Source organism: Allorhizobium sonneratiae (assembly GCF_023700755.1).
GTDB lineage: Bacteria > Pseudomonadota > Alphaproteobacteria > Rhizobiales > Rhizobiaceae > Allorhizobium > Allorhizobium sonneratiae.
Genome location: NZ_JAMKOJ010000009.1, coordinates 1 through 57,426 on the forward strand (window position 1 = coordinate 1; position 57,426 = coordinate 57,426).

The window sequence follows — 57,426 nt, forward strand, 5'->3', positions numbered from 1 at the left end:
GACACCTGCCGCCGGAACATTGCCAAACGGAACAGTGGGCAACGCTTACAGCCAAACCTTTGCCGCCTCTGGCGGTACGGCTCCCTACCAATTCACACTCAGCGGAGATCAGCCGTCGGGGGTGACCCTCAACACATCAACCGGCGTTTTCTCCGGCACGCCGACGACAGCCGGAACCTATCGTCCAACTGTGATCGTCACGGACGCAAACAACAGCCAGGCCAGTTTCAGCTTCACCTGGACTGTCGCGCCTGCTGCATCATCGTTCAGCTTTACACCTTCCGCAGGCACTCTGGCGAAAACCGCCATGGCCGGAGAAAATTACAGTGAGACCATTGTCGCGACGGGTGGCGTAGGCACGTTAAGCTACAGTATTGCATCGGGATCTTTGCCTAATGGCCTAACGCTCGATCCTGCTACTGGAAATATCAGCGGGACCGTCGCTCTCAATGCTGAAATCAAAGACTACAGCTTCACCATTCAGGTCCGTGACCAAAACGGGTCAACGGCCACAGCCACCTATACGCTGACGGTAAAGCCACGCGCAATCACCGTTAATGATCAAGTGGTCAACGTCGCGCCAGGCTCAACCCCGAACAATGTCGATCTGACCCGCGATGCAACAGGCGGGCCTTTCACCTCCGCAAATATTGTCGCGGTCGAACCATCGAATGCTGGAACGATTTCAATTGTTCGCGGCGAATTTGCCGCTCTCAGCACCCCGTCAACGCTTGGCTGGTATCTCAAATTTATTCCCAATCCTGCCTATTCAGGTTCGGTGAAGGTGAATTTCAGTCTTACCAGTGCTCTGGGCATCTCAAATACCGGCACGGTGACCTATACGCTCAATTACGACCCGACCAAGGTCGCAAGCGCAATCGATAGCGATGTCCATAATTTCATCCGCAGCCGCCAAAACATGATTTCCTCCACCATTTACGTTCCCAGCCTGCTGGAGCGGCGCCAAATGGAAAATGCGACTCATCCGGTTACTGCGCGTATGATGCCTTCAGACCAAGGCCTGTCGCTCAGCTTCTCCACCAGTCTCGCCCAGATGCAATCTGCCCGCGACAGTGCCGATGGCGCTTCGGGCGGCTATGATTCTTCTTTCAACATATGGATCGATGGCGCTTTATTGGCCCATAAGGATCAGGGAATGGAAAGCGGCAAATGGGGGCGTTTCGGCATGCTCAATCTTGGCGCCGATTATCTGCTAACCGATAAGGCGCTGATCGGCCTGTCATTCCATTATGACTATATGTCAGATCCGACTGACAGCGATTCCTTGCTGACTGGCAATGGCTGGCTGGCTGGGCCTTACACATCTCTTGAAATCGGCAAGGGTGTGTTTTGGAACGCGAGCCTGCGATACGGCGGTTCGAGCAATGATATCAGCACCGACTTCTGGAATGGCAGTTTCGATACGACACGCTGGATGGCCGACACTTCTATTGAAGGACAGTGGGCGCTTGACCATGCCACAACGCTGACCCCGAAATTACGCCTGCTCTATTTCTCGGAAACCGTCAAAACTTACAGCGTCACGAACAGCAGCGGTGACGCCATTGCCATAGACGGCTTCAACGAAAAGCAGTTTCGCGTCAGTCTTGGTGCGGAAATCGCCCGATCCTTCACCCTTGAAAACGGCAGCCGATTAACCCCGAAACTTGGTCTGACGGGTGGCTTCTCCGGTGTGGACGGCTCCGGCGCCTTCGGTCAGGCAACCGCAGGCATTTCGATGCAGACTGCCAATGATTGGGCGGTCAATAGCAATCTTCTCTTCAACCTCGAAGGCAATGGCGATAAATCCTTGGGAGCGAATGTAGGCTTATCCCGAAGATTTTGACCATGCCAGTTTCATGGCTCTTTTATGCTTGAGATGACGGCCTGGGAAGAGTGTTGGCAAACCTGCAGCGAGGTCCGCAATCTCTCGGTTTCCAGTTGAAACCAATGATGATCAAGGGGCGTGTTCCTTATTGTCCAATAGGCGCCATGCAGACATGACAACACTGTTAGAGTATTTCACTGTTTCACGGAAACACTGAGATGCTCTAACTCTTTGTTTTCACGCATTTCCAGATGGAAAACCGCTCTGCACTTTTCTCGAGACAATGCTTTAGCACCTCTCACGCCGCGCAGTGATCACCAACCCCTGAATGGCAAAGGCAAGCCGGACAGGGTGAATATCGATGGCGGTAAAACCGGCATTTTCAAGAGATGCGGCCACCTCGTGCCGATTGAATATGCGGTGGGTTTCCGGCTCACAGAACCGCCAGTTTTCCATCGTGGCACGATCGGTAACATAGAGCACGATGCGGCCAGAGGGTTTGAGCACCCGCAGGCATTCTGTCAGCCCCTTTCCGGCGTCATCGAAGAAATAAAGCACATTGACCAGCAACAGACTATCGAACCATGCCGATGGAAAGGGCAAGGATGTGAAGCTGCCGCATGCAAGATGCAGGCGTCCCTCTTCCACAGCCCTGGCATTTCTTTTCAATGCCATATCGAGCATGGCCTCTGAATGATCCACCCCCCAGATAGCAGCGCTCGGGAAAAGCCTGCACAGTGCAGCCAGCCCCTGGCCCGGGCCAAAGCCCAGTTCCAGCACCCGATTTCCGGGCTGTAGCGAAAGCGCTTTTAGTGCTTGGCGATAGGGCCCTCGGTTGAGCAGCACCATCAAATGACCCGTCAATCGCCCCGCCAGTCCTTTCGGCTGGCGGAGCTGATCTCCGACCCGTCGCCACACACGATGGCTGGAGGCAGCGGTCATGTCTTGTCCTTTATGGTGTTGAGCAAGTGCTGAATCACCAGACGGCGGTTATTGTCCCACAAGGGCCGATCCGGGTTTACCGGAATGGCAAGGGCCGCCGTGAGAACCTGCCGCGCATGGGCATATTCATGCTGACCCACCAGAAAATCCCCGTAAAAATATTCGGCATCCAGATTGTTCGGTGCAATCTGTACTGCCTGCTGCAACAGCGCACGCGCCTTGTTGACGTCACCAAAGCCGATGGGGAAGCCCGGAACCCGATAATAAAGCACCGCAAGACTGGTTGCTGCCCCGGCATCGAGCGCCTTCGGGTCCATCGCGTAGGCTTTTTCCAGCAATGCCTTGGCCTGTTTGGCCAGTCCAAGGGCCGAAAACATGCTGGCCATGGATGCGCGTTCGCTGGTGATGATACCATCCCAGATATAGGCCGCCGGGTCATTCGGATATTTTACCGGCAGCTGATCGGCAATCTGGCCCAGCCGGTTCATGAGCTGTGTCTGTTTCGTGCCTTCCGGCAGGGTAAACTTCAGTTTTTCCCATTCATTGCGCACCTGCAACTCATCGGCATTCAGCGCCGGGGTCGTGGTTTGCGGTGTGGGGGCAGCAGCGAACACAGGGCCAGCGCCAGCGGCAAGGATGAGAATGGCAGCGGCCATGAATGGTTTAATCTTGAGCATTGGAGATCGTTCCGGAAGATTGAGCAGGATGAGCAAAGGTGCGGACAGACGCAGGAGAGGCTGCGGTGGCACGATCGATGAGTTTCGGAGCAAAGGCCTGTATCATCATGAACAGGCGTTCCATTGGGCCGGGATAGAGACTGTCGCGACCTGCCTCCACGCCATTCCAGAGGCGTGTGGCAACGCGGGCCGGATCATCCAGCTTGCTGCCGGTGATCTTGTCGGCGACTGATGCGGCCCCTTGCGTATCGGTTGCGCGCGGTGCAGCATAGGTGACAGCGACACCCTCATGGGCAAGTTCCCGGCGCAGCGCCATGGAAAAGCCCTTGATCGCTGCTTTCGACGCCGAATAGGCGGCAAAATCCGGCAACGGAATTTCTCCCAGCATCGAACCGATATTGACGATGCGCGGCTTGCTTGCCTGCCGCAACAACGGCAAGCATCGCTGGGTCAGCAGAATAGGCGCAATGACATTGGTGGAGAAGAGGTCCACGACTGTGCGCGAGGGTGCCTTGTCCAGACGGCCAGCGGCAATCTGGCCGGCATTGTTGACCAGAATATCGAGGGTTCCCCAGCTTTGCCGCAAGCGGCTGACAAGCGCGTCCACATCCGCATCGCAGGTAATGTCGGCCGGAACGATCTGGTAAATAGCGCCGGGCGCCAGCAACGACATTGTCTCGACAAGAGCATCTTCGCGCCGACCACAAAGACACATCACCGCCCCGCGCCGCGATGCTTCTATGGCGAGCGCCCGCCCGATGCCGGAGCCGGCGCCGGTGATCAGTATTCGCTTGCCCTCAAGCCGCATGACGCAGACCCGCAAGCTTCGCCAGATCCTTAAAGATCGCGCCATAAAGGCGATAGAAAATCTTCGACTGGGCAATGATCAGGTCCTGAACCGCCTTATCGGTAAAACCGTTGATCGTATCGCGGAAGAAAGCGACATGTTCCTGATCGAGCGACCCATGCGAACGCAAATAGGAAAAGCCGGCATCGTCAGAGAGGGAAAACTGCGACTTCAGCACATCGGCCAATGTATCAGCCAGCATAACGGAAAGACCTTCCAGCACATGCACGCTGCCCAGCATGGCATAAGGGCTGATATGCTCTATGGCGTAATAGGCATAGCCCACCATGATGGCGCAGGCCTGCCCCGGCTCGCCCTTCTCAACCGCGTCCGCATTGCCGCCCAGAGCGCGAATGTCATCGAGGATCCATTTTTCATGACCCCGCTCTTCCTCCATATATTCGACCAGCGCATCCTGATAATATTCGTCCCTGGTGCGCGAAGCCGCCAGCGCCAGCAGAGGAAATGTATGTTTTACATGGTGATAGGCTTGTTCGAGAAAGGCGATATAGACCTCACGCGGCGCACCGTGAACCGTTGCCTGGGCAACGAGCGGGATCTGCAGAAAGGCGTTGCGCTCGCTTGCGGTTTCTGCGTTCAGGCGATCGTAGAAGCTCATGGTTTTCTCCATTTCATTGAGGGTTAAAGGGTCGTTCGGATCAGCTGGAAACAGACAGTGTCTCGGCCAGCAAAGCGTCCTGAGGGCGGGAGAGATAGGCGCGAATGCGGCTGCGCACCGGGCGGCCATTGGCGGTGAACAACATGGCTTGCGCTGCCTGTTCCATGGAAATGCGCCGGATGTCCTGCGGCACGGCATAGGCAGGCAGTGTCCGGCAAAGCGTCATGACCAGAGCGCGGATCTCGTCTTCACCGGCTGCGGCAAACCAGTCCCGTCCGAAAGCAGAAGGAATGAGAAGGGCCCGAAGCGCTGGCTCCGCAGGGCCTGTGACCACGGCAAGCGCGATGCGCGGATCGCAGGCCAAAGCGTTTTCCACCCATTCCGGTGAAATGTTGCGCCCAAGCGAGGTAACGATCAGATTGTCCTTGCGGCCATGCACGGTGAGAAAACCATCCGCATCGATGGAGCCCAAATCACCCGTGCGCCAGATGCCATCCATCCGCGGACCGTTGAGATACTGCGTCATCACCGAGGGGCTTTCGACGAGGATTTCCCCATCTTCGATATGAAGGCGAATGCCATCCAGTGGTTTTCCGGCAGTACCGGGTCGCTTCGCCTCGTCCGTGTTCAGGGTGACGACGGAACAGCATTCCGACAACCCATAGCCTTCATAGACCGGCAGGCCCAATTCTTCCGCCATCACCAGACTGTCTGCAGGAACCGCAGCCCCGCCAACAGCGACAAAGCGCAGACTGGCGGGTGCCCTCATCCCCGACACTTTCAACTGGAACACCAGTGTCCGCAACAATTGCGGCACCAGAACAATGGCGCTCGCGTGCTCTGCCAGAATGGCTGACAGAATGCCACTCGTCTGGCCGCGCATAACCTGCCGGGCAATGTCTGTTGCCAGCCGGATGCGAGCACCGCACAGAATGGGCAGAAAGATCGCGCAGATGGTTTCAAGCAGCATTGGCAAGGGCAGAACCGACAGATAGCGGTCATCCGGCCTGCCCTTCGACGCCAATGCCAGTGCACGCACCACCGCTTCCAGCTGTTTTTCGCCGTGGCAGACACCTTTCGGCGTGCCGCTGCTACCGGATGTGTAGATGATCATGCCGAAACCGGGGGTGAATGCCAGCGCCTCGCAGGGCTCTGTCTGGATGACAAGACGATGCAACGGTTTCTCAAGCCGCGCGGCACGCGCTTCATGGGCCGCATCTATGCAAATGGCGTCAAGAGCGGCATCCTGAACGATGGTGGCAAGCTGCTCATCGCTGAAAAAATCCGGCAGAGGCACCAGCGTTATACCGGAAAAGACCGCCGAAAGCTGCGCCACCACATAGTCACAGGAATTGCTGCATAGCAGCCCAAGGCGCGATCCAAGCGCCTTTTGCAGGCGGGCACCATGCGCCAAAGCATGTTTCAAATCGCTCCAGCTCAGATGACAATGATCGTCGCTGAGCACGATTTCATTCGGGCGCAGGCGCGCCTCTTCATTGATACGGTCAAAGAGAAACTGCATGGGCTAATCCTGTCGGTGCGACATTCGGGGAAAAACGGTCTGGATTGGCGAGCGCAAAGACCGCTGGAGCCTCATCGTAATAACTGCCCCAATCCGCCGGATTGGGCACGGCATCACGAAGGGCATCGGCAAGAAAGGTGGGATGAATGCCGATGCGCGATAAAAGCGTGTGCAGACGATGTGTCAGGGTAAAAAACGACCACTCGTAACCAGCCATCTGCCCATAACGGATGATATTGCGGATAAAGCCCGGTGTGAGGCGATGATCGAGGCTGGTGAGCGACGTCACCTCGAAAATGTCAGCGCGGGAAATGGGAAAGCCGAACGTGGCAGAAAGAGTTTCTTCCACCGGGCCGCGTAAATAATATTCCGAAAAGAAGCCGTCGCTGGCAAAGCGCAATCCGGCGACGCAGAGCGGATTTCCCTGGACATCGAACTGAACGGCGAGCCTTTCGGGAAAGCGGCTCAGCCTGGCATTGTAACGCTCTCTGAATATCTTATGCACCAGGTCTTCAGCCAAAACACGACTGGGATCATCCGGTAGCAGGATGGATATGGGCTGCATGTTCCGCCTCTCGTTATCGATGAGGCGCAAGATTTGTTTTCCAGCTTACAGCGAGCTGAATAAATCAAGGCAATTCCACGATTATTTTATGGCAAAATTAAATTCCATGCCGGCATGCATCAAATAAACGTAAAGTATTTTATCATTAATTTTTGATTGCATTGACCGATAGGAAAAAAATATCGCTGTAAACCTTGTTTCAATTCTTCAGAATCAACGTCTCAATTGCCTTGCGCGGCATATTCCGCGCTAACATTTTTTTTCATTAAAGTATGTCGCGGTTTATTGCTCTCACGAGAGCATCGGCCGAAAAGTGGGAACCGGTTTTCGGATAAACCGATGCGGAAACAAAATATGAGAGCATCGTACCTGCCCCGATTTTCGGCACGATGCTCTAAATCTTTGTTTTTACGCATTTCCGGACGGAAAACCGTTTCACACTTTTCTCGGGACAATGCTTTAAAACGATATGTCCATATGAAAAAACAAAGGCTTAAAGCACGTTAACTCAGCTTGATAAGCCGCAACGTGCCTTACAGCATCGTGCCTTTTATCAAGCACACGACGCTGTTGCAGCACGAACGCGCAACTGGTGCAGCGTGGCAGCCGCGCTGCTGACGACGGCATCGATATCGACGCCGATGAGTTGGCCATAGCGCTTGCGAATATGACCGTCGATGATGACTGTATCGACATTGTTCGGCTTGGCGTTCTGGAGCATGAGACAGGTCGGATCTATGTTCCGGGCAGGCATCATATTGATCTCGTCCGTGCGGACCAGAATGATGTCGGCACGCTTTCCGGGGGTCAATGAACCGATCTGGTCTGCAAGTCCGAGAACGTTGGCACCGCCGAGTGTGCCAACGCGAAGCGCATCCTTATAGCCGAACTTCCATTTGATGCCCGCCTGCGCAATCGCAAGCAGGCTTCCGGTCAGGTTCCCCGCTTCAACCTGCTGCATCCTGCCCGAATCCACCAGCATTCTGAGCGCTGCAAACGGGTCGGCCGAGGTCTGGCCGGTGACGTCCACGCTGAAACTGAGATTGTCGAGCGGCACTTCCGCGCAGCTCATCGCATAGACAGGCGGCAAGCCGTTGCCGATCAAAGGATCGGTGCAGGGACAGAACGCAACCTTGACGCCCTTGGCCTTGATAAGCTCGATCGCGTGCGGCTGTATTCCGGGACCATGCGTGAAGATGAACTCGGGCCCGATGAGGTCTGGCGTGGCAAGAAAACCGCCATGATTGGTAATGGGACGAAGCCCCAGTTCGCGGGCCATCGCCACATGCTCTTCAATATGCGCACCCGTTTCATCGAGAAGTGCGCCTAGACCCAACAGGCCGTTACCGTGCGCTTCAGCCCAGTCTCGCGCATTTTTCAGGTCGTCGATATTCGTCGCATGTCCCCCGACCACGCAGGGGTAGCAGAACTTGGCCCTTATGCCGCTATCGACCAAAGCCTGCATCTCGGCCTCAGCGTCCTCGCTGTGACGCACACCATGGGCCCAGTTATTACAGGTTGTAATACCAGCATTGATTGCATCCAGTGCTGCGAAACGCACAGCGGCGTAATGATCTTCGGCCGTGTAATGATGAAGCAGCATATGTGTCCGGAAATAAGCCGTCGCATCATCGACGATGCCGCGCCAGATGCCATTCCACATATGCCAGTGGGTTTCAACGAAGCCCGGCATGACCACCATCTTCGTCGCGTCGATGATCTGCGCATCCGGCGCTTCAATGTTTTGGGCCACAGCGACGATCACGCCATCACGGACATGGACGTCGCCCTTGGGCATTTCCGGTATCGCCGGATCAATGGGCAGGACATGGCCTCCCCGGATCAGCAGTTCGCCAGATCCATGCGCTTCTGGCGCCCGGTTATGATCGTTCATGTGTATGCCTCCCTTTGATCGTCGTATCACAAGTGCCGTCATTTCCAATCAGGTCACTGTTTTTATTGTCTTTTCAGAGAAATTAGAGCCCATTTACCCCTGACAGAACGGACACGGGAAAGCCTTATCCGCGTCGAATGCGCCTGCCGGGATAGCTCTGGAACTGCGGAAAACCTGCTATGCGCGGACAATCAGAGGCAACGCACGCCTGCCAGAGCTGATGAACAACGCCATGCTGTAAAAATGCCCTGCCCATCATCGGGCTTCTGGCTTTTAATCCGATTTGTCGCATTCACTGCGCCACTCCTCCCAAACGGCAATTCCGCCCCGGACCTGGCCTGATCCGGCCATAGGGCAGACAGCACACATTCCGCACCTCCAAATGCAGAAATTGAGCATGATCAATATTATTATTTGCTGGGGCTGGTCAAGCCTTGACGCCAAATTTCCAAAGCGGGCATGAATCGCATAGCCTTGACGGGGCTGGAGCATTCCACTCGTTCACGGAAACAGTGAAAGGCTCTAACTCTTTGTTTTTCCGCAATTGCGGAGGGAAAACCGTTTCACACTTTTCTCGGGATACGGCTCTCATGAAGCACGCTTTGCAGTGTTGTTCACAGGTTCGCTGGCTTATAGATTGTGCGTGTTCGCGTCGTTCCGTCGGCTGGCATCCACAGAAGATGCTGGTACGGTGCATCGGACAAAGGCTTTGTTTTCAAATATCATACAGGAAATGCACAAGTAGGTTTCGCCGGTGAAAAAACAGGGACTGCGGGAAAGAAACAAGGAAGAGAAGCTTCGCAATATAAAAGAAGCCGCCGTAGAACTGTTCATGTCGAAAGGCTATGACGATACGACGACGCGCGAAATTGCCCACAAGGCCGGTGTCGGTCTTGGCACCGTATTTGTGTATGCCGATACGAAGCGAGACCTTCTATTTCTGATCGTCAATGACGAGTTGGAAGCGTGTATCCACAAGGCGGCTGCGGGCATTCGCGCGGATGCATCAGTATTTTCCAATCTCCTTTTCGTGCTGCAAATGCATTTCGAATACTTCCTCATGCGACCGACACTGTCTCGTCCAGCCCTGCGCGAAATGTATTTTTATCAGTCCGGCAAGCAGGCGGACCGTTTCAACCGGACGCGAACGGATCTCAACAATCTCATTCGCGACGTCATCGCCGACGCGATGGAGAAGAAGCTCATCTATTCGCCGGAGACGCCAGAATGCGTCGCGGAGGCGATTTTTGCAGTTTACCAGGTACAGCTCCGCCGCTGGCTTTCCGCTGAAAATCCGTCACTAGACGAAGGCATGGAGGCCCTTGGGCGGCAGATCCGCGTCATCATGTGCGGTCTGGCCCCGCGCCCGGAAGCCTTGCAGTAGCTCATCGACACCCGGCGCATCGGCACGCCAATCCAAAAAATGATCATGCTCAGGATTGACAATCGGGTTCCCAGTGATGAATATTGATCATGCTCAATTTTAGTTCGCCTCTGGAGTGGCGGCCTGAAAGAGCGCTCACTTGGCCGAACCCGGTCGTGGTTCGCGTCGCGTCGAGCATGGGAGGAAAAATTGTTGAATTTCCATCGGTTTTCCGGTCGTCTGGCCGCGATTTTCTGCGCCCCGGGCGCAGCTCAGGCTGGGGCGACCACGAGCGCCGCTTCGTTCTCCTTGCCGGGTGTTCACCACGGGCAGGCGTGGCCTCAACTCTTTATTGAACGCGCTCACGCCCCCTTCGAGGTCTGTGTTTCCCTGCTGTGCCGTGACCACGTTCCAGCTTTCGCACCGAGGATGTTTGCTCGATGAACGGTCAGAAAGACATATCGACGCAGCCCATGTCAGGCTCCGCCCGAACCGCCCCTGTGGCCATCACGGTCGCACCGAATGGCGGTCGCAAGACCAAGGCCGACCATCCGTCCCTGCCAATGAACGCTGGCGAACTGGCAGAATGCGCCGAGGCCTGTCTTTCGGCATCGGCCAGCATGATCCATCTGCATGTCCGCGACGATCAGGGCAGGCATGTTCTGGACGTGGATCTTTACCGGGCCGCGATCGACGCCATTCGCGACCGCGTCGGCGATCGGATGGTGGTCCAGATCACGACAGAAGCTTTGGGCGTCTACACCCCGGAAGAACAGGTCGCGCTGGTCCGCGCCCTGCGTCCGGAAGCAGTGTCATTGGCGCTGCGCGAACTGGCGCCCGGCCCCAAGCATGAGCGTGAGTTTGAGAGCCTGCTGAGATGGATGCGCAAGGAGCGGATTTTCCCGCAGATCATCCTCTACGATCGCCAGGATCAGGAAAGGCTGTCGGCGCTTCTCGAACGTGGCGTCATCCCGGCCGACGACATTGATGTGCTCTATGTCCTTGGCCGTTACACAGCAGCCCAGCAGTCGGAACCGGCAGATCTCCTGCCATTCCTGATGCCGGGCAACCATCGCTTCACAAGCTGGAGCACCTGCGCCTTCGGCGTTCAGGAAGCCGCTTGCGTCACAGCATCCGCCCTTCTCGGCGGCCATATCCGCATCGGTTTTGAAAACAACATGCATCTGCCGGACGGGACTATTGCCAGTTCCAATGCCGCACTGATCCAGCCGGTCGCCCGGAGCCTGCAAGCGCTGGGCCTCAAGCTCGCGACCGCCGATACCCTACGGGAAAGACTGACGGCCATCTGGTGAATACCGGCTGACCAAAATCCAGAGACTATGGAGTTTATCGTGACACAACAGGCCACTACCGGGGAGCTTTCCGGCCCCCGCTCGCTGGAAAACGCACAGGAATGGATGCGCGACCGGCTCAAAAAGCGGATCCATCCGCTCGGGCTGACCAACCCGGAAGCAACGCTTCGCACCATCGATGGGCTGAAGGGCCTCGACGGCGAAAACTGGGCAGATGCCTGGATCACCACCGGCAACGGCTATCTCGAGCAGGGCAAGGCGCTGGAAGCAGCCGGCGATCTCGCGGCGGCACGCGATGCCTATTATCAGGCTTACGGGTTCTATTTCCTCGGGCGCTTCCCTTGCCCCAACCATCCGGCCAAGGAAGAGAGCTATCGGCTCGGACTCGCGGCTTATGCGAAGTTCGGCGCGCTGGCCTCTCCGCCGATCGTCCCGGTGACGATCCCTTTCGAGGCGGACAAGGCTCTGCAGCCCGAAATCCGCTTCTACTTCCGCAAGCCCGAAAACGTCGCCCGCCCGCCGGTCGTCATTATGTGGGGTGGCGTCGACGCGTGGAAGGAGGAGATGACGGAGCTTTCCGACACGCTGGTTGCCGCAGGCATTGCCACGATTGCCATGGACAATGTCGGGACCGGACAGTCACCGCTGAAAGCGCGCGCCGATGGTGAGGCGCAGTTCCTGCCCGTCATCGAATGGGTCCGGGCGCATGCCGAACTGGATGGCACGCGGATCGGCCTTATCGGGCGGTCATTCGGCGGCCACTGGGCCACCAAGCTTGCCCATCTGATGCCAGAGAAGCTGCGTTGCGCCGTTAACTGGGGCGGCGGGGTGCACTACATGTTCCAGCGCGACTGGGTCGAACAATCCCGCTACCCGGACAGCTATCTCATGGAACTGGTGGAAACCCGCAGCCGCATGCTCGGCGCTTCCAACGATGCCGAATATATCGAAGGCTTCCGCGTCCTGTCGCTGCTCGATCAGGGCCTGCTGTCGCGGCCCTGCGCGCCCCTCCTGCTCGTCAACGGCAAGGAGGACAAGCAATGCCCCATCGCTGACATCCATCTGCTGCTCGAACATGGCAGCCCGAAGACAGTCAGGCTTTTCCCCGGCGGACACATGGGCTTCGGACCGCACACAGTCCCCACGATCGTCGCCTGGGTTGCGGATCAACTGGACGTTAGAGCAGTTCCAGGAAAAGTGTGAAACGGTTTTCCGTCCGGAATTGCGTAAAAACAAAGAGTTAGAGCATTTCACTGTTTCCGTGAAACAGTGAAATGCTCTAGGAAAGGAAAACACCCATGAGCAACTGGCGGCACATGATGCCAACGACAGAGGCCTATCTTCTGGACAAGGTCCTCTACGAACTCCACCACAAGCCCGATGACCTTGCAGCCTACAACCAGGACAAGGCTGCTTATCTCGCCCGCTACAAGCTGACGGCGGACATGGCGCACAAGATCAGCAGCAATGACGTGGCGGCGCTCTACGAAGCAGGCGTAAACCCCTATCTGCTGCGCGCCCATTGCATCGGCGTGCGCATCCCCGAGGACGTATCGCTTGCCGCACTCCGCAGCCTCATGAAAGAAGGAGATGACAAATGGCTGAACTAACCGGCATCTACACGGCAAGCCACACGCCCGTCATGCTGAACTTTCCCGACCGCATCCCGTCCGATCTGCGCAACGAGATCTTCGGCGCCTATGAGGCCATGGGGCGCGATTTCGAAAGCGGCAAGCCCGATGCGCTGGTCGTCCTGTCGAACGACCACCTTCACAATTTCTTCCTCGATAATTTCCCCGCACTCTGCATTGGCGTGGGCGAACAGTATGAAAGCCCGATCGAACACTGGCTCAAGGCCAAGCGGCGCATTTTCACCGGCGATCAAGCGTTTGGCGCCTATCTCCTGCAGGAAGCCCTGAAGGCGGAGTTCGACCCGTCCTTCTCCATGGAAATGGTGCTCGACCACGGCGCGCTGACGCCGCTGGAGCTTGCCGGGCTCGATCCCGACCTGCCAATCGTGCCGATCCTGTTCAACTGCGTACAGCCGCCAATGCCAACCATGCGCCGCTGCTACAATTTCGGCAAATTCCTCGGCCGCGCCATCCGCAACTACAAGGGCGTCGAGCGGGTCGCGATTCTGGCGACCGGCGGCATCAGCCATGACATCGCCACCCCGCGCATGGGCATGGTCAACCGCGACTTCGATTCCAGGCTTCTGGAACTGATGGAAGCCGGCGACCACGATGAGGTCATCCGATACGCGACTGACTTCGTCCACACCGCCGGCAATGGTGCGGAAGAAATCCGCATGTGGATGGCGGCCATGGGCGCGGCCGACGGCCTTCCCTTCCAGCGCACCTATTATCGCGCCGTCAACGACTGGTACACGGGCATTGGCATCGGACGTTTCGAACAGTCCGCCGGAACGAACGCCGGGGGCCACCATGCAGGCTGAACGCAAGGCTCTGGTGATCGGCGGCGGTATCGCCGGCATGTCTGCCGCCATTGCGCTTCGGCAGGCGGGTCTGTCCGTCGATGTCTGCGACCGCGATCCGCACTGGAAGGTCTACGGCGCAGGCATCACCATCACCGGGCCGACGCTTCGTGCCATGGGCCGTCTCGGGGTTCTGGATGAGGTCCTGCGCCAGGGCTATGCGGCGGACGGGATCGACGTCTGCTCCACCGACGGACGCAAACTCATGACCATCGACACCCGCAGCGATGCGCTTGGAGGCATTCCAAGCGCCGGCGGCATCCTGCGCCCGACGCTGCACAGCATCATTTCGGCCCGCCTGCTGACGCTCGGGCCGACGATGATGCTCGGTGTCACGGTTGAAACACTGGAAAATGAAGCCGATCACGTGAACATCGTCTTCAGCACGGGTAAAAGCGCGCGTTACGATCTGGTCGTCGGTGCGGATGGCATCTATTCGCGAACCCGACAGCAGCTCTTTCCCGATGCGCCCCGTCCGCATTATGCCGGTCAGTATTGCTGGCGCCTGATGATGCCGCGCCACCCCGATATCCTGCGCCGCACATTCTTTCTGGGCGGACAAGGCAAGGTCGGCCTCAACCCGGTTTCGCCAGACAGCATGTACATGTTCTATGTGGAAGCGCAGGCAGAGCCCATCTGGCGTGACGAAACAAAGCAACATCTTCTGCTCTCGGAGCTGTTGTCCCCCTATGGCGGCGTTCTGAAAGACGTTCGTAACAAGCTGACCGCATCCTCGCAGATCGTCTGTCGCCCTCTGGAAACGGTCTTTGTTGGCGAAGACTGGACGAAGGGGCGCACCGTCCTGATCGGCGATGCCGCCCATGCCACCACGCCGCAACTGGCCTCCGGCGCGGGCATGGGGATTGAAGACGGTCTTGTTCTTGGCGAGGAAATTGGCCGGAACGTCGATATTGCCGCAGGCCTCAGCGCCTTCATGGCGCGTCGCTACGACCGTTGCAAACTCGTCGTCGATTCTTCACTCGAAATCAGCCGCCTTGAACGCGAGCAGGCGCCGCCAGCCGCCCAGACAGCCGTGGTTGAAAGGGCGCTTGCGACGCTCAATGAGGAGTTCTGAGAAACATGTTCCTGACCATCAACAATTGCAATCTGCATGTTTGCGTCCATGGCGACGAAACCCGTCCTGCGCTCATCCTTCTCCACTCGCTCGGCGCCTGCGCCGACCTGTGGCAGGAACAGGTCAAAGCGCTTTCCCGCGATTACTTTGTCGTCTGCCCGGACTTCAGGGGCCATGGCCTCAGTGAGCTTTCGCAGGTGCCGCTGACCATCGATATCCTGGCGCAGGATGTCATCGACATCGCATCGGCGCTGGAATTGCCCGCCTTCCATCTCGCCGGAGTGTCCATCGGCGGCATGGTTGCACAATCTGTGGCGGGCACCCATCCGGAACGGGTTAAAACACTCACGGTCTTCGATTCCAGCATCGTCTCGCTCAATCCGCGCATGTGGCAGGAGCGCGCCGCAAAAATCCGGGCTGACGGTCTGGCGTCCATAGCGGAGGGCGTTTACGCACGCTGGATCACACCAGGCCAGCACAACACGTCCGGTGGCCGCGGACTTGCCACCATGCTGGCGCGTGCCTCCTCGGAGGGCTATGCCGCCGGCTGCGACGCTCTGGCCATTGCCGATTGCCGCCCGAAAGCAGCCAGGATCACCATGCCCGCGATCGTCGCTGTCGGCGAATTCGACGAGGCGACACCACCGGCGGCTGCAAAAGTGCTGGCAGACGCAATCGGGACGGAGCTGACGATCATCGAGGGCGCCGCACATATTCCCATGCTGGAACAGGCGCAAGCGGTCACGCACATTCTCATGCGCATGATGGCGCGCGCGCAATAAGCGGGTTTCGGTGGGGACGGCGCAAGAGGAGGCGCCACATCCCACCGGAATGCGCAGGGTGCATGGGCGGGAAAAAAGGGAAGAAATTTACGTTCAACCGGACTTTCTTGGAGGAGAGGAAATGTCAACGAATGAAAAATGGTCAAGCCGTGTTGCCTTATCGGTCACGCATGTGGCGGGAATGATCGACCTGATGGCCTTGCCAGTATGGGTCGGCACACTGATATCCGCCTATAAATTCGATCCGCAGCAGGCCGGGAGCCTGGTGACCCTCTTCCTCGCGGGAGCGGTCGCGGCCAGTCTGTCGCTGGCCCCGCGGTTCAATCGCCTCAACGGGCGCCTGGTTGCGACCGCTGGCTTTGCCTGTGCTGCAATTTCGCTCGCTATTGCCTCCCTCTCGACCGGCTATGCAATCATGGCCACCTGTCATCTTCTTGCCGGCTTCTGCGCCGGTTCGGCCCTGTCGATGACGCATGGAACGATTGGACGAAGTGTCAATCCCCACCGGCTGTTTGCCATCGTCGGCACGGCGCTCGGCATGTTCGCCATCGTCTTTCTTGGCGCGGCACCCAAGTTCATTGCCGCTCATGGCGGTGCATCCATGTTTGAGATCTTCACCACGCTGATGCTTGTCGCGGCCGTGGTCGCCCTTGCAGCGTTTCCCAAGCCATCAAACGATGGCGCGAAACGGACAACAGGCGTGCCGGAGAAACTGGGCCTGCCCGTCTGGGCAGGCATCCTCGGCGTCAGCATGATGGCCGTCAATCAGTCCATGGTCTTCGGCTTCTTCCAGCAGATCGGCACGGATCGCGGCTTCGGGCTTGATGCCATCACCAGCGTTTTCATCGTACTCGGCTTCATAAACCTGATTCCGGCGCCGTTGGCGGCCATTCTTGAAAACCACGTCAGGGCGGAAAAGGTTGTTTTGATCGGCCCGGTGGTTCAGGCGACGCTGGCGCTCATCATCATCTTCAGTTCCACCTTCGCGCCTTATGCAGCAGCCGGTGCAGTCTATGTGGCCGTGATGATCTTCTCGCATACCTATGCCTTCGGTCTCTTGTCCAAGCTGGACACGTCAGGCCGGGCCGTTGCGGCAACACCCGCCATGCTCATGACCGGTGCTGCTATTGGGCCTATCCTCGCAGGCACGCTCATCAAGTATTTCGGCTATCATGCGATAGGCTATGCAATCTGCTTCTTTGCTCTCGGCGCCATCGCGCTCTTCTCTCAGGCGCGCCGGAACGAGGTTGCGCTGCAACCTTTGCTGAAATGAGCTGACGAAACGCATTGGGAACGGGGCGCCAATCCACTGATTCTTCCTGGCGCCCAGATTCTCTTTATGACCGGCAAGGCCCATCCCCTTTCGCGAAGCGCTAGAGTATTTCACTGTTTCACGGAAACATTGAAATGCTCTAACTCTTTATTTTCCGCATTTCCGGACGGAAAACCGTTTCACACTTTTCTCGGGACACTGCTCTAATACGCTCTGCTGCATCATTCCTCACGTGGAATCGATCTCAAGAATTATGCAGAAAATTGAAGGTGTTACAGAATTTTATCTGCGTTTGATAAAGCGCAGATAAAATGCTGCCGGCAAGACATGATAGACCCGATTGCCAAAAAAGTTTGTGCGCCACCATCCAGGGGACGGAGGCGCACGACTAGCTTAGATAATCGGCCGAAACGTGGGAACCGGTTTTCGGCCGATGCGGAAACAAAATCTGAGAGCATCGTGCCTGCCCCGATTTTCGCCACGATGCTCTAGCGTTTCTCGGCAAGTACGAAATCGTGCTTCACATCCCAGAATTCGCCCTCAAAACCATAAGTTTGCGCCCTTGCCGGATCGTTCGTTTTATCGAATTTCGCCAGCAGGCTTTCCTTGACGCCGAAAACGGCATCCGAATTGATATACGGATCATCGGGGTCAAAGATATGCGTTGTCAGGGTTTCGAAGCCATCGGCCTTGATGATGTAGTGCAGATGCGCGGGGCGATACGGGTGACGGCCAAGCGCGCGCAGCAATTGGCCGACGGGGCCGTCATTGGGGATCGGATAGAATTTCGGCTTCACGGCCCGGAACCAGTAGCGGCCGTCCGCACCCGTCGTGAACATGCCGCGCAGGTTGAAGTCGGGCTGCAGGCCCTTCTGCTGGACATCGTAGAAGCCTTCGTCATTGGCCTGCCAGACATCGATGACCGCCCCTTCGATCGGCTTGCCCTTCGTGTCGAGGATGCGGCCTTCGATGTACATGTCCTCGCCCTTCTGGTCGAGGCAGATATTGGCGCCCATCTCCATCATGGGCGCGCCGTCGACGTGGAACGGACCGAGCACAGTTGATTCCGATGCGCCCGAAGGCTTGCGGTTGTTGATTGCATCGACCAGCATCGAAACGCCAAGAATGTCGGAAAACAGGATATATTCCTGTCGCCATTCGTTGCAGATCTGGCCTGTTCTGGTCAGAAACATGATCGCCTCGAACCATTCCTCCTGGGTCGGCTCAAGCTCCTTCACCGCCTCATGCAGCTTTCGGGTTATGACGTCCATCACCTGCCTGAGACGCGGGTTTTCTGCATTTGCATTTCGCCCCGTCACGACCTCGACAGAGTTCTCTTCAGAGAAAAAGCCTTTCTCATGCGCTTCCATCGTCGTCTCCTTATCTGGACAAAACAGTCTTCAACACACGGCGCAGTTCGGTAGCCGGGTCGGCCACACCATGTGCCGAGCGCCATGCGACATGGTGGTCGGGGCGCACCAGAAGCGCGCCGCTATCGGAAATTTCGTTGATCCGCGCCCAGTCGCCGGTGAAATCCTGCCACGGACGGCGGGGGCCGATGATATGAACGTTAATGTCGAGACCAAATTCCACGCCGACCGCCGCAGCCGCCTTGGCCCAGTCGGCGCCGCCCGGCCCGGTGAGCAGGCTGAACTTGCCGTGACCGCAAAGATCGAGCGTAGAAACCTTGCCGCCGGCGTCAGAGAAGAGCCAGGCATGGGGAATGCGCGCGCCCGGCCAGCTTGTCTGCTGGAAATGCAGGTCCGCATCCTCAGTGAAGGCAGGCTCGGGCTGACCGTCGGTTTCAACGGCGTTCGACTTGTAGCGCTGGTTCATTTCCACGCCATGGGCGTCGAATTCATAGACCTTGTTGGCGATGGCCTCGCGGATGGCGTTGCGCTGCGCCTCGGCTTCCGGCGTCGTGCCGCAACGGGCATCCATGTTTTCCTGCATCTTCACCGGATCGACGGAATCCAGCAGACCGAGCGACTTGAAGATCGGGCCGAATTCGTCGATCGACTTGTTGGCGCGGGTGACGATCTGGCGCGCGACCGGCGCACGTTCGGCGCTGTAACTGTCAAGCAATCCCATGCCGGCCTCGCCCTTGACGACCATGGCCACCTTCCAGGCCAGGTTGAAGGCATCCTGGATCGAGGTGTTGGAACCGAGACCGTTTGACGGCGGATGACGATGCGCGGCATCGCCCATGATGAAGACGCGGTCCTTCTGCAGATGGGTGGCGAACATGTTGTTCACCGTCCAGGTGCTGGTCGAGGTGATTTCAATCGGGATATCCGGATCGCCGATCAGGTCGCGTGCGACCTTGGTGGCGAAGGCATCATCAACCTGCGGCGCGGGCTGGTTAATGTCATAGCCCCAGTTGATCAGCCATTCGTTCCACGGACGCACCATGCGCACCAGGCCCATGCCGATACCGCCGACATCGGCGCCGGGCTGCATGACCCAGTAGAGAACGGATGGACGGTGCGCGACATATTTGGTGAGGTCCGCCTTGAAGACGATGTTCATGGACCCCGCCACGCCCATCTTGCCCTCGAAGGGAAGGCCGGCATGTTCGGCAACCTTGGAGTTGCTGCCATCAGCACCGATCAGGAACTTCGACTGCACCGTGAATTCGGCACCTGTCAACCGATCACGGCAGATGGTGGTCACGCCATTGGCATCCTGCACATGCGAGACATATTCCGTTGACATGCGCGGCTGTGTGCCCCGGGAACAGGCGGTCTTGAGCAGGATTGGCTCGAAATAGGTCTGTGGAAGGTCGTTCATCAGGCTCGGTGACGACAGGAGATGCTCAGCCTTGGATTTCGGATGCGTGCCCCAGCTGTACATGCGGCCGATTTCCTCGCCGGCGATCGACGTGCAGAATACGTTGTTGCCGAGATATTCCTGCGCCGTCGCATAAAGATAGGCCTCCTGCTCAACCTCGAGGCCCAGATCGCGGATGACTTCCATCGTGCGCTGGTTGGTAATGTGTGCGCGCGGCGTGTTGGCGAGCCAGCGGTAGCGGTTGATCGCCATGTTCTCAATGCCGTAGCTCGACAGCAGCGCCGCCATTGCGCCACCAGCGGGCCCCATGCCGACAATCAGAACGTCAGTTGAATAATTAGCCATTAAAACCTCCCTTACGAGTATCGTGAAGACTATGTTCCGAACCATTCAGGACGAGCCTGCGACGGATCGGGAAAAGCTGGATGCCGGTGCGGGCCGAAAATAGCCCCCACAGCCCGGCGGGCGCGAAGATCATGGTGGCGATGCCGATGAAGCCCAGAATGAGAAGATAGATCGAGCCGAAATCGGAAAGTGTCTTTTGCAGCACAAAGAAGACGATCATCCCGACAATCGGCCCTTCAATCGTACCGATACCGCCGATGATCACAATGAACAGCACATAAGCCGTCCAGTCCGCGACGGAAAAGGCCGCATCCGGCGAAATTCGCGCCTTCTGCAGATAGATCAGCGCGCCGGTAATGCCGGTCACGAAGGCCGTCGTCAGGTAGACGAAAACCTTCATGCGCTTTGCATTGACGCCGAGGGCGCGGGCCGCCGTTTCATTGTCACGCACGGCGGCAAGGCCGAGACCCTGGCGGGTGCGCAGGATGCGATAGAAGAGAAGCACGGTCGCGACAGCCAGAACCAGCGCGCACCAATAAGCAATCGCGTCACTCGCCTGCGGCGTCTTCATGTCGAACATCGACTTCAGAAAGTCGATGCCGAACATGGCCTTGCGCGCTTCGCCGGGAAGCGAGGTTCCTGTACCGCCACCCAATGCCTTCCATTGCGCAACGACGAGACGGACAGCTTCCGCGATCACCCAGGTGCCAACCCCGAAATAGGCCCCTTGCAGGCGGAAGGAAAAGAAGCCTGAAGGAATGGCCAGCAGGACGGCAAAGAACCCTGCCAAGAGCGTTGCCACCAGCGGATCAATCCCGAGAAGGATCACCATACCGAACATGGAATAGGCACCCAAACCGACGAAGGCCTGCTGCCCGATGGACAGAAGTCCCGCATAGCCGGCCAGCAGGTTCCAGTTCTGGGCGAGGACGAGCATGGTCAGAATGAAAAACAGATCCTGCACGATGGCGCGAGAGACAAGGAAGGGCGCGGCGGCAGCCACGACGACCACGAGGATTGCGGCGACACCAAAAATGGCCGAGGCGCGGGTGCCCGTCTTCATTGTCCAGGTCTGAGCGATTGCACTCATGACATCACCTCAATCGACTGCGCGTGGGAAGAAGCCGCGTGGCTTGAAGGCAAGCACGGCCAGGAAGGCAATGTGACCAGCCAGAATCTGCCATTCTGGATTGATGGTCGCGCCAATCGTTTGGGCAACGCCCAGCACGATACCACCGGCGAGCGTACCCCAGAGCGAACCGAGCCCGCCGATGATCACAGCCTCGAATGCGTAGATGAGGCGTGAGGGGCCAGCGGAAGGATCAAAATTGGCGCGGGTTCCGAGATAAAGTGCGGCAACCGTCACGACCACCATGGCCAGGCCCGTCGCGGTCGCGAAGATGCGCTGCGGGCGAATGCCCATCAGGCCGGCCGTCACCGGATCGTCGGAAGTTGCCCGGAAGGCCCGGCCAATCGGCGCACGATAGATCAGCGTGTTGAGGCCGATGATGACGACAATTGCCGAGAGGAAGGTCAGAAGCGGCATGACGCCGATATTGACCGCGCCGAGCGGAATGGTCGCAGCCTCGAGCGAACCCAGCGGCACGCGGCGGCTATCGGCGGCGAAGCCCTCCAGCAAGCCGTTCTGAATGATGATCGACAGCCCGAACGTCACCAGCAGCGGCGGCAGGATATCCTTGCCCAGCGTCCGGTTGAGCAGAAAATATTGCAGCAGCCAGCCCACGGCGAACATCAGCGGTGCAGCAATGAGCGCCGAAACGAACGGGTTGAGCCCGAACATCGAGGTGATCGTGAGGATCACGAAGGCGGCGAAGATGATCAGGTCACCATGGGCGAGGTTCACCAGCCGCATGATGCCGAATACGATGCTGAGCCCCGCGGCAAAGAGCGCGTAGAGCCCGCCCAGCAGGATGCCCTGGACTAGCGTATCAATGATGTTCATGGACGCCCGCTCCAAAATAGGCCGCGTGGATCGCCTCACGCGAGACCTCTGCCGACCGGCCAGACAATGTGATGCGGCCTTCCATCATGCAGTAGACACGGTCTGCGACCTTCAGCGCATGGCCGATATCCTGCTCGACGATGACGATGGAGGCGCCCGACGCCTTGATCTGCGGAAAGGCCGCGTAGATATCCTTGATGACCACAGGCGCGAGCCCGAGGCTGATTTCGTCGCACAGCAGAACCTTCGGATTGGACATGAGCGCACGCCCGATGGCCACCATCTGCTGCTGGCCGCCGGAAAGCGCTGTGCCCGGCGAATGGCGGCGTTCCTTCAACACCGGAAAGAGATCAAAGATGCGGGCGAGGTTCCACGCCCCGCTGCCTTTCGTGCCATAGGCCCCGATCAGCAGGTTCTCCTCGACGGTCAGCGAGGGGAAAAGCTTGCGGCCTTCCGGCACCATGGCGATGCCGCGCATGACAATATCAGGCGAGGCGAGCGCGCCGATCGGCTGCCCCTCGAACAGGATCTGTTCAGGCGCGCTGGCGAGCACGCCGGAAATCGCCCGCATCAGCGTGGTCTTGCCCGCGCCGTTCGCGCCGATCACGGCCACGGTCTCACCGGCTTCCAGCGTGATGTCGATGCCGAAAAGCGCCTGGAAGTCGCCGTATCGTGCCGTGAGCGCATGTGTCTGAAGCAGCGTCATCACACCTCCATCCCCAAATAGATTTCGCGCACTTCCTGCGAATTCATCATGTCCTGCGGCGCGCCGAGACCGAGAACGCGGCCGAAATGCAGGACAAGCAGGCGGTCGACGACCGAATTGAGAGCATGCAGAACATGCTCGATCCAGATGACGGTGACCCCGCGGCGGTGGATGGCGCGAATGGTTTCCACAAGCACCGCACATTCCCCCTCGGTCAGCCCGCCGGCAATTTCGTCGAGCAGCAGAAGCTTCGGCCTGGTGGCCAGCGCGCGGGCCAGTTCCAGCCGCTTGCGCTGCAAGAGCGTCAGGCTGCCAGCGGGCTTGTTGGCGTCGGCAAGCAGGCCAGTCTCTTCGAGAATGTCAGCGCATTCGCAAGCGACCTCGCCTTCGCCTCTCTGCTGGCCAAACGCGCCAGCCACCAAGAGATTCTCGAAGACGGTGAGCTTCTCGAAGGGTTGCGGAATCTGAAATGTCCTGCCGATCCCGGAAAGACAGCGCTGCATCGGGCTCATACGGGTGACGTCCTCGCCCAAAAAGCGGATCGTACCCCTGTCGGTGCCGATTGTGCCCGTGATCAGGTTGAAAAGCGTGGATTTGCCAGCACCATTCGGACCAATAATGCCGAGTGCCTCCCCTTCACGAACTGAAAAAGTGATGCCATCGGCCACCGTCAGTGCCCCGAAGGACTTGGAAATCCCGTCAAGTTGCAGAAATGTCATCGTCCGCTCCCAAGGAAAAGCCAGGCCAGCGGCAAACCGCTGGCCTGCACTGGACCATCAGCTCAGCGCTTCCATCTTGCCGCCAAGCGGAACTTCGGGCGCTGTCGCGTTTTCGACGACGACGAGTTCGTAGGAACCGCCATCCTTGAGACGCCACTGGCCGCCGACAAGCGGGGTCTTGGCGATGTTCTTCTGTGCAAAGGGCGGCAGCTTGTCGCTGCCCCAGGCAATCGGGCCAACCAGCGTATTGAGCCTGGACTTGCCGATTTCGGCGGCAACCGCATCGGCATCGGTCGGATCCTCTGCACGCTTCATGACATCGACGGCCAGCTCAAAGAGCGCATGAGCAAACCCGATGGGTTGCGTCCATGGGCGATTGGTCACCTTGGTGAATTCTGCGGCGACCTCCGCGGCGGACTGGCCCGTCAGCGAGGACTTGTACGGATGCGTCGGTGTCCACCAGACTTCCGTGGAGAGATTATGGCCGCCCTTGCCGAGCGCTTCCACGGCCTGCGGGAACAGCATGGCCTTGCCGATCGATGCGATCTTCGGCTTCAGGCCTTGCTGCCTGGCCTGGTTCCAGAACGTCGTCAGATCCGGCGGGATCATCACGCCCGTCAGAATTTCGCAATTGGCATTCTTGAAGGCGGCAATCTGCGCGGAAAAATCGTCCGTCATGTTCTGGTAGCGGCCCGGATCGGTCAGCGTGAAGCCCTTTTCCTTGAGGACCGGCGGGAAACCAACATTCGGATCGCCCCAGGCATTACCGTCGCCGTCATTGGGGAAGAGCCCGCCAACCTGCTTGTTGGTCTCGATCTGCGACCACATGCCGGTATAGACGGCGATGACGTCTTCAAGGCCCCAGAAGAAATGATAGGCGAAGTTGAAGGATTTCCAGCTCTTTGGATCACCGGGATTGCCCTGCTGACCGATAAACCATGGCTGCCACGGCGCGACCGTCGAGATGCAGGGCACTTCCTCATTCTCGCAGGTGGTGGAAACCGGATTGGTAGTCTCCGGCGTCGAGGCGACCAGCATCAGGTCGATCTTGTCATTGACGATCAGGTCCTTGGCGACTTCCGCCGCGCGGTTCGGATTGGACTGGCTGTCCTTGACAATAACGTCGAACTTGCCGCCGAAGGATTTCAGGAAACTATCGATGACAAACTTGTCAGCCTCGCCGAAACCCGCCAGCGGCCCGGTCTGCGGGCTGACATAGCCCAGCTTGATCTTTCCACCCTTTGCGAGAGCCGGCATTGCCAGCCCTGCAGTGCCAGCCACGGCACCGGCGGCCGCGGTGGTCTTCAGAAAATCGCGTCTCGTAAACATGCATCTCACTCCCTGCTGCATGATTTGAGTGTCTTTCCTTATGCTCAAGTCTCCGGCCGGTCGCCCTCCCAAGCGGCCTGCAAAAGTGCCCGGATCGACGTGCGGTCGATGGGGCGGGGATTCCAGTAGGGGTTTTCGGACGCCAGATCGGCGGCTCGGTCGAGATTGGCTTCCTCAAAGCCAATGTCCTTCAGAGTGAGCGGCGCGCCAATCGAGCGCGAGAAATCATGCAGTGCCGCCCCCGGAGCCTCGCCGAAGATCGTGGCGATCGGCGCGAGCAGCTCCGGAACCGCAACGGCATTATACGCTGTTGTATAGGGCAGCATGATTGCGTGCGTTTCGGCATGCGGCGTGTCGAAACTGCCGCCCAGCGTGTGGCAAATCTTGTGATGCAGCGCCATGCCCACCGTGCCGAGCACCGTGCCAGCCAGCCAGCAGGCATATTGTGCTTCAGCGCGCAGATCGAGATCGCCAGGCTTATCGATAAGACCCGGCAGCGATGCCTTGAAGCTGCGGAAGGATTCAACGGCCATCAGGGTTGAGATCGGATTGCGATCCTTGGCGTAAAGACCTTCCATGGCATGTGCAAGGGCGTTCAGCCCGCTGACGATCGTCATCTGCTTCGGCAGGCCGACCGTCAGCTCAGGATCGTAGATCACCACATCCGGCAGGATGGCAATATCACGCAGCGTGGTCTTGCGACCGTTCTCGGTCTGGCCGAGGATGGGCGTCACTTCCGATCCGGCATAGGTTGTCGGGATCGAAATCTGCGGCACGCCGGTTCGTAGCGTAATCGCCTTGCCAAGGCCCGTGGTCGACCCGCCGCCAAAGGAGATGACGCAATCCGCCCCGGCGCGATGAAGCGCGGCAACAGCGTCCTCCGTCACATTCACCGGCGTATGCATGACAGCACCGGCAAAGGTTCCGGCACGAAAGGCGCCCAGCTCTCTCGCAATAGCCTCAGCATCCTCAGCCTGATGCGGCGTGGAAAGCACCAGCGCCCGCGATTTGCCGAGCTTGCCGACCCATTCTCCAGCATCGCGACGCTTGCCCGCGCCGAAGACAACCGTGGCCCGGTTGGCTTGATAGATGAAATCACGGCTCACCGCAGTCTCTCCTGTCGCATCCGCACCATGACGAAAGTGCAATTCAGTTCGCAGCGCCCCGAGGCTGTGCGGAAACGCTTGATCAAGTCCGGTTTCACCGCGAAAAGCGGATCAGAGCCTAGGGCAGGATCATCCGCATCGAAGAGATGCGTGGTGATGGTCTCGAAGCCTTCGGCAGCGATGTGAAACTGCAGATGAGCCGGACGGCGTGGCGGAAAGCCCGCCCGCTTGAGCAATGAGCCCGCGGGGCCATCCAGTGGCACCGGATAGCCTGACGGCATGATCGTCCGGTAGTCAAAGCGGCCTTCGGCGTCTGTGGTGAAGCGTCCGCGCAGATTGAATTCGGGCTGGTGATCTGGCTGCTGGTTTTCGTAGAAGCCTTCGGAATTGGCCTGCCAGGTCGTTACGAGCGCACCGCTGACAGGCTGTCCGTCAAGATCGAGCACCCTGCCGGAGACGCTGAGCGGCTCGCCCTTGCCATCGAGACTGATATTGGCCCCGAGCGGCCGCTCCGGAGTATCGTCCCGGTAGAAGGGTCCGCGTGCGGTATTGGGCGTTGCTGCTGGCGGCCGGCGGTCATTGAGCTCTTCGACAAGCGCCGAGATACCGAACAGGTCGGAAACCAGCATCCACTCGTCACGTCGCCTGTCACTGTAATCGCCTATGTCGATCAGGAGATTGAGGAAAGCGCGCCACTCATCACGCGAAGGACGTAATTCACGCACCAGAGCATGCAGATGAGATGCAAAGGCAATCAGCGAAGCGGGAAGCTTGTCGCCCTGCCGCTCGCCGAAACGCTCGGCAAAAACATCCGGCGTTATGGCAGCACCGACACTTGCTCGGCTGCGAGCTGCTGTCATCATGTTCCTCCCAGAACGATTTCCAACGCCAAACTAACAGATGCAACAACGCATTTGATAATTTCTTTCGGAAATAATATAAGCTTCTGTTATGAAGATCGATGAAAGACATCTCGTTCAATTGGCCGCTGTCGTGAAGGCAGGGGGCGTGGTGGAAGGTGCGGCCATGTTGGGGCTGACCCAACCGGCGGTCTCGCGAACACTCGCGCTGCTGGAAAAGCGCGTCGGCGAACCTCTGTTTGACCGGGGCAGGCGTCCCCTTCAGCCGACGCCTTTGGGCCGTGAACTGGCGCAGCACGGAATGGCCGTTATTGCGGCCTCCCGCAAGGCAACGGAGACCATCGACAGCTTCCGCCTTGGGCGCAGCGGCGTCGTTCGTGTTGGCGGGACACCCTATTTCATGGATGGCCTGATCGCAGGCATGGCCGCCGACTTCCAGACAATCCATGCCGATGTCCGCATCGAGCAGAGCTATGGCTATATAAGCGATCTCAAGCAGGGCCTGACATTGGGGCAGATCGATCTGGCCATCTGTCCGATTGATCTTCTGGATGAAGGCTCGGGGCTGGTGGCGCAGGAAATCCTGCCCGGTCGCAACGTGATCGCCTGCAGGCTGACCCATCCGCTGCTGATGAGCCGCAAATTACGCCCGGCTTCGCTTCTCGAATATCCCTGGATTGCGCCGCCGCCGACCAGCCCGCTCCTTGCAGACCTGCACAGCCTGCTTCTTTCACTGGGAGCGACCGAAGCCAAGATCCGCTATTCCGGCGGCTCGCTGATGAATGTGGTGAACTATCTGAAGGGGTCGGATGCGCTGACGGTGCTGCCGCATTCTACCGTGTTTTCGATGCGCAATGACCGTTCGATCACCGCTCTCCCCCTGCCGATCCCCCATCCAGAACGCGCCCTGGTCCTCCTCAGGCAGAAAGATGCGCCGGGGATGCCGGCTGTCGAAAACTTCGCCCGGCATATCGCCCGCCGGTTCAAGGAACTGAAACATCTGATCGAGCGTCACGAACAGGCGATCGTTTGGGGTGGCTAGAGCATTTTGATGTTGTCGTCCGCTCTCCGGGCGAAACCATCTGCCTGCTGGGGAAAACAGGCAAAGCGTGCCTTTCTAGGCGAAAGGTTCCGTTGGCCCCTTTGCCGGCAGCGTAAACCACGACGGACCCTCTGACGTCATATGAATAATGTCTTCCAGCCGTAAGCCGAACTGGCCGGGCACGACAATCATTGGCTCATTGGAAAAGCACATACCTTCCTCAAGCCGCGTTTCATTGCCGCGCACGATATAAGGCTCTTCATGGCCCTCAAGCCCAAGTCCGTGACCAGCACGATGCGGCAGGCCGGGCAGCTTATAATCCGGTCCAAGCCCATGACGCAGCATGACAGCGCGGGCGGCATCATCCAGGCTGGCGCATGTGGCACCAAGCTTGGCGGCATCAAACACCGCCTGCTGTGCCTCACGCTCAATCGCCCAGATGCGGGCAAACTCGGGCGTCGGTTCATCCAGCATATAGGTGCGGGTGATGTCGGAATTATAGCCGTCAATGCGGCAGCCGGTATCCACCAGCACCACATCACCGGGCTGATAATATTGCTCACCATCCGCGCCATGCGGCAGAGCGGTGGTTTCACCGAAGGAGACGATGCAGAAGGTGGAGCCGCTTTTGGCACCAAGACGCCGATGTTCATCATCAATAAACCGCACCACCTCGGATGCGGCAATGCCGGGGCGGATCATCGCATGCGCTTTGCGCTGCACCTCCATCGTTATGTTCATGGCATATTGGATGATGGCAATTTCGTTCACGGATTTGCGCAGTCGCTGGCCGCGCAGCAACGGCCCGCCATCGATCAGCCGATCGACGCTGATTTCACGCTTCAGGGCGTTGTAAACGAAGAGCGGCACGGAATCGTCAATGGCAAGCAAGCTGCCCTGCGGCAGGAGAGATGCCACCAGCGCGGCACTGCTTTCATCCTCTTCCCACACCCGGATCTCGCCCGGCACATGCGGCAGGCTCTCCACCCGGCTGCGCTCAAAGCCCGGTGCGACATAGACAAGGTCGGATTGCGTAATCACCGCACCCACAAGGCGCTCGCTGCCATGCCAGACCAGCCCGGTGAAATAGCGCAGGCTCTCGGTGGAGCCAATCAGGACCGCACCGATATCCTGTTCCGCCATGGTCCTGCGCAGCTTTTCCAGCCGCTGAGAGCGCTCTTCCATGGAGATTTTGGGGGGAGATGTGAGAGAGGTCATGGTCTGTTTCCTGAGTGATTAAGCCCGGCCTTCTTCAACAGCGTGACAGGCCACTTGCACCGTATCGGCGGTTGTCATCAGCGGCATCTCCGCCTTGCAGCGGTCATTGGCCAGCGTGCAGCGGGGGTGGAAGGGACAGCCTGATGGCGGATTGAGCGGAGATGGCATTTCACCCACCAGCTTGATCCGTTCGCCGCGCCGCTCCGGATCGGCGATCAGCGTGGCGGAAAGAAGAGCTTTTGTGTAGGGATGGCGCGGATTGGCAAACAGCGCCTCCACCGGGCCAAGCTCCACTGCATGGCCCAGATACATCACCACCACATCATCGGCAATGTGGCGCACCACGGCCAGATTGTGGGAAATGAACATCATGGTCAGGTTGAGCTGGCTTTTCAGCCGCTTCAAAAGATTGAGAATCTGCGCCTGCACCGACACATCCAGCGCCGAGGTTGGCTCATCACACACCAGAAATTCCGGCTGAAGGATGAGGGCGCGGGCAATGCCGATACGCTGGCGCTGCCCGCCGGAAAATTCATGCGGATAGCGATCGGCTGCCTGCGGCGGCAGGCCCACCAGTTCCAGCATCTCGGCCACCGCCTTGCGACGGGACGCCTTATCGCCAATGCCGTGGATCACCAGACCTTCGGCAATCGAATCGCCAATCGGCAGTCGCGGATCGAGCGAGGAATAGGGGTCCTGAAAGACAATCTGGATGCGGCGGCTGGAGGCGAAATCCACGCCCATGCCGGGGCCGGCAATCTGTTTTTTGTCGAAGATGATGTCGCCTGCCGTTGGGGCATAGAGGCCAACGACGATGCGCGCCAGCGTGGATTTTCCGCAGCCGCTTTCGCCGACCACGCCCAGGGTGCGGCCACGTTCGATGGTCAGGCTGACATCATTGACCGCGTTGACATAACCTTTCACCCGCTGGAAAGCCCCGCCGGTGACGGCAAAGGCCATTTTGATGCCGTTCATTTCAATCAGGGCGCTCATGCGGGCTGCACCTCTTTGTGCTCAACTGGATTGGCAGGCGCAGTCAGCCAGCATCGACAGTGATGGGCATTGTTCAGCGCGACAAGCTCCGGAACCGTACTGGTGCAGCGCGGATCATTGGCCTGAAGCCTTGCCGTGCAGCGCGGGGCAAACAGACAGCCTTGCGGCAGATGGGTCAATTGCGGCACCCGGCCTTCAATCACCTCCAGCATGTCCGGGGATTCGCCCAGTACAGGCACAGAGCGCAACAGCGCCTGCGTGTAGGGATGCTTTGGCGCTTTGAACAGGGTTTTCACATCGGCAAGTTCCACCACCTGCCCGGCATACATCACGGCCACATGGTCGGCCATTTCCGCCACCACGCCAAGGTCATGGGTGATCAGAATGATGGCGGTGCCGAAATCCCGTTGCAAATCCCGCATCAGATCGAGAATCTGCGCCTGAATGGTCACGTCCAGCGCCGTTGTCGGCTCGTCGGCAATCAGCACTTCCGGCTGGCAGGCCAGCGCCATGGCAATCATCACCCGCTGCGCCATGCCGCCGGACATTTCATGCGGATAGGCCTTCATACGGCGTTTGGGATCGGGAATGCCGACGGCTTTCAGCATCGCCATGGCCGCCGCCTCGGCCTCGGCCTTGCCCATGTTCTTGTGCAGGCGATAGGCCTCGGCAATCTGCCGCCCCACGGTGTGGACCGGGTTGAGCGAGGAGGATGGATCCTGAAAAATCATCGACATGCGATTGCCGCGCACCCTGCTCAATTCGGTGGGTGACATGCTGCGCAGATCGACCCCATCCAGCAGCACTTCACCGCCGGTGATTTTGCCGGGATAGGGCACCAGCCCCATGATGCTCAGCGAGGTGATGGATTTGCCGCAACCGCTTTCGCCGACAATGCAGAGCGTTTGTCCGGCCTCCAGTTTCAAAGAAACCTTGTCTACCGCACGCGCTGTGCCGGATCGGGTTTCGAAATGGGTGGTGAGATCGCGGATCTCCAGAATGGGTGGGCTCATGCTGTCCTCACGTATGAAGGCGCGGATCGAGGGCATCGCGCAGCCCGTCTCCGAGAAGGTTGAAGCCCAGCACCGTCAGCATGATGGCAAGGCCGGGAAAGAACACCAGATGCGGGGCGGAGAAAATCTCGTTGCGGGCGGAACCCAGCATCGTGCCCCATTCCGGCGTTGGCGGCTGGGCGCCAAGACCCAGGAAGCTCAAACCTGCGGCATCGAGAATGGCGGTTGCCACCCCCAGCGTTGCCAGTACGACAATCGGCGTAATCGCATTGGGCAGCACGCGGAAAAACAGAATGCGCCATTTGCTGCCGCCCAGCACGCGGGTGGCGGCAACAAAATCCAGTGTTTTCACCGAAAGCACGCTGGCTCGGGTGACGCGGGCATAGGCGGGCACCGAGACAATGGAAATTGCCAACAGTGCATTGCGGATGCCCGGCCCGAGCACGGCGACGATGGCAATGGCCAGCAGCAGTGACGGAAAACCAAGGATCACATCCATGATCCGCATGATGAGATTGTCCACCCAGCCGCGGAAATATCCGGCCAGCGCGCCGAGCAGAACACCGAAAAACAGCGCTGTGGTGACGGTGGTGATACCAATGATCAGGCTGACCCGCGTGCCATAGAGAATGCGCGAAAAGGAATCGCGGGCATTGCCGTCCACGCCCATGATGTGCTGCGGCTTGCTGGCATCGCAGCCGAGCAGATGGATGCAGGGCGGCTCGCGGCGCTTGACCTGTTCGACACCGATCAGCACCTGATCGGGATCATAAGGCGCAATCACAGGCGCGAAAATGGCAATCAGAACCAGCATGCCGATGATGAACAATCCGACCTGACCGGAGCGCAATTGCAACAGCCTGCCAATGGTTCGCCGCCAGAGCGGCACGGGTTCGCCAATCAGGCCATCGTCAACAATGGCTGCTCCTGCATGGGCCGATACACTGTTCAAGCGGGTCATTGCGTGTCCTATTGTGGGCGAATGCGCGGATCGAGATAGGTGTAAGAAAGGTCCACCAGCAGATTGATGGCGACGTAACAGACGGCAATCATCACCGTGAAAGCCTGCACCACCGGATAGTCCCGGGCAAAAATCGCCTCCACCAACATGCGCCCGACACCGGAAAGGCCAAAGACGGTTTCCGTCAGCACCGCACCGCTGAGCAGCGCCCCCATTTGCAGGCCTAAAATGGTGACAACCGGCAAAAGCGCATTGCCCAGTGCATGGTCACGCACCACGCTTTTTTCCGGCACACCCTTGGCGCGGGCCGTGCGCACATAATCGCGGCCCAGAACATCCAGAAGCGATGAACGGGTCATGCGGGCAATCACTGCCATGGGAATGGTGGAGAGCGCCAGAACGGGCAGGATCATATGGCGGATGCCATCCCAGAACACGGCCCAGTTGCCGGTGATCAGCGCATTGAAAATGTAGAAATTGGCAAAGAATTCCAGCAGTTTGCGCCAACTGCTATCGGCCGCCAGCTGCCAGTGCCAGACCTCGTAAAAGGGAATGGAGCTGACACCGGCGGAAAGCCGTCCTGAGGGCGGCAGCCAGAAGGGTGTGCCGCGCAGCACGACCCCGAAGAAATAGGCCAGCATCAGCCCCAGCCAGAAGACCGGCATGGAAATACCGGCATTGGCCAGCATCATGGTGCTGACATCGGCGGCGGAATTATGCCTGCGGGCAGCGATAACCCCCAGACCGACACCGGTGACGGTGGCAGTGATCAGGGCGAGAATCGCAAGCTCCGCCGTCATCGGCAAACGCTCGATGATGATCTGCGTCACGGGCCGCGAAAAGCGGATCGATGTGCCGAAATCACCGCGCAGCATATCACCCATATAAATGAAAAACTGGGTTGGCAGTGGTTTGTCAAAACCATAGCGGGTGATAAAGGCGGCGCAGGTCTGGGCCGTGGCCTTTTCGCCCAGCATGGATTTGCACGGATCGCCGGGGATAAGCCGCGCAAGCGCAAAGGTCACGATCAGAATGCCGAAAATGACCGGAATCGAAATCAGCAGGCGTTTGGCCGCATATCCGAGCATCACAAGTCCTCATTACCAGATTTTACTGCGCCGTTTGCGCGTGCCACATGCCATCGATCATTGGATGATGGAGCAAGAAGCCCCCCCTCGCCCCTTGAGGGGGAGATGGCTGGCAAGCCAGTGGGGGTAAGCGGCATTCGCAAAGGATCGCGTCAGACACGATGGGCCAGACGCTGCCGCCTGGCCCAGGTGTCACACCCGTTACGACTTCTTCTTGGCGTTCATCAGCCCGCCCCAGAGCGAGTCGAAATAGTCAAACGAGCCAGTATTGCCCACATGGGCGGGGTTGGAGGCATCGATACCCGCTGCCCAAGAGGCCACCACATCATTGGCGTTGAAGTCCGAGCCATCGGTGAATTTCACGCCTTTGCGCAGATGGCAGGTCCACACGGTGGAGTCAGCATTGGCATCGCAACTGGTGGCAAGGCCGGGCAGAATCTCCCCACTGTCCTTGGCATAATTGAGCAGCGTTTCGGTGATGGGCGTGCAGGCATTCAGCGTTTCGCCATCGGTTTCATCGCCGCAATAGAGGCTGATCGGCTCGGCATTCTGCATGAACACCAGCGTATCCTTGCCAGGAATTTCGTCCTGCAACAACGGCGACCCGAAGGGACGTACAGCAGCATTTTTCAGGGTTGCCCTTGCAGCATAGGCAGCAGCACCATGGACAATCGGCACCATGGGCACGTGCTGACGAATGGCATCGTTGACCGCAGCATAGATCGGTTCAGCCTTCTTGGTGTCGGCAATGGTGCCGCCCTTGGTCAGACCATCGGTAATGTCGGCAAAAGTGGTGCCGAACAGCTTGGATGTCTTGCCAAAATGATAGTCGAGGAAGTTGGTGATATGCGGATAGTCTGCACCCCAACCGAGCAGATAGAGGCCATCGATTTTTCCAGCCGAGGTGTCGGCAATGAATTTGCCGGATTCAACGGGAACGACTTCGGCATCAATGCCGAGATTTTTCTTCAGCTGCGTCTGGAATTCTACAGCAACGGCGCCCGGTTCCGGCAGATAGGCGCGGAACACGTCGCGATAATAGATCTTCGTCTTGAATCCGTTCGGATAGCCTGCCTCGGCCAGAAGTTTTTTGGCGGCACTGAGATCAAATCCATACCAGTCCTTGCCTGCACAGCCATTGGGCAGCGAACAGGGGGTGAAATGCGTGGCGACGACCGAGCCCTTGGGATAGAAATTATCGACAATGCGTTTGCGGTCGATACCCATGGCGATTGCCTGGCGCACCTTCTCATTGTCGAAGGGTTTAACCGTATTGACCATGCCGAGATAGAGGACGTTGGGGCTTTCCTGCGGCAGGAATTGCAGGTCAGGATCGTTCTTGACGCTGTCGAAGTCATCCGGGCTGATATTGGCGATTTCATCGACCGTACCGGCGCGCAATTCGTTCAGGCGGCCGGCACCGGACTGGTTCCAGCGGAAGACCAGCGTTTTATAGGCCGGCTTTGGGCCCCAGTAATTATCATTGCGCACCATGGTGATGGAATCGCCACGGTTCCAGCTTTCCAGCTTGAACGGGCCGGTGCCAATCGGGTTGTCCAGCAGCTTTTTCTTCGGACCCAGCTCTTCGATATGCTTGGCTGGCTGAATGCCGAAAGGCACGAAAGCCGCCTTGGCCTTGAAGGCCGGATCGGGTGAGCACATGGAAAATGTCACCGTGTATTCGTCGGTAGCGACGATGGATTTGATCTTGCCGCCATAGCTGCAATCCGGTGCCGCCACGCTCTTGCCATCAAAGGCAACAGCCGGGCTGGTGAGCAAAGCCATAACCGAAACAGCCATAGCTCCGCCGAGAAGACGAAATTTCATGCCTTTAATCCCCCAGTTTTGTGTCCGCGCCTCAGCGGCACTCTTCATTGGCGTTCTTGCGGATTATCTTTTCTTTTTATTGTCTCACCTTAGCGTGAAGGTGAGGCATCCGGTTCTGTCACGGCGTTCCCGTGCCTTGACATTCTCATGCGGTGGCATAGTGCTAAGATGTCAGACCAATTGTCAAGCGGTCGGCAAGAGGACAGGACTATTGTGAAAACAACCCCCGATATCGTCGTGAAGGCAGAACCGCGGCTGGCCATGTTATCGCCGCTGGACCGGGTGCAGCAGGTCAGCGATGCGATGATGGATTATATCGGCAAGGCTGGCCTCAAGCGTGGCGACCGGCTGCCAACGGAACGGCAGTTGATGAATGAGCTGGGGGTTGGCCGTTCCACGGTGCGCGAGGTGATTGGTCGCTTTCAGGCGCTGGGCGTGCTGGAAAGCCGCAAGGGCAGCGGCACCTATCTGCTTCAGCCGGTCAGTTCTGCCACGGTGCATATGCCGCTCAGGGTGGAGACGGAAAATCTGCGCGATGCGCTTTTGCAGACGCTGGAAGTTCGCCGCGGCATTGAGGTTGAGGCCGGAGCCATGGCGGCTTTGCGGCGAACGGATGATGACGTGCGCATCATCGAGCAGAAGCTGGATGAGATGGAGCGCGTTCATCTTGCCAAAGGCACATCCGGCAGGGAGGACCTCGCTTTCCATCTGGCCATCTACGACGCCACGCATAATCCACTGTTCAAGCAGCTTCTGGAACAGATGCGTGAAGCCTTCGAGCGCTTCTGGCACAAGCCCTTTGACCGGCCCGATTTTGCCCGCCGGTCCTTTCCCTTTCATCGGACCCTGTTCTGCGCCATTGCCGATCGTGACAGTGATGCGGCCCGCTGCGAAACCCTCAAAATTCTTGCCGTAGTGGAAGAAGACATCAAGGAAATGTCCAAATGAGCGAAGCGTTCGATTTTCTGCAACAGGCATCGCTGATCACCGCGCATGATGAGGGCAATGCTTTCGATGCGGTGGTGCCGCCGATCGTGCAGACCTCGCTGTTTACTTTCAGCGACTATGACGAGATGGTCGCCACCTATCGCGGCGAGAAGGTACGCCCGGTCTATTCGCGCGGACTGAACCCCACCGTGCGGATTTTTGAAGAGATGCTGGCAAAGCTGGAGGGGGCCGAAGATGCGCTGGGCTTTGGCAGCGGCATGGCAACCATTTCCTCCACCGTGCTCAGTTTTGTCTCTCCGGGAGATCGAATCGTTGCGGTGCGCCACGTCTATCCCGATGCCTTCCGGTTTTTTGAAACCATGCTGAAACGGATGCGCGTTGACGTGACCTATGTCGATGGTCGCGATGAGGATGCGGTTGCCAAGGCGCTGCCCGGCGCAAAATTGATTTATCTGGAAAGCCCGACAAGCTGGGTGATGGATGCCCATGATGTGGGTGCGCTGGCGGCCTTGGCCCGCCAGCACGGCGTTCTCTCGGTGATTGACAACAGCTGGGCAAGCCCGGTGTTTCAAAAGCCGCTGTCTTTGGGTGTCGACCTCGTCTTGCACTCGGCTTCGAAATATCTGGGCGGTCACAGCGATGTGGTGGCGGGCGTGGTGGCTGGACCCAAAGCGCTGATTGATAAAATTCGCAATGAAACTCTGCCTTATCTCGGCGGCAAGCTCTCACCCTTCGACGCGTGGCTGCTGATCCGGGGCATGCGCACATTGCCCATCCGCATGAAGGCGCATGAGGCCTCGGCACTGGAGATCGCGCACCGCCTGCAGGCTTTGGATGTGGTGGACAAGGTCTGTCATCCGGCCTTGGCCAACACCCTGCCACCGGGTCTCTACGGCACTTCCGGCCTGTTTTCCTTCATTTTCAAACCGGGTATCAATATCCGTGCCTTCTGCGATCATTTGCAGCTCTTCAAACTCGGCGTCAGCTGGGGCGGGCATGAAAGCCTGATTGTGCCCGGCGATGTGGTGGCCAATCAGAAGGCTCCGCCGAGCTTTGCCGAGGCCTTCGGTGTCGATCCGCTGTCCGTGCGCCTGCATATCGGGCTGGAAGGCACCGAGGCCCTGTGGAGCGATTTGCAAGAAGCCATCGCAGTGGCGAAAGAGGGGTGATGTGATGAGCGATCTTCAAACCATTCTGGCCCGTGTGGATGACAATCTGCCATCCAGTCTGGAGACATTGTTTAAGCTGGTGCGCATTCCCTCCATCTCCACCGATCCGGCCTATGCGCCCCATTGCCGCAAGGCTGCGGAGTTTCTGGCGGATTATCTGACGGGCATTGGTTTTGCCGCCTCGGTGCGGGACACAACGGGCCATCCCATGGTGGTGGCGCATCATGCGGGGCAGGCAGCCGATTGCCCACATGTGCTTTTTTATGGGCATTACGACGTTCAGCCCGTGGACCCGCTCAGCCTCTGGCACAATGATCCGTTTGATCCCGCCATTCGGGATGGCGCGAACGGCGACAAGATCATCACCGGGCGCGGCACCTCGGATGACAAGGGACAATTGCTGACCTTTCTTGAGGCGCTTCGGGCGTTCAAAGAGGTGCGGGGTGGGCTGCCGCTCAAGGTGACCATTCTGTTTGAGGGCGAGGAAGAATCCGGCTCGCCGTCGCTTTTGCCATTTCTGGAGGCCCATCAACAGGAGTTGAAGGCCGATTTTGCCATGGTTTGCGACACGGGCATGTGGGATGCGCAAACACCTTCCATCTGCGCCAGTCTGCGCGGTCTGGTGGGCGAAGAGATCACCATCAAGGCCGCGACACGGGATCTGCATTCGGGTGGCTATGGCGGCGTGGCTGCCAATCCGCTGCATGTGCTGAGCGATATTCTCGCTGGCCTGCATGATGAAACCGGTGCGGTGACCTTGGCCGGCTTTTACGACGGGGTGGAGGAAACCCCAGCAGACATCAAAACCGTCTGGGCGGAACTGGAAAAAAGCCAGTCAGCCTTTCTTGCCGATATTGGCCTCTCCACACCCTCAGGCGAAAAAGGCCGTTCGCTTCTGGAACTGCTCTGGGCGCGACCGACTGCCGAGGTTAATGGCATGTCGGGCGGCTATACCGGCAAGGGGTTCAAAACCGTCATTGCCGCCGAAGCCATGGCCAAACTGTCTTTCCGGCTGGTTGGAAAACAGGACCCGCAGACAATCCGCGACAGTTTCCGCGCCTATGTGCGCTCAAAACTGCCCGTCGATTGCCGGGTGGAGTTCCAGTCCGAAGGCGCCTCTCCGGCTATTCAGCTCCCGTATGAGTCCGCCCTTCTGGCCAAAGCGAAAGAGGCTTTGTCGCAGGAATGGCCAAAGCCCGCAATTGTCACCGGCGGCGGCGGCTCCATCCCGATCGTCGGCAATTTCCAGACCCTGCTGGGGATGGATTCGCTGCTGGTCGGCTTTTCTCTCGACGACGACTGCGTGCATTCGCCCAACGAAAAATACAACCTCACCTCGTTTCACAAGGGCATCCGCTCCTGGGTCAGGATTTTGCAGGCGGTATCGAGCGACGGCGATATCAAAGCGTAAAGCACGTGGCATGAGGATGATAAGCCGTAACGTGTGTTAGAGCTCTCTTCGTTCTGATTGAATCAGAACGGCGCTCTAACCATCTATTTTTGAAGCATAATCTTGATCGTCCTCGTTTCACTCCGGTCGGATTATGCTCTAAATCTGCTGCATAATTTTTACAACAATGCTCTCTCCGATGTCAGGCATTACGAAATCGCATCACCGCGTGATACGCGGCCGCAGAGCCCGTCAAAGCGTGTTTCACCCCATCTGCTTCATCCGTGCCTCTGACTGACGCAAGGTTCTGGAACAAAACGCAGCCGCTCTTGTTCAGGGGCCGTGATGGAAACGCGCGTGCCCTGTGTCGGCTGTGCAATCCCTTCAACCGGGACGGGTTTTACAGCTCATACAGCAGGTTGGCAGCGCCACAAGGCAAATGTCCGACGTACTGAAAGGAGGTAGACTGATGGTCATGGAGGACAGGGAACCGGCCAAGATCCAGTCCGAGATCGAAACTATCGGGGGAGGCCGCACCAGACCATCAAACAGCCTGCAATGTATCCGCGTCCTCACCAGACGACACGCAGGCGGCGCGGCCGCAGTTGGCATAGCCACTGACAGCTTGCCCATTCGCAGGCCACCGCCCTTGCCTTTGTCTCTTGCAACCCTTGCCCGATTTCGCCCTCTCCTGCTTCTTGCCCTTCCTCTTTTTCTATCGGGCTGCTCGGCTCTTTCAGTGCTCAATCCGGCAGGGCCAAGTGCTGAAGGCGACAAGGTGGTGCTGCTCAATGCCGTCACTATTATGCTGGCCATCGTCATTCCCACCATCATCGGCTGCCTGGTCTTTGCATGGTGGTTTCGCGCCTCGAACACGCAGGCCAGGCGCCGACCGGATTTCGTCTATTCGGGCCGTATCGAGCTGCTGGTCTGGTCGATCCCGACGCTGGCCATCATTTTCCTTGGCGGCATCATCTGGGTTGGCAGCCATCAGCTCGATCCCGCCCATCCGGTGGCCGATCAACGCCCGCTGGAGATCGAGGTCGTCTCGATGAACTGGAAATGGCTGTTCATCTATCCGTCGGAGGGTGTGGCAACGGTCAATCATCTGGTCATTCCGGCGGGCAGACCCGTCAGATTTTCCCTGACATCGGCAACGGTGATGAACAGCTTCTTCATTCCCCGGCTTGGCGGCATGATTGCGACCATGGCCGGCATGGTGACCCATCTCAACGTCATGGCCAATCATCCGGCGACATTCACGGGCCGCTCGACCCAGTTCAGCGGTCAGGGCTTTGCCGATATGCATTTCAAGGTCGATGCCCGCTCTCCCGCCGACTTCAATACCTGGCTCACCACGGCGCGAAACGATCCCCGAACGCTCGACAAGGCAGGTTTTGCAGCTCTCACGAAACCATCGACGATCAAGGCTCCCCTCGTCTACGGCAAGGTTGCTCCCGATCTTTTCCGCACCATCGTCGATCAGGAGCCTACCCTTTCTGCGGCAAATGGAGAATGACATGTTCGGCAAACTGAGCTGGTCCGCCATCCCTTTCGATCAGCCGATCCCGCTGGTCGCCGCTTCCGTCATCATGCTCATCATGCTCGGCGTCATCGCCTGGGTCGTGGTGCGCGGCTATCTGCCCTATCTGTGGAAGGAGTGGATCACCAGTGTCGATCACAAGCGGATCGGGGTGATGTATTGCCTGCTGGCGGTTGTCATGCTGTTTCGCGGCTTTATCGATGCCATCATGATGCGCTCGCAACAGGCGCTGGCCTATGACGCGCCCGGCTATCTGCCGCCGGAGCATTTCAATCAGGTCTTTTCCGCCCATGGCACGATCATGATCTTCTTCGCCGCCATGCCGCTGATGATCGGCCTGATGAATTTCGTCGTTCCCCTGCAGATCGGCGCACGCGACGTTGCCTTTCCCACCCTGAATTCGGTGGGCTTCTGGCTGACGGCAAGCGGTGCACTGCTGGTCAATATAAGCCTTGTCGTGGGGTCCTTCGCCAGAACGGGATGGCTGCCCTATCCGCCGCTTTCGGAGCTGAAATATTCTCCCGGCGTCGGCGTCGATTATTACCTCTGGGCGATCCAGATTTCCGGCGTCGGCACACTTCTGACCGGGATCAATCTGGTGACGACGATCCTCAAAACCCGCGCGCCCGGCATGTCCTATCTGCGCATGCCGATGTTCTGCTGGACGGCGCTGGCGACCAATCTTTTGATCGTCGCCGCCTTTCCCATTTTAACGGCAACGCTGGCGATGCTGACCCTCGACCGCTATCTGGGCTTTCATTTCTTCACCAATGATGCCGGCGGCAATATGATGATGTTCGTCAACCTCATCTGGGCCTGGGGCCATCCCGAGGTCTATATCCTGGTCCTGCCAGCCTTCGGGGTTTTTTCTGAGGTGATTTCGACCTTTTCCGGCAAGCCGCTCTTCGGCTACCGCTCGATGGTCGTCGCCACGCTGTTCATCTGCATCATGTCCTTCATGGTCTGGCTGCATCACTTTTTCACCATGGGTTCCGGCGGTGATGTCAACGCAGCCTTCGGCATTGCCACCAGCATCATTGCCGTGGGGACCGGCGTGAAAATCTTCAATTGGATGTTCACGATCTATGGCGGCAGCGTGCGCTTTACCTCACCCATGCTGTGGTCCATCGGCTTTCTCGTCACCTTCGTCATCGGCGGCATGAGTGGCGTGCTGCTGTCCGTGCCGCCGGCCGATTTCATTCTGCACAACAGCCTGTTTCTCGTCGCTCATTTTCACAATGTCATCATCGCTGGCACCGTGTTTGGCGGTTTTGCCGGTATCACCTTCTGGTTTCCCAAGGCCTTCGGCTTTCAGCTCGACGAATGGTGGGGAAAGCTGGCTTTCTGGCTGGGACTGGCAGGCTTTTACGTCACCTTTATGCCGCTTTATGTTCTGGGTCTGGATGGGATGACACGGCGAATGCAGCATTTCGACGATCCCGCCTGGTATCCGATGGTTCTGGTGGCCGGCTGCGGCATCGTCCTGCTCTTTGCCAGCGCAGTGGCGCAGGCCACTCAACTCATTGTCAGCATCCGCAACCGCAAACGCCTCACCGACCATACCGGCGATCCGTGGGATGGACGCTCGCTCGAATGGTCGACCCCCTCGCCGCCCCCCGTCTATAATTTCGCCCTTCTGCCTGATGTCAAAGGCCGGGAACCCTATTGGGACATGAAGCAGATCGATGGATTGACCGCAGCTGAAGACAGCGAAAACAAGCCCTATCACCCGATTGAAATGCCGAGAAATACGCCAACCGGGGTCGTCTGCGGATTTTTTGCCACCGTCATGGGTTTCAGCCTGATCTGGCACATCTGGTGGCTCGCCATCCTTGCCTTTGTCGGTTCCTATGTAACCTTTGTCGTCTTTGCCTGGCGAGACAGGCAGGAAGAGGAAATCAGCCTGGAGGAGATCAGAAAAACCGAGGCAAAGGCCCGCCGGAGCTTTCAGCACGCAAAAACGGAGACGGTCGCATGAGCACTCAGCCTGTCGCAAAAGCCCATGACCCCTATCAACTGGGCCGAAGCAATCACGGCAGCGGTCATGAAAGCAGCGCCACCGGCCATGGCGATGCCGGCCCCGCCTCCAAACGGATCGTCGTCGGTTACGGCTTCTGGATTTTCCTGTTGAGCGACATCATCATGTTTGCCGCCTTCTTCGCCGCCCATAGCGTGCTGGTGCATCAAACCGCTGGCGGACCGGGGCCGGGCGACCTGTTCGACAGACAATCCCTGGCCATCGAAACAGCGGTTCTTCTGCTCTCCAGCTTCACCTGCGGTCTGGCCAGTATTGCCAACGAGCATGACAGCAAGCTCGGCTTTCAGGCTGCCTTTCTGGTCACCGCCATTCTCGGCGCCATCTTCCTCTTTCTCGAGGTCCGGGAATTTACCGACATGATCTCGAAGGGTGCCGGGCCGGAACGGAGCGCCTTTCTGACATCCTTCTTCGCGCTTGTCGGTTGTCATGGCCTGCATATCACGCTTGGCCTTCTGTGGATCGGCACGATGATGGCGCAAGTGCAGGTCAAAGGCTTCCGCGACAATGTCAAGCGGCGGATCATGTGCCTCAATCTCTTCTGGCATGCCCTCGACATCGTCTGGGTGGCCATTTTCTCAATCGTTTACCTGATGAGCATCGCACCATGAGCAAACAATCCGAAATCCAGAAAGGCGAATCCGGAGATCGCGCTCCGGGCCAGCAATCCGGCAGTGGGAACAAGGTGACCCAGGGGCTGTCGAGCTATGTCATCGGCCTTGTTCTGGCCGCTGTACTGACCGCGCTGTCTTTTCTTGTCTCAAACGGCAGCGCGGGCATCTGGGAACCGGCTATTCCCGCCGCTCTTCTCGCCCTCGCCATTGGCCAGATCGGCGTGCATCTGGTGTTCTTTCTCCACCTCACAACAGGCCCGGACAACACCAACAATGCCCTTGCGCTCGCCTTCGGCGTGCTGATCGTGGTGCTGTTGATGGGCGGATCGATCTGGATCATGCATCACCTCAACACCAATATGATGCCGCCCTGGCAGCGGCCATGAGAGGCCGGACATCGCAGCCGTCTGCCGCGATGCACGACGTTCTCCTTTTCCGTGAACCGTTGACAAGCTCTATTGCTTGAATTGCTCTATTTGACGAAATCCGGATATTTTTCCCGGATGAGATCAATAATCGAGAGCGTGCCGGAAAGATGGTGTCTGAGCGCCTCTGCCGTGCGCAGACTGTCACCATCGCGCAAAGCGCTCACAATCCTGCGATGCTCATCGAGAAGCGAGGCCATCTTGCCGGGCATGGGCAGGTTGAGACGCCGCAGCCGGTCGAGATGAACGCTCTGGGCGCGGATCACCTTCCATAACAGTGGATTGCCGCTCATCTCGTAAAGGACACGGTGAAATTCGCGATCCAGACTGTCGAACTGGCTGAAGGTGCTGGTTTCGGCCACCGCCTCCTGTTGTTTGAGAACCCTTTCCATGGCCTCCGCCGTCTCCAGCGGCGCTTCTTGGGCAAGCCGCCGGATCGCCTCCAGTTCGACGGACAAACGCAGAAACTGCGCCTGTCGCGCATGATTGGCATCGATGCGCGATACCCGCGTGGCATATTGGGGAAAAATATCGACGAGACCCTCTTCCTGCAGCCGCAGCAGGGCATCGCGAACCGGTGTCTGGCTGACGCCAAACTCTTCCTGCAGGTTCGCGCGTGACAATGCCGTGCCCGGAACCAGCACCACACCCAGAATTCGCTCCTTCAGGATTTCATAGATCTGCACCGCCACCTGCCGCGATCGGTCAAGCGTGAGAAGAGCGGTTTTTTCAGGCATGTCGCATTTCCTTTCTACAGTGCAGCAAGGACGCTGTAACACGTCCCCTTCCTTGCTTCATCCCTGCCTTCACACAAGAGCTGCGGCAGAAGGCTCTCACGATTTCTTTTTACGCATTTGCGGAGGGATAAGTGTGAAACGGTTTTCCCTCCGCAAATGCATCAGAACAAAGTCTGTGAGCATTTGCGTGTTTCCTTCAAACATTGAAATGCTCTCCTGCGTATTTTAAGGGTTGATGCACTGATGTTTTAGTGCATTAATGCGGCAGCACACGAGGAGGTGTGCATTGAATCCGGGTCCGGCTCTGTCGGAAAGACCGGGATTCATGTGTCGTCGCTTGTCCTGGGAAACCCGCTTCCCCCTTACCCGGACAAGCTCCAGAGGAGGAAACAATGATCAATCTCACCCGCGGCCTCGCCGTTTTTGCCGCTGTGCTCGCCTTTGGTCTGCCAGCCATGGCGCAAGAGAAAACCACGATCTCCATCACCCGCCAGCCCGGCATTCTCTACCTTGCCAGCCACGTGATGGAGACACAGAAGCTGATTGAAAAGGATGCGGAAAAGCTCGGCGTCAAAGGCCTCACCGTCGACTGGCGCACCTTCAACGGCGGCGGCGCCCAGACGGATGCGCTGCTGGCCGGCAATGTCGATGTCGTCAACACCGGGACCGGCAATCTTCTGCTTTTGTGGGACAGGACCCGCGGACGCGTCAAAGGCATCATCACCAGTTCGGCCCAGCCGGTCATCATGGTCTCGAACGACCCACGCATTCATTCCCTGAAGGACATTACCCCGAGCGACAAGATCGCGGTTCCGACCGTCGGCGTCTCCACCCAGGCGATCCTGCTGCAAATGGCGGCGGCGAAAATGTTCGGCGACAGCCAGATCCACAAATTCGACGCCAATACCGTGCAGCTCGGCCATCCCGACGCAGTTGCCGCCATCGCCAATCCCCATCATGAAGTGAAGAGCCATTTCTCCGCCCCGCCCTATCAATATATCGAACTGAAGATGAAGGGGGTTCATCGCGTCACCGATTCCCGCGAAATCATGGGCGGCGGCCTCACCCAGGCGACGTTTTTCACCACCACGGATTTCGCCAAAAAGAATCCGCTGCTGATCAAGGCGATCCGCGAGGCAACGGAACAGGCCATCGCCTTCATCAAGAAAGACCCGAAAGGCGCACTTGAAGCCTATAAGAAAATCTCCGGCGACAAGACCTCGATCAGTGATCTGATGGAGATCATGAATGAACCCGGCTTTATCGATGACTATCGCACCGTTCCCGAAGGCACGATGAAATTCGCCGCCCATCTGCACAAGATCGGCACGCTGAAATCCATGCCGTCCGCCTGGACCGATTATTACCTGCCGGATTCGGCCTATCTCAACGGCAATTGATCCCGTGCCGGCGTCGTTACAGGCGCTGGCACTCATCATCGGACAAGACATCATTGGACAAGACAAGGATTTCGCCATGCTGCAAGCGGCCGATATGTCACAGCAGACCGGCAGACCGGCGCCCGGGCAAACCGCCGAAGGCGCGCTTCTCAATGTCGACAATGTCACATTGCGATACAAGACGCCGGGTCTTCTCATCACCGCCACGGAAAATGTCAGCTTCAACGTGCGCAAATCGGACCGCTTCGTGCTGCTCGGACCGTCCGGCTGCGGCAAATCCACCCTGTTGCGGGCGGTTGGCGGCTATATGAAGCCGGTCAGCGGCTCGATCACCATCAACGGCCGTCAGGTGGCAAAGCCCGGACCGGACCGGATGATGGTGTTTCAGGAGTTCGACCAGCTGATGCCCTGGAAAACCGTGCTGCAAAACGTGATGTTTCCGCTGATCACGGCACGCAAGCTGCCGGAAAAGCAGGCGGAAGAACTGGCCAGACTCTATATCGACAAGGTCAAGCTCACCCGCGCGCTCGACAGCTATCCGCACACGCTTTCAGGCGGCATGAAACAGCGTGTGGCGATTGCCCGCGGCATGGCGATGCAGCCGGATATTCTGCTGATGGACGAGCCTTTTGCCGCGCTCGACGCCCTTACACGGCGCCAGATGCAGGATGAGCTGCTCCAGCTTTGGGAAGAAACAAAATTCACCGTGATTTTCGTCACCCACTCGATTGCCGAGGCGATCAAGATTTCCAACAGGATCCTGCTTTTGTCGCCGCATCCCGGCCGGGTCAAGGCCGAGGTGGTGGACGTGGACGCCGTCAGGCATGACAGCGCCGCAGCCGCCGCCCTCGAACAGGACATTCACACACTTCTCTTCTCATCCGAGCCGGGCCACAGGGAGTGACCATCATGACATCGCCCAACATCATCATGGCGCCCGAACTGTCACAAAACCAGCGTTTCGACAATCTGGCCGCCGTCGAACAGAAGCTTTCGCCTGTCGAAATGATCTGGGACATCGGCGCAGTGCGCAAAGCCCTGATCATTCTCGTTCTGGCCGTGTTATGGCAGGTCTATGCCAGCCATCTCGACAATCCGCTGCTGTTTCCAACGCTGTCGGATACGCTGAAAACCCTTGTCGATCGCTTTGCCGATGGCACGCTGCCTGCCCGCATCTGGACGACGCTGAAAATCCTGCTGATGGGCTATAGTGCGGGAACCGTTCTGGCAGCGTTGCTCACGGTGCTGGCGATCAACACCCGCATCGGCACGGATTTTCTCGAAACCATGACGGCGATGTTCAATCCGCTGCCGGCCATTTCGCTTCTGCCGCTGGCGCTGATCTGGTTCGGGCTCGGCGCCTCCAGCCTGGTCTTCGTGCTCATTCATTCGGTGCTCTGGGCGGTGGCGCTCAACACCCATTCCGGTTTTCTCGGCGTGTCGCGCACCCTGCGCATGGTCGGCGCCAATTACGGCCTCTCCGGCTTTTCCTATGTCACGCGCATTCTGATCCCGGCGGCCTTTCCCTCGATCCTGACGGGCCTGAAGATCGGCTGGGCTTTTGCCTGGCGCACGCTGATTGCCGCCGAACTGGTGTTCGGTGTGTCCTCCGGTCAGGGCGGGCTTGGCTGGTTCATCTTTGAAAACCGCAACCTTCTCGATATTCCCGCCGTTTTTGCCGGTTTGCTGACGGTGATCGTCATCGGCCTCATCGTTGAAAATCTCGTGTTTCAGACAATCGAACGCCACACGATCCTGAAATGGGGAATGAAGGAATAGCCGGATTCTACAGGCTCCAATCTGGAATAGAAGAATGACAAAAACGAAAGATCAATTGCGATCCGCCCGCTGGTTTGCCCCCGACGACCTTAGAAGTTTCGGCCACCGCTCCCGCATGATGCAGCTTGGTTATGACGAGGAGGATTTTCAGGGCAAGCCGGTGATCGGCATTCTCGACACATGGTCGGAACTCAATTCCTGCCATTCGCATTTTCCCGAGCGGGTCAAGGATGTAAAGCGCGGTGTGTTGCAGGCCGGAGGCTTTCCGGTTCAGATGCCGTCGCTTTCCGTCGATGAAAGCAACACCAAGCCGACATCGATGCTTTACCGCAACATGCTGGCGATGGAGACGGAGGAAATGATCCGCTCCCATCCACTCGACGGCGTGGTGCTGATGGGCGGCTGCGACAAGACCACGCCCGGCCTCGTCATGGGGGCGATTTCCGCTGGGGTACCGATGATCTATCTGCCCGCCGGGCCGATGCTCCGCGGCAATTACGCGGGTAAAATCCTCGGCTCCGGCTCGGATGCATGGAAATACTGGGACGAGCGGCGGGCCGGCAATCTCAACGACGCCGAATGGAACGGCATTCAGGGCGGCATTGCCCGCTCTGCCGGCACCTGCATGACCATGGGCACGGCCTCGACCATGACGGCGATTGCCGATGCGCTGGGCTTGACCCTGCCCGGCGCCTCCTCCATTCCGGCGGTCGATTCCGGCCATCAACGCATGGCCGCTTCCTGCGGTCGCCGCATTGTCGAGATGGTCTGGGAAGGGCTGACGCCGGAGCGCATCCTCACGCAAGGCGCGGTGCGCAATGCCGCCATTGTCGCCATGGCCACCGGCTGCTCCACCAATGCGGTCGTTCACCTGATCGCCATTGCACGCCGTGCCGGTGTGCCGCTCACCCTGGACGATCTTGATGCCCTTGGGCGCATCACGCCGCTGATTGCCAATGTGCGCCCCTCCGGCAAGGATTATCTGATGGAGGATTTTTATTATGCTGGCGGTCTTCGCGCCCTGATGCACCAGATCCGCGAGCGGCTGGATTGTTCCGCCCTGACGGTGACGGGCAAATCCATGGGGGAAAACCTCGAAGGCGCTCAAGTCTATAATGAAGATGTGATCCGGCCACTCACCAATCCGGTCTATCAGGAAGGCTCACTTGCCGTTCTGCGCGGCAATCTCTGCCCGGACGGAGCCGTCATCAAGCCCGCCGCCTGTGATCCAAAATTCCATTTTCATGAAGGTCCGGCTCTGGTTTTCGACAGCTATCCGGAGATGAAGAAGGCCATCGACGATGAAAACCTCGATGTCACGCCCGATCATGTGCTGGTGCTGCGCAATGCCGGGCCGCTCGGCGGACCGGGCTTTCCCGAATGGGGGATGCTGCCCATTCCCAAGGCGCTGATCAAAAAAGGCCATCGTGATATGCTGCGCATTTCCGACGCCCGCATGTCCGGCACATCCTATGGCGCCTGCGTGCTGCATGTCGCACCCGAAAGCTTTGTCGGCGGGCCGCTCGCCCTGCTGAAGACCGGCGATATCGTGCGGCTCGATCTGGCAAATCGCCGCCTCGACATGCTGGTCGATGACGAAGACCTTGCCGCGCGCAAGGCCGCCTGGACGCCGCCGGAACCCCGATTCCAGCGCGGCTGGGGCTGGCTGTTCTCCCGCCATGTCACCCAGGCCGATCAGGGCTGTGACTTCGATTTCCTGCAAAGCGACTTCGGCAAAGCCGCTGGCGAACCCGATATTTACTAGATCAGAGGCCTAAAATGACCGATTACGTTCTCTCAGACGCAACCCGCGCCAAATACAAGACAATTTCCACCGCCTCCATCGCCACGGCGCTTTTCAAGCGCGGGCTGCGCAACCAGTTCGTCCAGGGCGTCGTACCTGTCAGCCCAAAGAAGGAGACCATGGTGGGGCAGGCCTTCACCCTGCGCTATATCGTTGCCCGTGAAGACAGAAATCCCATCACCGTGTTTCGCAATCCCGATCATAAGCAGCGGGTTGCCATCGAGACCTGCCCGGCAGGCCATGTTCTGGTCATGGATGCACGCAAGGAGACGCGCGCGGCCACCGCAGGCTCCATCCTGATCACCCGGCTGGCGCTGCGCGGAGCGGCAGGTGTCGTTTCAGATGGCGGTTTTCGCGATGCCGAAGGCATCGGCGCGCTCGACATGCCCGCCTATTATGCCCGGCCCTCCGCACCGACCAATCTGACCCTGCATGAAGCCATTGATATCAACGTGCCGATCTCCTGCGGCGATGTCGCCGTTTTTCCCGGCGATGTCATGGTCGGCGACCGGGACGGTGTCATGGTCATTCCCGCCCATCTCGCCGAAGAGATTGCCGAGGAATGCAGCGGCATGGAAAGCTATGAGGCTTTCGTGCTGGAACAGGTGAAGGCAGGCGCGGCGATCATCGGCCTCTATCCCGCCACCAGGGATGACTATCTCGAAAAATACAAGGCCTGGCGTGAGGCAAATCCGGACCAGCCTACTGCATAATGCCGTAGATCCTTCAGCATCGTGCGTTTGATAAAGCGCACGATACTGAACTGTAAAACAAGACGGTCAGTGCATGACGTCAGGCCGAATGGCTGTGGAAGCCTTTCAAAATCAATGAGTCCGGTCCCTGGCGATGACCGGAAAGATGAAAACGCCTTTGATCGTGCAGGGGGCCACCGCTTTCTCCGTGGTGGATGACAGCATGGCCATGGATCGACCGATACAGAAGACAGGCTGTTTCTGTGCCGTTTCGTGCAAAATCGTGGTGGCAAAACAAAAAGATGTTGTCTGTGTTGCAGCCTTTTCAAACAGATCGAGAATAGCGCTGCGGTCGCGCGGATCATAGGAGCGCACCATGGTGAGCAGCCCGCATTCGCGGGTTTTAAACCCGTGCAGATCCGCCGTATTGGCCCCCAGATGCAATACGCCATTGCCCAGATCGCTGGTCCATTCTTCCGTCAGGGCATAGCTGGAAAGCTCAAAGGCTTTGAAACTTATTTCATCCGTTTGCTGCTCGCTGGACAAGGCCAGCTTCACATTGTGTAGCACATTCACCCCCACCCCTAATGTAGCTGGCAACCAACCGTTTCGCCCCAAACAGCGTGTTACCTCTGTTCCTGCATCCGCCGAAACAGCAGAGATTAGCCGGTATAACCGGCCTCGCCCCCCAGCCTGTTAATATGAAAGGCCGCAGGGATATGCTCATTCCCCGCCTCGCCTGCTCTTTTATAAAGTCGTCTTAAATCCGCTCGTCACCTGACCCGTCATCCCTCTGTAAAGGCCATGCAACAAAATGAATTCGATTCACATACTAAAAACTCTCTATAAACAAAAGCAGAAACTTGAGATCAAAACACCGGAAAAGCAGGCCACGCAGAAAAGATCGACACAATCTGTCGATTTTCCGGTTTTCCAGAAAAATGCCTCAAATCGGAAACGGTTTAACCTTTGCTGCGAAAGAGAGTAGAAACCGGTTTTGCCGATCAAGACAAACATGCATACAGAAATCCAGAGTCCGTCCGGTTCACACTGAACCTGGGTGATTTTGAAAATTATGAAAGCTAATCAAACGGATAAAAGAGTGGCATGACACCTGAGCCGTTCAGGCGCGTCATTGTCCGCGCAAAGGCAATGCATCCGGCGGCCACAGGAAGAATGATAGAGTGAGCTTCGCAAATGATGACAGAGGCGGATTGCTTCGGCCATCTTGTCAATTATTGAGAACATTTCAATGTTTCACTGAAACACTCAAACTCTTTGTCTTTACGCATTTCCCGGCGGAAAATGCGCCGGAACAATGCGTGAGAGCGCACCAAGCCAAACTGGCACAATAATTTTGCGATAACGACATGGCTCAACAGGCTTTTCACCGCAGGCTCGCAGCAAGCGCAATCCATTTTTCCGCCCGCGCATCCCAGTTGCTTTGCGACCGCATGAACGCGATTTGCCGGTTTCGCCTTTCGCTGGCAGCTTCGGGATTGTTTCGGGTGTCGATCAGCCTCTGGCTGACCAGATCGACATAGGCGCGCACCAGTTCGGGAATGGAGCGCGACAACGGAATGGAAATGCCAAAACCATTCAGCGTTTCCGGCAAAGCGCCGTGGCTGGTGGTGATCACATCCGCGCCGCTCACCATGGCCTCCATCACGCTGATGCAGGAGGTTTCGGCAAAAGTGCTGGGATAGGCCAGCGCCGCGACACCGGCAAGCTGCCGGGCCAGTTCCGCCTGAGGCACCGGCCCGCTATAGCTCACACCGGGTAGCGCTTTGGCCAGCGCATAAAGATAGTGATACTGATCCTGCTCCGGCTTGAGATCGGGCGTATAAAGTTTCAGCCCGGAAAACACCTTCAACTGGACATCCGGCACCCGCTCCCGGATCGCCGGAAAGGCCTGCAGCAGAATATCGAGCCCGCGAAAGGGCGTGCTGCTGTAGATCAGCGTCGGCGCCTGCCCCGTCTCGAACCAGGCCGGCTGTACAGGCACGGACAGAAAAGCGGGCGAGACGGCATTTTCGATCACATGGATGCGCTCCCGCTCCAGCCCGTAAGCACGAACGTAATTTTCCAGCTGCCAATGGCTGACCATGACATAGGCGCTCCAGGCGGCCCGCTCATCGGGCTGGCTCAGACGATGCACCACGGCCTGATCGGCATCATATTCGCACCAGAGCACCATTGGCACATGCGCCGGAACAACGCGGCGAAACCGCTCCCCAACCGCCACCGACAGCACCACGACCATATTGAAAGCGGCAAATTTATCCGCGTTCATACTGTCATTGGCAAGGATGGCCACACCATCGACAACCCGATCCTCAGGTGCGCTGTTCATGAAGGCCACCTCGACCCCGCGACGCGCCAGAGCCCCGGCCAGATAGGCCCCGGCAGACTGGGTGCCGCCCATGGGCTGTTTCAACGGCGTTTGCGGGTCGTAATTCTTGCCCACCGTATCAATAAACAGAATGCGCATTCAATCAGGCCTCGCCGCAAAGGGAATCACTGAAGAGTGATTTACGGCAGCCAGCCTTGCCCCGGCCCTGCCATGGCCTGCACATGATGCATGATGCGATAATCCCGGCTTTCCTCACCCAATGGCGCCACCGGCCAGTTCCACACGCCAAAGGCATCCGGCAACGCCACGCCCGCCATCAGATCGACGGTCTCATGGCTGTATTCGTTCCGGTCGATCACCTCATAGCGCGTATCCGTCACCAGACAGACCTTGGCCGCCACCTGCGCAAGCCCCGATACATGCGCCCGGATCAGGCGGGAAACGGCATCTGGCGGCACGGCCCCCGCCCCATCCGCAGCCATGCGCCGCTCCACCCCGCGGCCAATCTGCGACAGAAGATTGACTGACACGACAAGATCGAGAAACGGCACCCGACGCAAAAATTCCAGCGGCTCCGGGGTTTCCCCTGTCTTGAGCGCCGTATAGCCGGACAGATCGCGCTCGATCAGCTTGACAGTCTTCAGCCCCTTGGCCGCAAGCCAGCTGCGCACTGAGGCGACATGCACCAGATCGATCAGCACCACCGTATCGAAAGCCCGCGCGAGTTCGAGGATCGGCACATCGCGCAACAGGCCCGAGCCCAGCACCACCGCCGTGCGCCGGGTTGGACAGGTGGATGCGACGGAGAGGATGGCCCGTTTCGTGTTTGCCTCATGCTCGGCCCAATCGGCGGCGCAACGGCGCCCCCGCGACCAGAGATTGATCGAATAGCGGATAAAGGGACGGTGGTCTTTCGCCGTCACCCGCCAGGTGGCGGCATAATTCAAAGCTTCGAGGATCATTTATTCATAAACACTACTGCGATGACCGATATCGACAACCAGAACCACGAGCTTGTGATCCTGTATGTCACAAATGATCCGGTAGTCGCCGACACGGTAACGCCAGTAATGACCGAAGCTCGCGCCTTTCAGAGCCTTGCCAAGCCGTCTTGGATCTTCGGCAACCAGCAGTCGGTTCTCCAGAAAATCACGCAATCTTTGTCTTGTTTGGGGATCGAGTTTGCGAACTGTTTTCTGAACGGATTGCAAATACTCAATCGTCCAGGCCACGCCAGAATTCCTCTGCGGTGAGCACCTTGTCCTCGCCCTTATTCAACCGCCCCAATGCAGCCTCGGCAGCCGCAAGATCGGTCATATCGTCCAGATGCTGTTCGATCAGGTCCAGAAGATAGGCATCGAACCGCATTCCTGCCGCATCAGCACGGTTGCGCAGCAGAAGGTGCAATTTTTCCGGAAGATTGAGCGTGACTTTATTCATGTTTCAGACCCTTTGGATGCAGCATAGCATCAAGCGACACCGCAGACCAGCCTTCGGCCTTGCCGCAGAAGGCGCGATCCACTAAGAGAACCCGTGATTATTTTCAAGCAAATCCGGTGCCGATCATGAGCGAGAAGACGAAGAAGCCACAGAAACTCAAAGCCCGCCTGCCGCGCGGTTTCGTGGATCGCGAGGCTCATGACATCCGCGCCGTCAATGAGATGACGGCGAAAATCCGCGAGGTTTACGAGCGTTACGGTTTCGATCCCGTCGAGACGCCGCTGTTTGAATATACCGATACACTCGGCAAATTCCTGCCCGACAGCGACCGCCCGAATGAAGGCGTGTTTTCTCTGCAGGACGATGACGAGCAGTGGATGAGCCTGCGCTACGATCTCACCGCGCCGCTTGCCCGCCATGTCGCGGAAAATTTCAACGAGATCCAGCTGCCCTATCGCACCTATCGCGCCGGCTATGTGTTTCGCAATGAAAAGCCCGGTCCGGGCCGTTTTCGTCAGTTCATGCAGTTCGATGCCGATAGCGTTGGTGCGCCCGGCGTGCAGGCCGATGCCGAAATGTGCATGATGATGGCCGATACGCTGGAAGCCCTTGGCATCAAGCGCGGCGATTACGTGATCCGGGTCAACAACCGCAAGGTTCTGGATGGCGTGATGGAAGCCATCGGGCTGGGCGGCGACGAAAATGCGGCACGGCGGCTGAATGTGCTGCGGGCCATTGATAAGCTGGATAAGTTCGGCCCGGAAGGGGTGAAGCTGCTGCTGGGCGAAGGCCGCAAGGATGAGAGCGGTGATTTCACCAAGGGGGCGGGACTGAATGAAGAGCAGATTGAAAAAGTGCTCTTCTTTGTCAGTATTCAAGACTATGCGGCAAGTGCCGCCGATCTCGCCAGCCTTGTTTCCGGTGCAGCAAGAGGCGCAGAAGGCGTCGAAGAGCTGAACACAATTGGCGCTTTGGTTTCTGGCGCAGGATACGGTCCCGACCGCATCAAAATCGATCCCTCCGTTGTCCGAGGTCTCGAATACTACACCGGCCCCGTCTATGAGGCCGAACTCACCTACGACGTCACCAACGAAAAGGGCGAAAAGGTGGTGTTCGGTTCTGTCGGCGGCGGTGGGCGTTATGATGGCCTCGTCTCCCGTTTCATGGGCCAGCCGGTTCCGGCCACCGGTTTTTCCATCGGCGTCTCGCGCCTGATGACAGCACTGAAAAACCTTGGCAAACTAGGTCAGGACGCGGTGATTGCGCCGGTTCTCGTCACCGTCATGGATGGTGATGTCGGGGCGATGGGCCACTATCAGCGCTTTACCCAGGCGCTCCGGGCCGAGGGCATTCGCGCCGAGATGTATCAGGGCAACTGGAAGAAATTCGGCAATCAGCTGAAATATGCCGATCGTCGCGGTTCGCCCATCGCCATCATTCAGGGCGGCGATGAGCGCGAACAGGGCGTGGTGCAGATCAAGGATCTGATCGAAGGCAAGCGTCTGTCCGATGAAATCACCGATAACACCGAATGGCGTGAGGCCCGCGTGGCACAGGTCGTGGTGCCGGAAGAAGAGCTGGTCGCCAAGGTCAAGGAGATACTGGCAGCGCAGGCCGAGGATCGGCGGCGCGGCTGACGCGCATCATCAGAGGGATAAGAGCATGGAAGAGAGCGCTCCCATTCCCGTGCAGCAGTGGAACGAGATGAAAACGCCATGACCTTTAATGAGCTTTATACGATCATGCCGCTTGGCCTGCTCGTGCTGGCTGGCGGTTTTCTCGCCTATAAAAAATGGCAGCATAGCCAGACCCATCATTGACATCAGCGTCAAAGGATGGTGTTCGGATGGTCCCGAACGACATAAAAACCGGGCTTATCCATGCCATTGATCAATATGCCGGATTTTGCCGGTGCACTCCTTGATGATTTTGCCGCGCGCGGGGCTGCCCGTGTCGATACGCCGGTGATCCAGCCTGCCGAGCCTTTTCTCGACATGGCGGGCGAGGATTTGCGGCGGCGGATTTTTCTGACCGCCAGTGAGACCGGTGAAAGCCTGTGTCTCAGGCCGGAATTCACCATTCCCGTCTGCCTCAATCATATCGCCTCGGCCACCGGCACACCGAAACGCTATGCCTATCTGGGCGAGGTGTTCCGTCAGCGCCGCGATGGCGCCAATGAGTTTTATCAGGCCGGTCTTGAAGATCTTGGCGAGCCGGAGACGGCAAAGGCGGATGCCCGCGCCGTCAATGACGCCGTCGATATTCTGCGCCATCTGCTGCCGGGCCGCGCCCTGACAGTGACGCTTGGTGATCAGGGCGTGTTCGAGGCCGTGGTGCAGGCACTTGGTCTGCCGCAAGGCTGGCAGAAACGGCTGATCCATGCCTTTGGCGACAGCACCCATCTGACACAGTTGCTCGACAGGCTGGCCAGTCCGCAAAATGGCGCGGGTCTTGCCGACGAGATCAAGGCCATGGTTGCCGCCAGAGACGAGGCCGGGCTGATCGCCTCACTGGAGCGCACCATGCAGGAAACCGGCTATTTGACCAATGCCAGCCGCAGCCCGCGCGACATTGCCCGGCGGCTACTGGAAAAACAGGCGCTCACCGAAATCCGGCTGGATGAGGCGGCCCTTACCCTGCTCAAGCGCTTTCTGGCGCTGGAAGCACCGCTGTCCAAGGCGGTGTCGGCTCTTGCCAATTTTGCCGGGACAAGCGGTCTGAAGCTTGAGACGGCCCTTGAGCATTTTGAACAGCGGATTGCGGCCATGGCCGATCTGGGGCTTGATCTTGAGCGCATGACCTATCGCGCCGCCTTCGGTCGCCCGCTGGATTATTATACCGGTCTCGTGTTTGAAGTCTGCCAGAAGAACACCTCCGCCGTGCTGGCGGGCGGTGGACGCTTTGACCGGCTGATGACGCTTCTCGGCGCCAAAGACCCTATTCCCGCCGTTGGCTTTGCCCTGTGGCTCGACCGTATCGAACAGGCGAGGGCCTGCTGATGACCATCACCATTGGACTGCCCTCCAAGGGCCGGATGAAAGACGACGCCTCGGCGATTTTTGCCCGCGCGGGCATGCCCATCGTCACCATCGGCAGCGATCGCTCCTATCGCGGCCGGGTCGAGGGTGAGGATATCGATATCGCCTTTCTCTCGGCCTCGGAAATTTCCCGCGAGATTGGCAATGGCACGGTGGATTTCGGCGTCACCGGCGAGGATCTGGTGCGCGAGGAACTAGCCGATGCCGATCTGAAAATGGAGATTGCCGCCCGCCTCGGCTTCGGCCATGCCGATGTTGTCGTTGCCGTGCCCGAGCTTTGGCTCGATGTCGACAGCATGGCCGATCTGGGCGATGTGGCCGCCGATTTCCGCACACGCCATGGGCGGCGTCTGGCGATTGCCACCAAATATAACCGGCTGACGCAACAGTTCTTCTCTCGCCAGCACGGCATCCAGCTTTACCGTATCGTCGAAAGCCTTGGCGCCACCGAAGGCGCACCGGCTGCCGGACAGGCCGATATCATCGTCGACATTACCTCGACAGGCTCGACGCTCAGGGCCAATCATCTGAAAATTCTTGAGGATGGGGTGATCCTGCGCTCCGAGGCCTGCCTGGTGCGCGCCCGCAAGCCCGAGCATGACGGCAATCCGGCCATTGGGCGGATCATCGACGCCGTCAGGGCGGTTTTGTAAGCGGGCCGCAAGCCACTTACACTTTCCCACATCAGGCATCATGAAAAACCCGCCACACAAGGCGGCGGGTTTTCTCATGCTTGTCAGCAGAAAATCTTTCTATTCAGGCCAGCGCAGGGCGATGGCTGCGGCGGGCATCCAGCGAATAGGCGCCTGCCCCATAGGTGGCAAGCAGGATATAAGCGCCAGCCATGGTGATGTTCTTCATGAACATGATCTGGTTCATCGTACTCAGATAGCCGTTGGCCGCAT

The 57,426-nt window shown here is 58.4% G+C and carries 54 protein-coding genes and 1 pseudogene (1 of these 55 only partly in view); 25 read left to right on the forward strand and 30 right to left on the reverse strand.

Annotated features, from left to right (window positions below; genetic code table 11):
• Positions 1-1,846, forward strand: a 1,846-nt coding sequence (locus tag NAC44_RS15850) for a putative Ig domain-containing protein (protein ID WP_250942344.1), incomplete at its 5' end; no start/stop codon positions are given.
• A gap of 270 nt (positions 1,847-2,116) precedes the next feature.
• Here the strand turns inward: NAC44_RS15850 and NAC44_RS15855 are convergent.
• The 7 genes from NAC44_RS15855 to NAC44_RS15885 all read right to left on the reverse strand — a co-directional run bounded on the left by NAC44_RS15855 (position 2,117) and on the right by NAC44_RS15885 (position 8,798).
• Complete coding sequence (locus NAC44_RS15855; protein WP_250942346.1) at positions 2,117-2,770, reverse strand: class I SAM-dependent methyltransferase; 654 nt, start codon at positions 2,768-2,770, stop codon at positions 2,117-2,119.
• Positions 2,767-3,426: a tetratricopeptide repeat protein gene (locus NAC44_RS15860; protein WP_250942348.1), complete on the reverse strand. Its 660-nt coding sequence runs from the start codon at positions 3,424-3,426 to the stop codon at positions 2,767-2,769. Before NAC44_RS15860 ends, NAC44_RS15855 begins: the two co-directional genes overlap by 4 nt.
• A 7-nt stretch (positions 3,427-3,433) precedes the next feature.
• Complete coding sequence (locus NAC44_RS15865; RefSeq protein WP_250942351.1) at positions 3,434-4,255, reverse strand: SDR family NAD(P)-dependent oxidoreductase; 822 nt, start codon at positions 4,253-4,255, stop codon at positions 3,434-3,436.
• On the reverse strand, positions 4,245-4,913 hold the full coding sequence (locus NAC44_RS15870) for an iron-containing redox enzyme family protein (RefSeq protein ID WP_250942353.1): 669 nt from the start codon (positions 4,911-4,913) through the stop codon (positions 4,245-4,247). Before NAC44_RS15870 ends, NAC44_RS15865 begins: the two co-directional genes overlap by 11 nt.
• A gap of 40 nt (positions 4,914-4,953) precedes the next feature.
• Positions 4,954-6,435 (reverse strand): AMP-binding protein, encoded by a 1,482-nt coding sequence (locus tag NAC44_RS15875; protein WP_250942355.1) that lies wholly within the window; start codon positions 6,433-6,435, stop codon positions 4,954-4,956.
• Positions 6,419-7,000: a thermostable hemolysin gene (locus NAC44_RS15880; protein WP_250942357.1), complete on the reverse strand. Its 582-nt coding sequence runs from the start codon at positions 6,998-7,000 to the stop codon at positions 6,419-6,421. Before NAC44_RS15880 ends, NAC44_RS15875 begins: the two co-directional genes overlap by 17 nt.
• A 553-nt stretch (positions 7,001-7,553) precedes the next feature.
• Positions 7,554-8,798 carry an amidohydrolase family protein gene (locus NAC44_RS15885; protein ID WP_250942359.1) on the reverse strand — a complete coding sequence of 415 codons (1,245 nt, stop codon included), beginning with the start codon at positions 8,796-8,798 and terminating at the stop codon, positions 7,554-7,556.
• An 850-nt stretch (positions 8,799-9,648) separates the two neighbouring features.
• On the opposite strand from NAC44_RS15885, the gene NAC44_RS15890 reads away from it, so the two are divergent.
• From NAC44_RS15890 to NAC44_RS15925, 8 genes are all read left to right on the forward strand, one after another.
• Positions 9,649-10,278 (forward strand): TetR/AcrR family transcriptional regulator, encoded by a 630-nt coding sequence (locus NAC44_RS15890; protein ID WP_250942361.1) that lies wholly within the window; start codon positions 9,649-9,651, stop codon positions 10,276-10,278.
• Between the two features lie 419 nt (positions 10,279-10,697).
• Positions 10,698-11,570 carry a beta-keto acid cleavage family enzyme gene (locus NAC44_RS15895; protein ID WP_250942363.1) on the forward strand — a complete coding sequence of 291 codons (873 nt, stop codon included), beginning with the start codon at positions 10,698-10,700 and terminating at the stop codon, positions 11,568-11,570.
• 39 nt (positions 11,571-11,609) lie between these two features.
• Entirely contained in the window at positions 11,610-12,773 is a 1,164-nt protein-coding gene (locus tag NAC44_RS15900; RefSeq protein WP_250942365.1) for an alpha/beta hydrolase family protein, read from the forward strand.
• Positions 12,774-12,886: 113 nt separating this feature from the next.
• Positions 12,887-13,180, forward strand: coding sequence for a subunit of meta cleavage enzyme (locus NAC44_RS15905; protein WP_250942367.1), 294 nt, complete (start codon positions 12,887-12,889; stop codon positions 13,178-13,180).
• Positions 13,168-14,025, forward strand: coding sequence for a DODA-type extradiol aromatic ring-opening family dioxygenase (locus NAC44_RS15910; protein WP_250942369.1), 858 nt, complete (start codon positions 13,168-13,170; stop codon positions 14,023-14,025). The genes NAC44_RS15905 and NAC44_RS15910 overlap by 13 nt, the downstream gene beginning before the upstream one ends.
• Entirely contained in the window at positions 14,015-15,139 is a 1,125-nt protein-coding gene (locus NAC44_RS15915; protein WP_250942370.1) for an FAD-dependent monooxygenase, read from the forward strand. Before NAC44_RS15910 ends, NAC44_RS15915 begins: the two co-directional genes overlap by 11 nt.
• Positions 15,140-15,144: 5 nt before the next feature.
• Positions 15,145-15,921 carry an alpha/beta fold hydrolase gene (locus NAC44_RS15920; protein WP_250942371.1) on the forward strand — a complete coding sequence of 259 codons (777 nt, stop codon included), beginning with the start codon at positions 15,145-15,147 and terminating at the stop codon, positions 15,919-15,921.
• A gap of 121 nt (positions 15,922-16,042) precedes the next feature.
• Positions 16,043-17,194 carry an MFS transporter gene (locus NAC44_RS15925; RefSeq protein ID WP_250942373.1) on the forward strand — a complete coding sequence of 384 codons (1,152 nt, stop codon included), beginning with the start codon at positions 16,043-16,045 and terminating at the stop codon, positions 17,192-17,194.
• A gap of 488 nt (positions 17,195-17,682) precedes the next feature.
• On the opposite strand, the gene NAC44_RS15930 is transcribed toward NAC44_RS15925, so the two are convergent.
• From NAC44_RS15930 to NAC44_RS15970, 9 genes are read right to left on the reverse strand one after another with little or no spacing between them, the layout of a single operon-like run.
• A complete protein-coding gene (locus NAC44_RS15930) occupies positions 17,683-18,564 on the reverse strand; it encodes an intradiol ring-cleavage dioxygenase (protein WP_250942375.1) in 882 nt (293 codons plus the stop codon).
• Positions 18,565-18,574: 10 nt separating this feature from the next.
• Positions 18,575-20,329, reverse strand: coding sequence for an FAD-dependent oxidoreductase (locus NAC44_RS15935; protein ID WP_250942377.1), 1,755 nt, complete (start codon positions 20,327-20,329; stop codon positions 18,575-18,577).
• Positions 20,322-21,419 carry a branched-chain amino acid ABC transporter permease gene (locus NAC44_RS15940; protein ID WP_250942379.1) on the reverse strand — a complete coding sequence of 366 codons (1,098 nt, stop codon included), beginning with the start codon at positions 21,417-21,419 and terminating at the stop codon, positions 20,322-20,324. Before NAC44_RS15940 ends, NAC44_RS15935 begins: the two co-directional genes overlap by 8 nt.
• 9 nt (positions 21,420-21,428) lie before the next feature.
• Positions 21,429-22,292 carry a branched-chain amino acid ABC transporter permease gene (locus NAC44_RS15945; RefSeq protein WP_250942381.1) on the reverse strand — a complete coding sequence of 288 codons (864 nt, stop codon included), beginning with the start codon at positions 22,290-22,292 and terminating at the stop codon, positions 21,429-21,431.
• On the reverse strand, positions 22,279-22,998 hold the full coding sequence (locus NAC44_RS15950; RefSeq protein WP_250942383.1) for an ABC transporter ATP-binding protein: 720 nt from the start codon (positions 22,996-22,998) through the stop codon (positions 22,279-22,281). The genes NAC44_RS15945 and NAC44_RS15950 overlap by 14 nt, the downstream gene beginning before the upstream one ends.
• The gene (locus NAC44_RS15955) at positions 22,998-23,717 is read right to left on the reverse strand and encodes an ABC transporter ATP-binding protein (RefSeq protein ID WP_250942385.1); all 720 of its coding nucleotides are present in this window, start codon (positions 23,715-23,717) and stop codon (positions 22,998-23,000) included. Before NAC44_RS15955 ends, NAC44_RS15950 begins: the two co-directional genes overlap by 1 nt.
• Positions 23,718-23,774: 57 nt before the next feature.
• Positions 23,775-25,046 carry an ABC transporter substrate-binding protein gene (locus tag NAC44_RS15960; protein ID WP_250942387.1) on the reverse strand — a complete coding sequence of 424 codons (1,272 nt, stop codon included), beginning with the start codon at positions 25,044-25,046 and terminating at the stop codon, positions 23,775-23,777.
• Between the two features lie 44 nt (positions 25,047-25,090).
• A complete protein-coding gene (locus tag NAC44_RS15965; protein WP_250942389.1) occupies positions 25,091-26,152 on the reverse strand; it encodes a maleylacetate reductase in 1,062 nt (353 codons plus the stop codon).
• Entirely contained in the window at positions 26,149-27,012 is an 864-nt protein-coding gene (locus NAC44_RS15970) for a dioxygenase family protein (protein WP_250942391.1), read from the reverse strand. The genes NAC44_RS15965 and NAC44_RS15970 overlap by 4 nt, the downstream gene beginning before the upstream one ends.
• Before the next feature lie 91 nt (positions 27,013-27,103).
• Between NAC44_RS15970 and NAC44_RS15975 the strand changes: the two genes are divergently transcribed.
• Entirely contained in the window at positions 27,104-28,054 is a 951-nt protein-coding gene (locus NAC44_RS15975) for a LysR family transcriptional regulator (protein WP_250942393.1), read from the forward strand.
• Between the two features lie 75 nt (positions 28,055-28,129).
• On the opposite strand, the gene NAC44_RS15980 is transcribed toward NAC44_RS15975, so the two are convergent.
• The 6 genes from NAC44_RS15980 to NAC44_RS16005 form a co-directional block, all read right to left on the reverse strand.
• Positions 28,130-29,272, reverse strand: coding sequence for a M24 family metallopeptidase (locus NAC44_RS15980; RefSeq protein WP_250942395.1), 1,143 nt, complete (start codon positions 29,270-29,272; stop codon positions 28,130-28,132).
• Between the two features lie 18 nt (positions 29,273-29,290).
• Positions 29,291-30,265 carry an ABC transporter ATP-binding protein gene (locus tag NAC44_RS15985; RefSeq protein WP_250942397.1) on the reverse strand — a complete coding sequence of 325 codons (975 nt, stop codon included), beginning with the start codon at positions 30,263-30,265 and terminating at the stop codon, positions 29,291-29,293.
• On the reverse strand, positions 30,262-31,278 hold the full coding sequence (locus tag NAC44_RS15990) for an ABC transporter ATP-binding protein (RefSeq protein WP_250942399.1): 1,017 nt from the start codon (positions 31,276-31,278) through the stop codon (positions 30,262-30,264). Before NAC44_RS15990 ends, NAC44_RS15985 begins: the two co-directional genes overlap by 4 nt.
• A 7-nt stretch (positions 31,279-31,285) precedes the next feature.
• The gene (locus NAC44_RS15995; protein ID WP_250942401.1) at positions 31,286-32,239 is read right to left on the reverse strand and encodes an ABC transporter permease; all 954 of its coding nucleotides are present in this window, start codon (positions 32,237-32,239) and stop codon (positions 31,286-31,288) included.
• A gap of 8 nt (positions 32,240-32,247) precedes the next feature.
• A complete protein-coding gene (locus NAC44_RS16000; RefSeq protein WP_250942403.1) occupies positions 32,248-33,327 on the reverse strand; it encodes an ABC transporter permease in 1,080 nt (359 codons plus the stop codon).
• A 201-nt stretch (positions 33,328-33,528) separates the two neighbouring features.
• A complete protein-coding gene (locus NAC44_RS16005) occupies positions 33,529-35,154 on the reverse strand; it encodes an ABC transporter substrate-binding protein (RefSeq protein ID WP_250942406.1) in 1,626 nt (541 codons plus the stop codon).
• 261 nt (positions 35,155-35,415) lie between these two features.
• Here NAC44_RS16005 and NAC44_RS16010 point away from each other — a divergent pair, with 261 nt between their 5' ends.
• From NAC44_RS16010 to NAC44_RS16020, 3 genes are read left to right on the forward strand one after another with little or no spacing between them, the layout of a single operon-like run.
• The gene (locus tag NAC44_RS16010) at positions 35,416-36,102 is read left to right on the forward strand and encodes a FadR/GntR family transcriptional regulator (protein ID WP_250942646.1); all 687 of its coding nucleotides are present in this window, start codon (positions 35,416-35,418) and stop codon (positions 36,100-36,102) included.
• Positions 36,099-37,271 (forward strand): PLP-dependent transferase, encoded by a 1,173-nt coding sequence (locus NAC44_RS16015; protein ID WP_250942409.1) that lies wholly within the window; start codon positions 36,099-36,101, stop codon positions 37,269-37,271. Before NAC44_RS16010 ends, NAC44_RS16015 begins: the two co-directional genes overlap by 4 nt.
• A gap of 4 nt (positions 37,272-37,275) precedes the next feature.
• Positions 37,276-38,682: a M20/M25/M40 family metallo-hydrolase gene (locus NAC44_RS16020; RefSeq protein WP_250942411.1), complete on the forward strand. Its 1,407-nt coding sequence runs from the start codon at positions 37,276-37,278 to the stop codon at positions 38,680-38,682.
• Positions 38,683-38,719: 37 nt separating this feature from the next.
• On the opposite strand, the pseudogene NAC44_RS16025 reads toward NAC44_RS16020, so the two are convergent.
• A pseudogene (locus tag NAC44_RS16025) lies at positions 38,720-38,803 on the reverse strand (invasion associated locus B family protein); the annotation flags it as partial.
• Positions 38,804-39,130: 327 nt separating this feature from the next.
• Here NAC44_RS16025 and cyoA point away from each other — a divergent pair.
• The 4 genes from cyoA to cyoD are packed head-to-tail and all read left to right on the forward strand — an operon-like array spanning position 39,131 to position 43,239.
• Positions 39,131-40,180 (forward strand): ubiquinol oxidase subunit II, encoded by a 1,050-nt coding sequence (gene cyoA, locus NAC44_RS16030; RefSeq protein WP_250942413.1) that lies wholly within the window; start codon positions 39,131-39,133, stop codon positions 40,178-40,180.
• 1 nt (position 40,181) lies between these two features.
• Positions 40,182-42,182 carry a cytochrome o ubiquinol oxidase subunit I gene (gene cyoB, locus NAC44_RS16035; RefSeq protein ID WP_250942416.1) on the forward strand — a complete coding sequence of 667 codons (2,001 nt, stop codon included), beginning with the start codon at positions 40,182-40,184 and terminating at the stop codon, positions 42,180-42,182.
• Positions 42,179-42,850, forward strand: a complete 672-nt coding sequence (locus NAC44_RS16040) for a cytochrome (ubi)quinol oxidase subunit III (RefSeq protein ID WP_250942419.1) — start codon at positions 42,179-42,181, stop codon at positions 42,848-42,850. The genes cyoB and NAC44_RS16040 overlap by 4 nt, the downstream gene beginning before the upstream one ends.
• Positions 42,847-43,239 (forward strand): cytochrome o ubiquinol oxidase subunit IV, encoded by a 393-nt coding sequence (gene cyoD / locus NAC44_RS16045; RefSeq protein ID WP_250942421.1) that lies wholly within the window; start codon positions 42,847-42,849, stop codon positions 43,237-43,239. Before NAC44_RS16040 ends, cyoD begins: the two co-directional genes overlap by 4 nt.
• An 86-nt stretch (positions 43,240-43,325) precedes the next feature.
• Here the strand turns inward: cyoD and NAC44_RS16050 are convergent, their stop codons facing one another.
• Positions 43,326-44,015, reverse strand: coding sequence for a GntR family transcriptional regulator (locus NAC44_RS16050; RefSeq protein WP_250942424.1), 690 nt, complete (start codon positions 44,013-44,015; stop codon positions 43,326-43,328).
• A gap of 392 nt (positions 44,016-44,407) precedes the next feature.
• On the opposite strand from NAC44_RS16050, the gene NAC44_RS16055 reads away from it, so the two are divergent.
• The 5 genes from NAC44_RS16055 to NAC44_RS16075 all read left to right on the forward strand — a co-directional run bounded on the left by NAC44_RS16055 (position 44,408) and on the right by NAC44_RS16075 (position 49,711).
• Positions 44,408-45,415 (forward strand): ABC transporter substrate-binding protein, encoded by a 1,008-nt coding sequence (locus NAC44_RS16055; RefSeq protein WP_250942426.1) that lies wholly within the window; start codon positions 44,408-44,410, stop codon positions 45,413-45,415.
• 94 nt (positions 45,416-45,509) lie between these two features.
• Entirely contained in the window at positions 45,510-46,319 is an 810-nt protein-coding gene (locus NAC44_RS16060) for an ABC transporter ATP-binding protein (protein ID WP_250942648.1), read from the forward strand.
• Positions 46,320-46,345: 26 nt separating this feature from the next.
• Positions 46,346-47,194 (forward strand): ABC transporter permease, encoded by an 849-nt coding sequence (locus tag NAC44_RS16065; RefSeq protein ID WP_420839969.1) that lies wholly within the window; start codon positions 46,346-46,348, stop codon positions 47,192-47,194.
• Positions 47,195-47,228: 34 nt separating this feature from the next.
• Positions 47,229-48,959 carry an L-arabinonate dehydratase gene (gene araD / locus NAC44_RS16070; RefSeq protein ID WP_250942430.1) on the forward strand — a complete coding sequence of 577 codons (1,731 nt, stop codon included), beginning with the start codon at positions 47,229-47,231 and terminating at the stop codon, positions 48,957-48,959.
• 14 nt (positions 48,960-48,973) lie between these two features.
• Positions 48,974-49,711, forward strand: coding sequence for a ribonuclease activity regulator RraA (locus NAC44_RS16075; protein ID WP_250942432.1), 738 nt, complete (start codon positions 48,974-48,976; stop codon positions 49,709-49,711).
• Positions 49,712-49,822: 111 nt separating this feature from the next.
• Here the strand turns inward: NAC44_RS16075 and NAC44_RS16080 are convergent, their stop codons facing one another.
• From NAC44_RS16080 to relB, 5 genes are all read right to left on the reverse strand, one after another.
• Positions 49,823-50,290 carry a hypothetical protein gene (locus NAC44_RS16080; protein ID WP_250942434.1) on the reverse strand — a complete coding sequence of 156 codons (468 nt, stop codon included), beginning with the start codon at positions 50,288-50,290 and terminating at the stop codon, positions 49,823-49,825.
• A gap of 787 nt (positions 50,291-51,077) precedes the next feature.
• Complete coding sequence (locus tag NAC44_RS16085; RefSeq protein WP_250942436.1) at positions 51,078-52,181, reverse strand: glycosyltransferase family 4 protein; 1,104 nt, start codon at positions 52,179-52,181, stop codon at positions 51,078-51,080.
• Between the two features lie 41 nt (positions 52,182-52,222).
• Positions 52,223-53,005 (reverse strand): hypothetical protein, encoded by a 783-nt coding sequence (locus tag NAC44_RS16090; RefSeq protein ID WP_250942438.1) that lies wholly within the window; start codon positions 53,003-53,005, stop codon positions 52,223-52,225.
• Complete coding sequence (locus NAC44_RS16095; protein ID WP_250942440.1) at positions 53,006-53,275, reverse strand: type II toxin-antitoxin system RelE family toxin; 270 nt, start codon at positions 53,273-53,275, stop codon at positions 53,006-53,008. It abuts the gene before it with no gap.
• Positions 53,259-53,483 carry a type II toxin-antitoxin system RelB family antitoxin gene (gene relB / locus NAC44_RS16100; protein ID WP_250942442.1) on the reverse strand — a complete coding sequence of 75 codons (225 nt, stop codon included), beginning with the start codon at positions 53,481-53,483 and terminating at the stop codon, positions 53,259-53,261. Before relB ends, NAC44_RS16095 begins: the two co-directional genes overlap by 17 nt.
• 125 nt (positions 53,484-53,608) lie before the next feature.
• On the opposite strand from relB, the gene hisS reads away from it, so the two are divergent.
• The 3 genes from hisS to hisG all read left to right on the forward strand — a co-directional run bounded on the left by hisS (position 53,609) and on the right by hisG (position 57,174).
• Positions 53,609-55,120 (forward strand): histidine--tRNA ligase, encoded by a 1,512-nt coding sequence (hisS, locus tag NAC44_RS16105; protein WP_250942444.1) that lies wholly within the window; start codon positions 53,609-53,611, stop codon positions 55,118-55,120.
• A 243-nt stretch (positions 55,121-55,363) separates the two neighbouring features.
• Positions 55,364-56,482, forward strand: a complete 1,119-nt coding sequence (locus NAC44_RS16110) for an ATP phosphoribosyltransferase regulatory subunit (protein ID WP_250942446.1) — start codon at positions 55,364-55,366, stop codon at positions 56,480-56,482.
• The gene (gene hisG / locus NAC44_RS16115; RefSeq protein WP_250942448.1) at positions 56,482-57,174 is read left to right on the forward strand and encodes an ATP phosphoribosyltransferase; all 693 of its coding nucleotides are present in this window, start codon (positions 56,482-56,484) and stop codon (positions 57,172-57,174) included. The genes NAC44_RS16110 and hisG overlap by 1 nt, the downstream gene beginning before the upstream one ends.
• A gap of 103 nt (positions 57,175-57,277) precedes the next feature.
• Here the strand turns inward: hisG and NAC44_RS16120 are convergent, their stop codons facing one another.
• Positions 57,278-57,426 carry the final stretch of a DoxX family protein gene (locus NAC44_RS16120; RefSeq protein ID WP_250942450.1) on the reverse strand. The gene runs 298 nt beyond the window's last position, so only the last 149 of its 447 coding nucleotides appear in the window; its start codon lies beyond the right edge, outside the window; its stop codon occupies positions 57,278-57,280.

Bases quoted from the DNA above. Each gene is read 5' to 3' on its own strand.
- NAC44_RS15855 (WP_250942346.1), bottom strand. From the start codon at position 2,770: ATGACCGCTGCCTCCAGCCATCGTGTGTGGCGACGGGTCGGAGATCAG.
- NAC44_RS15860 (WP_250942348.1), bottom strand. From the start codon at position 3,426: ATGGCCGCTGCCATTCTCATCCTTGCCGCTGGCGCTGGCCCTGTGTTC.
- NAC44_RS15865 (WP_250942351.1), bottom strand. From the start codon at position 4,255: ATGCGGCTTGAGGGCAAGCGAATACTGATCACCGGCGCCGGCTCCGGC.
- NAC44_RS15870 (WP_250942353.1), bottom strand. From the start codon at position 4,913: ATGAGCTTCTACGATCGCCTGAACGCAGAAACCGCAAGCGAGCGCAAC.
- NAC44_RS15875 (WP_250942355.1), bottom strand. From the start codon at position 6,435: ATGCAGTTTCTCTTTGACCGTATCAATGAAGAGGCGCGCCTGCGCCCG.
- NAC44_RS15880 (WP_250942357.1), bottom strand. From the start codon at position 7,000: ATGCAGCCCATATCCATCCTGCTACCGGATGATCCCAGTCGTGTTTTG.
- NAC44_RS15885 (WP_250942359.1), bottom strand. From the start codon at position 8,798: ATGCCCAAGGGCGACGTCCATGTCCGTGATGGCGTGATCGTCGCTGTG.
- NAC44_RS15895 (WP_250942363.1), top strand. From the start codon at position 10,698: ATGAACGGTCAGAAAGACATATCGACGCAGCCCATGTCAGGCTCCGCC.
- NAC44_RS15905 (WP_250942367.1), top strand. From the start codon at position 12,887: ATGATGCCAACGACAGAGGCCTATCTTCTGGACAAGGTCCTCTACGAA.
- NAC44_RS15910 (WP_250942369.1), top strand. From the start codon at position 13,168: ATGGCTGAACTAACCGGCATCTACACGGCAAGCCACACGCCCGTCATG.
- NAC44_RS15915 (WP_250942370.1), top strand. From the start codon at position 14,015: ATGCAGGCTGAACGCAAGGCTCTGGTGATCGGCGGCGGTATCGCCGGC.
- NAC44_RS15920 (WP_250942371.1), top strand. From the start codon at position 15,145: ATGTTCCTGACCATCAACAATTGCAATCTGCATGTTTGCGTCCATGGC.
- NAC44_RS15925 (WP_250942373.1), top strand. From the start codon at position 16,043: ATGTCAACGAATGAAAAATGGTCAAGCCGTGTTGCCTTATCGGTCACG.
- NAC44_RS15930 (WP_250942375.1), bottom strand. From the start codon at position 18,564: ATGGAAGCGCATGAGAAAGGCTTTTTCTCTGAAGAGAACTCTGTCGAG.
- NAC44_RS15935 (WP_250942377.1), bottom strand. From the start codon at position 20,329: ATGGCTAATTATTCAACTGACGTTCTGATTGTCGGCATGGGGCCCGCT.
- NAC44_RS15940 (WP_250942379.1), bottom strand. From the start codon at position 21,419: ATGAGTGCAATCGCTCAGACCTGGACAATGAAGACGGGCACCCGCGCC.
- NAC44_RS15945 (WP_250942381.1), bottom strand. From the start codon at position 22,292: ATGAACATCATTGATACGCTAGTCCAGGGCATCCTGCTGGGCGGGCTC.
- NAC44_RS15950 (WP_250942383.1), bottom strand. From the start codon at position 22,998: ATGACGCTGCTTCAGACACATGCGCTCACGGCACGATACGGCGACTTC.
- NAC44_RS15955 (WP_250942385.1), bottom strand. From the start codon at position 23,717: ATGACATTTCTGCAACTTGACGGGATTTCCAAGTCCTTCGGGGCACTG.
- NAC44_RS15960 (WP_250942387.1), bottom strand. From the start codon at position 25,046: ATGTTTACGAGACGCGATTTTCTGAAGACCACCGCGGCCGCCGGTGCC.
- NAC44_RS15970 (WP_250942391.1), bottom strand. From the start codon at position 27,012: ATGACAGCAGCTCGCAGCCGAGCAAGTGTCGGTGCTGCCATAACGCCG.
- NAC44_RS15975 (WP_250942393.1), top strand. From the start codon at position 27,104: ATGAAGATCGATGAAAGACATCTCGTTCAATTGGCCGCTGTCGTGAAG.
- NAC44_RS15980 (WP_250942395.1), bottom strand. From the start codon at position 29,272: ATGACCTCTCTCACATCTCCCCCCAAAATCTCCATGGAAGAGCGCTCT.
- NAC44_RS15985 (WP_250942397.1), bottom strand. From the start codon at position 30,265: ATGAGCGCCCTGATTGAAATGAACGGCATCAAAATGGCCTTTGCCGTC.
- NAC44_RS15990 (WP_250942399.1), bottom strand. From the start codon at position 31,278: ATGAGCCCACCCATTCTGGAGATCCGCGATCTCACCACCCATTTCGAA.
- NAC44_RS15995 (WP_250942401.1), bottom strand. From the start codon at position 32,239: ATGACCCGCTTGAACAGTGTATCGGCCCATGCAGGAGCAGCCATTGTT.
- NAC44_RS16000 (WP_250942403.1), bottom strand. From the start codon at position 33,327: ATGCTCGGATATGCGGCCAAACGCCTGCTGATTTCGATTCCGGTCATT.
- NAC44_RS16005 (WP_250942406.1), bottom strand. From the start codon at position 35,154: ATGAAATTTCGTCTTCTCGGCGGAGCTATGGCTGTTTCGGTTATGGCT.
- NAC44_RS16010 (WP_250942646.1), top strand. From the start codon at position 35,416: ATGTTATCGCCGCTGGACCGGGTGCAGCAGGTCAGCGATGCGATGATG.
- NAC44_RS16015 (WP_250942409.1), top strand. From the start codon at position 36,099: ATGAGCGAAGCGTTCGATTTTCTGCAACAGGCATCGCTGATCACCGCG.
- NAC44_RS16020 (WP_250942411.1), top strand. From the start codon at position 37,276: ATGAGCGATCTTCAAACCATTCTGGCCCGTGTGGATGACAATCTGCCA.
- cyoA (WP_250942413.1), top strand. From the start codon at position 39,131: ATGGTCATGGAGGACAGGGAACCGGCCAAGATCCAGTCCGAGATCGAA.
- cyoB (WP_250942416.1), top strand. From the start codon at position 40,182: ATGTTCGGCAAACTGAGCTGGTCCGCCATCCCTTTCGATCAGCCGATC.
- NAC44_RS16040 (WP_250942419.1), top strand. From the start codon at position 42,179: ATGAGCACTCAGCCTGTCGCAAAAGCCCATGACCCCTATCAACTGGGC.
- cyoD (WP_250942421.1), top strand. From the start codon at position 42,847: ATGAGCAAACAATCCGAAATCCAGAAAGGCGAATCCGGAGATCGCGCT.
- NAC44_RS16050 (WP_250942424.1), bottom strand. From the start codon at position 44,015: ATGCCTGAAAAAACCGCTCTTCTCACGCTTGACCGATCGCGGCAGGTG.
- NAC44_RS16055 (WP_250942426.1), top strand. From the start codon at position 44,408: ATGATCAATCTCACCCGCGGCCTCGCCGTTTTTGCCGCTGTGCTCGCC.
- NAC44_RS16060 (WP_250942648.1), top strand. From the start codon at position 45,510: ATGTCACAGCAGACCGGCAGACCGGCGCCCGGGCAAACCGCCGAAGGC.
- NAC44_RS16065 (WP_420839969.1), top strand. From the start codon at position 46,346: ATGGCGCCCGAACTGTCACAAAACCAGCGTTTCGACAATCTGGCCGCC.
- araD (WP_250942430.1), top strand. From the start codon at position 47,229: ATGACAAAAACGAAAGATCAATTGCGATCCGCCCGCTGGTTTGCCCCC.
- NAC44_RS16075 (WP_250942432.1), top strand. From the start codon at position 48,974: ATGACCGATTACGTTCTCTCAGACGCAACCCGCGCCAAATACAAGACA.
- NAC44_RS16085 (WP_250942436.1), bottom strand. From the start codon at position 52,181: ATGCGCATTCTGTTTATTGATACGGTGGGCAAGAATTACGACCCGCAA.
- NAC44_RS16090 (WP_250942438.1), bottom strand. From the start codon at position 53,005: ATGATCCTCGAAGCTTTGAATTATGCCGCCACCTGGCGGGTGACGGCG.
- relB (WP_250942442.1), bottom strand. From the start codon at position 53,483: ATGAATAAAGTCACGCTCAATCTTCCGGAAAAATTGCACCTTCTGCTG.
- hisS (WP_250942444.1), top strand. From the start codon at position 53,609: ATGAGCGAGAAGACGAAGAAGCCACAGAAACTCAAAGCCCGCCTGCCG.
- NAC44_RS16110 (WP_250942446.1), top strand. From the start codon at position 55,364: ATGCCATTGATCAATATGCCGGATTTTGCCGGTGCACTCCTTGATGAT.
- hisG (WP_250942448.1), top strand. From the start codon at position 56,482: ATGACCATCACCATTGGACTGCCCTCCAAGGGCCGGATGAAAGACGAC.